Below are 57,671 nucleotides of genomic sequence, written 5' to 3'. Positions count from 1 at the left end.
AGATAAAGGTGAAAGCATAGAAAACTTAAATAAATATTTTGAGAGTTTTTTTGGATTTGATGCTAAGTCTAATAACATCAATAAGGATAAATTAAAAAAAGAAAAGAATCCAATAGATACAAGCAAAATGTTTGATAGTTTTTTTAATGTAAAAAGAAAGTAATGGAGTGGTTACTTTGAATGATGAAAATAACGTGAAAATTAATAATAAATTACTTATGACAATGGAATTAATCAATGTTTTTATAGGAATTATTATTGCTTTAATATTTATAGTTGCCTATATGACAATAGATTCAACTTATATAAGAGCATTAATAATATTTTTAGCAGCAGGCTTTGGAATAGTATGTTTTGTTAACTTATATAAAAGACTGCATAAAGAAGAAATAATAAAAGATGAAAGTAATATTAACAGAATTGAGTTAGTAAACGAGGAAAATGAAATTATTAGAACTTGGGAAATAGGGGAGAGAATATCTTTTATTATTGGTAAAAATAGAGGGGAAAATGATGTTTATATAGATTTAAGTACTTCAATATATTCAAGATTTATTGAAAATAATCATGCAGTATTAAATTATGCTGCCGGAAAATGGTATATAGAAGATTTATCAGAAGAAAGTGGAATTAGCATACAAAAAGTTGAGGATGATAAAAAATATAGAATTGTAAAAGATGCTCCGTGTGAATTAAAAACAGGGGATATTCTGTTTATTTCAAAAGTTAAACTTTTACTAAAATAAGCTACAGTATTGATAATTTATAATTCTCAAAAATAAAAAGTCGTGGACTTTTTTACATTAACTAAAAACTGTAAATTGTAGACTGAATTGATTGGAGTGATATAAATGGGACTTATTAGATGTCCAAACGGACATATGTTTAGTGAAAGACGTTATGGAAGTATATGTCCATATTGTAATATAGATACTTCTAAAAAGGAAAGACCAGAACCTGTTCAAGAAATATTAGAAATCGAAACTAATTTGCTTTATCAAGAGGTTGAGCCAGTTTGCGGATGGCTTGTATGTATTGAAGGAACAAGAGTGGGTAAAGATTATAAAATAAAAAATGGAAAGAATTTCATAGGTAGAGCAGATGATATGGACATTCAAATAATAGGAGATAATCAAATTGCTATTAGAAATCACGCAATAGTAGTATATGATCCAAAGAAAAAGAATTATGTATTATTACCAGGAGATTCTTCGGGGATTGCTTATTTAAATGAGGAACCAGCTTACATGCCGTCAGAATTATCTGCTTATGATGTAATTGAACTTGGAAAGAGCAAATTCCTATTTGTACCGTTTTGTGGAGAACATTTTGAATGGCAGGATAATGAGTAGGTAGCAGTCATGGTGAAGATTAATGAGTATTCTAATTTAAAACTAATCTTTATATTTTTAGTTGTGCTGGCGATTTTGCTAATAATAAAGAGCATTTTATTGAGATGGATTTATATAAATAATTTGGAAATAGCAAAAAAAATATCAATTGGGTATGAAGAAATCCAAGAAGATTATGTGGAAACAGTAACTACGGTTAATGGAACCTTAGCTGTTTTAGCTGATGGACTTGGTAATAATGAAGTGGGAAGAATTTCAAGTATGGTAGGGGTTAAGACAATAATTACTGCCTTTAAAGAAGAGGGCAGCAAGGAGAGGATGACTTACTTTTTTAATAAAGCTTTTAAAAAAGCAAATCATGAGATTATAAAGAGGGTTGAGAAAGATAAAGGCGGCGCCAGTGTACTAAGTGTAATAATAAATAAAAATTTATTATCCTATGCTTTAGTTGGAGATGTTATGCTTGCTATTTTTAGAAATAATGAGCTTGTAAGATTAAGCAAGGGACATTCCATAAGTGAAGTAGCTAAAAAGGAATATTATAATGGAAAAATTCAAAAGCAGGAAGCTCTATATGCCTTAAAGGAAGAAAAATTATTATATTATTTAGGACAAGAATCCGCTGAAAATATAGAGATTTCAGATACACCAATAAAGCTATATAAAAATGACATTATTGTACTTATGAGTAAAGGTGTATATAAAGGTCTAAGCTGGATAGAATTTGAGAAAATTTTAGGGGATAAAAATATTACTATAAATGAAAAAAGTGAAGAAATAATGGAAAGAGTAAAAGATAATTACAAAGATAACTGTAATGGCAGTATTATGCTTATGAAATACACAGGGAAATGACTAAGTTTTAAGGCGCAATTATCAACGTATAATTATTAACTGTTAAGTTATAAAAAAGATTGATTGTTCATTATAGACTGTGAATTGTGCATTAGTCATTGATAGAATAACTAAGTTAGGGTGAAGAAAATGAGGAAGCTAAACTCAAAATTTAAGACAAGTTTTGTATCAGAAGAAGGAACTTATCTGGAAAATAAGGATTACTTTGCATATGTTGAATTAGACAATTATGCCTGTTATGTAGTAGCTGATGGAATTGATGAAGATAAGGAATTAGAAAGTGCAAAAATTGCAGTGACAGCCTTTATAAAAGATTTCACAGCAAGGCCTACTATGAATAGATTTATTTTGAAAAAGTATATAAGAAATGCAAATAATGAATTAATAACAAATAGTAGAAATGTTAGATTGAAGGCATCAATTACAGTAGTTGTTACTAATTACAATAAATTAGTCTATTCAAATATAGGAAATACAAGATTTTATTACTTTAAGGATGGTTATTTGAGAGAAAAAAGTAAAGATCAATCCTTAGCACAGCAATTAGCAGATGACGAAATGATTTCTTTAGATGCAATGGCAAAGCATACTGAAAGGAACAATCTTTCTTCATATTTAGGACAAAATAAGTTAAATAAAATCTACATATCAAAGAAGATTAAGCTTTCAGATGGAGATGTATTTGCACTTCTTACAAAGGGAGTATGGGAAAACTGTGAAGAAAAAGAAATAGAGGATTCTTTAGAAGGTGCAAAGGAGCCTAAAGAAGTTATTGATAGCGTTGAAGATATGGTTTTGTCAAAGCAGCCAAAGCAAATGGAAAATTATACTTTGGCAATGACTTTTGTAGAAAAGGCATATTTAGATCCTAAAAGAAGCAAAAAAATTAAAATAGCCATAATAGCTGCAATACTCTTACTCTTAATTATAGCAATAGGGGTAGGGGCATTTATAATTTATAAAAATAAGAAGCAGGATGATATTGCTACTATGGCAGTAGATAAGAAAAATGCTGAAGAATATATAAAGTTTGGAAATATGGAAAAAGCTGATGAAGAGTATAAAAATGCATTAGATATAGCCAAAAAATATAAGCTTGAAGATGATATAAGGATTTTAGATGATGATTATAAATATGTAGGAATTATAGTAGATGGAGATAAAGCTTTAGATAGTAAAAAATATGAAGATGCTCTAGATAAATATGTTTTGGCATTGGAAAGAGCTGGTGATGCTGAAGATATAGGTAGAAACTATGTATTAAAGAAAATTGACATGGTTAAGAATTGTATAAAAGTAGCAGATTTATTGACCTTGGCAGATAAGCAGCTAGATGGTGGACAAACTGAGGATGCCTTAACAAATTATCTAGCAGCTAAGGATTTAGCCTTAGACTCTTACTTAAAAGATGAAAAGAAAGAGGCTATGGATAAAATACAAAAGATTTATGATCAAAAGGCTGCTGATGCAAAACAGAAAAAAGATGATGAAGATAAAGCAGCAAAAGATAAGAAACAAGCAGATGATGATGCTAAGAAAAAAGAAGAAGACACAGCTAAAAAGGCAGAGGAAGAGAAAAAGGCTGCCGATGAAAAATTAAATAAAGCTATAGATCTTAGAAAGAATGGAGATTTAAGCTACACAAAAGGTGATTATGTAAGTGCAAAAATGTATTATGCCTTAGCCAAAGAAGGTTTTGAGGAAATAAATTCTCATAGTTTAGCTGATGAATTAGTAGAAAAAATAGCTCTTATGGATAAAAAAATTAATGAAGTGGCAGATAAAAAAGGTGAAGCAGATAAATATATGCAAGAAGCAGATAAAAGATATTCAGCAGGTGATTCAGCTTCAGCAAAGGTATTATATCTTTTAGCTAAAGATGTATATAACAGTTTAGGAGATACGGATAGCGTATCAAAAGTAACTGAAAAAATAACAGCCATAGATCAAGCTTCAGCCAAAGTTCAGGCACCAGCAAAATAAATTAATAGTTAACGTAGGTGAATAAAATGGATGATAGAATTTATGAGAAATTAAATGAAATAAAGGATTTGAATGATAGGGTACTGCTAAAGCAAATAATGAATAGTGTATTTGAAGCATTAGAAGAACATTCAAATAATAGAATTAATGAAATTGAAAAAAGAGTATTTAGTGAGTTGCATTATATAAAAGAGAAGTACAATATTTATTCAACAATAGTAAGAAGAGAAAAAGTTGATGTTACAGATGAATTTTTATTTCCCATGTTAAAGGAAGATATAGAAGAAAAAATTTATGATACTGCAGAAATCCTAAATTTACTTGAAATAAATGAGCATAAGAATTTATTTAAGATTTTTCTTAAATGCGACTATCTGATATTTAAAGAATTTATCAATGAAAATTTTAAAATAAAGGGACTTATTAAAACAGATAAGAAAATCCATGAAGCCTACTTTACAGTTGTAGAAAATAATCAATACAAAAATAAAATTCATAAATTATATGAAAGTTTTATAAATAGTAATATTGCATGGACAACAATAAATAATCCATATATTCATAAGATTGCAGATGTTGTATTAACAGCATGTGAAGATAAAATCCAAGGTGATGAGAATATAACTGAAATTGAGCTGGATTTTGGAGAATACAGCAAGTATGTGGAATATGATATGGTTCCTCTTTGGAATGTAAAAGAACTAAATTTAAAGTGCGATGGATTTCCAATGCCATGTATTGATAAAGTTGGTTATGAACATAATATTTCAATTGAAAAAGAAGGTGAGAAGAATGGTTATTTAGTGGATAATGAAAATCATGCTATTAATTGGGTAATGTTCACTAAAAAATCAGTAATAATTTCTTCTAATATACAAAAAGCAATGGCATGGAAATTATTAAGTATTATTAATTTTGATAAAAATACAAAGAAGAAATATAAATATGAGCTTATGAGTAATGAAGTTAATATAAATTTCTCTAATAAATTAGCTTTTAATAAATCTCATACCATAAAAACTAAAACAGAACTTGCAAGGCTTATAAATTCTTTTAAAGCATCTAAATATTTGAGATTTACTGAGGCTACACTTATGGAAGAGGCTTTAGATGAAAATAAACAGACCTATGAAGTTAATGATTTTATTATTGATGAAATAAGAGAAGAGAATATAAAAAAATCGTTGATTTTATATTTTGAACCTATTAATAAAGAAAATTATTTGAATAAAGATATTTTAAGCTTTTTAGTATCAGAAGTTCAATTTATTTATCCAGAATATAAATGTGAAGGAAGATTACTATGAATTATATTTGGGAAATTTTATTAAGAGCTGATGAAGAGAATATTCCTAGAGAAGAGATTAAGTTTGTTCAAGCTGAAATATGCAGCCCTTATATGGAAATTGCTTTTAATGAGCTTAATTCAAATTTGTTGCCAGAAAATAATGTTATTGAAGTAAATGAATATTATAGGTTTTATGAAATCTTTAAAGACTTATTTAATATAAACATTGATGAAAGTAGAGAGCTTAGGCAAGTCCTTTCAGATATATTGTTACATTACTTAGGGGGATTAGACTTAAAACAAGGATTAAATAAAGGGGAAATATATAAAAAATTTTTATATAAAGATATATTAAACAATGTGTTTGGTAAAAGATTAGCTGAAAATATTAAAGATTTTAGTAAGGAAGAAAAGAATAGTATGTTAAATAGCTTTATTATTTTATATAAAACAGGAACCTCTCTTAAATTATTCAAACAAGTGGTTAAAGAAATATTTAAGAATAGTATAGTTTATTCAAATAAAGAAAAGCCAAAGAATATTTATATTTATTTATCAGAAGCAAAGCAGAAAGAACTTGAAAGCAAAATTAATGTTATTTTAGAAACTTTTTTACCAATAAACATGAAGCCCTTTGTATTTTGGGATAAACATTTTGGGATTATAGGATTAGATAACACTATGAGAATTAATGAGATAGTTATGGTTGAATAAAATAGGGTGAAGTATCAATTCACAGTTAATAAAGAAATATTATGTAGAGTTTTGAAACTATGAATTGTAAAAAATTTAGGAGGATAAGATGAGTTTATATTCATATAAGTTACATAAAGGAAATGAAAGCCAAGTTACAAAAGCTAAATATAAAGAAAAAGATTTAAGACTGATGACTACTTTTCAGTTAAAAGAAATATGTAACAAAGAAAAATTAGTAAAGAGCATAATTAATCCTCTTGATAAAGAAGAACTTATAAGGCTGATAATGAAATACAGAGGAGAAAAAGATACAAAACTTATAAAAAAACATCTAATAGGCGGAAATGAGCGGATTGAGAGATTATTAAAAAGAAGTAATAAAGAAATAATTAAAACTAATGTTAATATAGATTATCCAGGGAAGATCACCCTATATGAGAACATTGGACTTGATATTTTTGATAATTATATTTTAAAGAGCAATGAAAAATTAGAAGAAGGAAATGTACTGTTAGTTGATAATAATTTCAAAGTCTGCACTATACTTAATATAAAAAAGTTAGTGTATGGCAATGAAGAAAAATATTATTTAACTAAAGGAGATTTTATAGAGGCAAAGGAATCTGAAAGTAAGCATTACAGTCTTTTATTCTTTTCCGAAAAAGATTCAGAGGTGCTTTATGATACTTATGAAGGTGACACAATTGAAGTGGATTATACAATAAAGTTTAATTCACTGCCAATATTGGAATTTGAAGTAAAGCCATTATTAGAGACAAAAATACCTTTAGCCATTGATTTTGGAACCTCAAACACAACAGCAGGTATTTATATAGATAAAGAAATATTTCCAGGGTTAAATGAGAATTTATTTCAAAATAAGGAATATGAAAACTATGAAGAGGATAAGGTAAAATTCGTAAAAATAATCAATGAAAATAAAGATGACAAGGAAATAACTCCACTTATACCAAGTGTAGTTGGGGTAAAACATATAGAAGAAGATAATATACAATATATCTTTGGGTATGATGCAATGAGGGAATCAAGAAGAAGGTATGTAGACGATGGAATGAGCCTTTTCTATGACATAAAAAGATGGGTAAGTGATTTTGAAAAAGAAGAAAAAGTAATTGATGTAAGAGAAAAAACTACTTTTATAAAAAGAAAAGAGATCATTAAAGCGTACTTAGAGTATATTATAGCTTTAGCTCAGCAAAGGTTTAAATGTAAGTTTAAAAATATTTATATTTCATGCCCATCAAAACAAAAATATAAATTTCATACTTTATTTAAAGATATTTTAAGTGATTACACAGTTGAAAGTGAAAATATTTTAGAAGAAAGCGCAGCTGTACTATATAATACTATTTCTGAACTAATTGAACAAAAGAGATATGTTCAAGGAGAATGGTATAAAGCTCTTATTATAGACTGTGGAGGAGGAACTACAGATTTAACAGGCTGTAGCTTTTCAATAACTAATAGCAGAGTTTCTTATAAGTTAGATATAGAAACCTCTTATGAAAATGGAGATACAGACTTTGGAGGAAATAACCTTACCTTTAGAATAATGCAGTTTATAAAGATATTAATGGCAAATGCTTTAGGTAATGGAAAAGAGGCAATAAAAAAAGCTATAATAGATGATTTCAAAATGGATATATTTAGATTTGTGGATAAGTTAGGAATTAATGAATTGTATGGAACTCTAAAGGAAGAATATGAAAAAGCAGAAGCAATAATTCCTACAAAGTTTCAATTATATGAAACAAGAAGTAAAGAAGATTATTGCAAGGTAAGAAGCAATTACTATTTCTTATTTGATTTAGCAGAGGAAGTAAAAAAACTGTTCTTTGCAAATCCTGATATTTTAAATATTATTTTGAAACCTGAAGATCGGAAGGAAAAGAAAGAGGACACAATCAATTTTGATAAATGGAAATTATCTTACATGAATAAAGGTAATTTGCAAGTAGTAAAGGAAGCTCCAAGTATTTCACTTAGCATATACGAAATTGAAACTTTAATTAAAGGTGATGTCTATAACATAATAAAGAAGTTTTTAGAAAAATTATATGAAAATGAAGAACTATATGATTATTCACTTATTAAGTTAACTGGACAGTCATGTAAAGTAGAGTTATTTAGAGATGCTTTAAAAGAATTTATTCCAGGAAGAATAATAGAAATCAATAAGAGCAAAAAGGAAAATAAGGAAGAATACGAATTAAAATTATCCTGCCTTAAAGGTGCTTTGAAATACTTATATGATAGAAATTTTGGATATGCAGAGATAAATATAGAAAGTAAAAAACCAACCCTTCCATATTTACTAACGGCTTATACCCATACTGGAGAGCAAAAGGTATTGATAAAAGGAAGAGAGGTTAATAAAGGTTTCATATCGAGATTCATGGATAGAATTCTTCTTAAATTATATTTAAAAGATAGTCATGACAATGTTAAGTACGAATACGATTATCAATTTAATGAAGAAGAATTAGAACAAACAAATGCAAAAATAATAGGAGAAATGTATCCAAATATTAATCAGCATGAAACAGATAATATAGAAAATAATGAAGTGAAGTTTTTTGTTTGGGAAGAAGAAGAGCTTTGGGGCTTTTATGTATTAGCCATCTTAAGAAAAGATGAAGAACTATATATAGGAAGAGAACAATTCTTCTACTTTGAAAATGATAAATGGGAACAAAACTTCTTTGACGGAATGAAGTAGCAACATTTATGTAACCAAGAACTTATACAAATGAAATGTGGTTTTGTGAGTTTGGAGGAGAAGGAGGTAGCAAATATGTTCCAAAATAATTATCCACTTTTTAATAGTGGACGACTTTTGAAAATTGAAATGTTGGAGGAGCTTAGAGATTTTCCAAGAGAATTTTTTTATGCTCAGTTTAAGGGATATTCTGATGGAATCATATGTGGGTGTGATTTAGAAGTCTCTGATAATTATATATGTATAAGAAAAGGAGTAATAAAACATCAAGATACACTTTATATTTTAAAGGATGAAGAGAAAATTTCATATGAATGCAATAATAAATTGATGATTTTAAAAGTAAAGTTTTTACAATCAGTAGAAAAAGCAGATTTTAGAAGCAATTTTACAGAAATTAATTTAAGTGAAGAACTTTCGTCAGAAAATAATGAAATTGAAATTTGTAGATTTAAATTAAGAAATGGTGCAAAACTCAGAATAAATCATATGGACTTCAATGATTTATCAACAGAATACGATACTGTAAATACAATTAATGCACCGTATTCTACTTATGGAGACATAAGTTTAAGTCCTGAAATATTAAGAAGATTTGGAACAGAACTATTAGAGTTAAGTTTAAGTGAGTCCTGGGATATAACTTTTGCAATGCTGTGCGTTCAAAGCAAGGAAGCCATTCAAAAAGAAATAATAGTCAGTTATCTAATTAATAAATTAAACATTGAAAGAAAAAGTTACTCCAATGAAGAGTTATATAATTTTCTTTTACACGTATTAAATAGCGAAAAAAATGGACAAGGAAGTAGGATGAATAAAGGAAGTGGAAGATTTAAGAAAATTTTAATTGATTAGATTAAAGGAGGAGCAGAGAGATTATGAAAGAGGATTTTATATCATACGATAACTTAAGAATATCAACTTATGACTGCAAATATATACAAAATATGAAAATAGAAAATGAAATAAATGATCATGCAATTTTAAAACTAACTTGTGTTTTAGATGATGAAGTGAAAGATAGTTATATTCAAAGTACAAATGAAGAAACACCTATAGAAGTATTCTATGAAAAAGAAGAAGCTCATTTCTCTTTGTTTAATGGAGTTATTACTGAGGTAAAAGTACAGGTAATTAATTATGTTTATATTTTATCAATAGAAGCTAAAAGCTTTGATTACAAGATGGATATTTATAAAAGAAAAAGAGATTTTCAAAATATTAATATGACTACTCATCAGTTAATAGATGAAGTTATGAAGACATATACTGAAGCTCAATATCATATTAATATTCCTAATGAGCCCATAGGCGAATTTATACTTCAATATAATGAAACTGATTATGAATTTTTAAAGCGAATAGTTTCTAAATATAATCAAGCAATTATATGCGGAGCAGAAGCAAAAAATATAAGTATATTTTTGGGAACTCCAGAAATTGCTGTAGTGCCAAAAACTAAAATAATTAATTATACAATTTCTAAAGCAGTAGATGAATATAATGATGTATTAAATAATGATAAAGCGGATGTGCTAGAGACAGATTTTATTACCTATAAAATAAGGACTCAAGAAATATTAAATACAGGGGAAAATTTTAGCTTTAAAAATCAGCAATTTTATATTAAGAAAGCTACTTATTTAATGGATGAAGGTAAATTGGAAAACGTATATGAATTAAGACCAAAGGGAGGTCTAAGATCAAAGCGTTTATATAATGGAAATGTTATTGGAATTTCAATAAATGGATCAATCTTAGAAGTACAAAGAGATAAAGTAAAAGTTCAATTAGAAATCAGTAATAGCATGGATGCGTCTACAGCATACTGGTTTCCTTATGCAACAGTTGCAGCATCACCAGATGGTGGAGGATGGTATTGTATGCCTGAGGTTGGAGAAAAAATAAGATTAAATTGCCCAACAAAAGATGAAAGCAGAGCTTTTGCTGTAAATGCAATAGGAAGCCATGAGGGAAAATCTGGGGCAGAAGCAAAGAATGATAGAATGTCAAATCCAGATATAAAATCTTTAAAAACTGATGCAGGGCAGGAAGTTAAATTTACTCCAAGTGGAGTGGTTATAGATTGCAGTGGAGGACAAGCATCTATGAGATTAAATAATGATGGAACTGTAGATGTTGTAGGACAAAAAAATATAAATATTGCTTGTGCTCAAAAGCTTTCGCTGAGGGCTGGAAATGAGATGACAATAAGTGCACAAAAGACTGTAGATATTTTATGCGAAGCGGGAAGTAGTCTTGTATTATCTGAGGGAGATGAAATCTTAGTAAGTGGAACTAGGATTCAGAATAATGGATAAATAGATATATATTTTTAAATAAAAAAATATATCTAGAAAAATATTTAAGAATATAAATAGATAAATATAAAAATATATAACTATAAAAATATATAAATATTTATAGTTATAGCCTGCATTTAAAGAGATTTTTAAAGCTAAAATAAAGAACTTGGGATATGCTCAAACATAAAAAGGAGGAGTTAGTTTTGGATAATATAGATGAAAAGATAGCCAAGTTGAAAATGCAACAAAGGCTTGAGAAAGAAGCAGAAATAAAAAAAGCTTCAGAAGAAGAGAATTTAACTTCTAAGGAAGATGAAATTACCTTTGAACAAGTAATAGAACAAATAGATCAGGGGTCTCTAAATATAAATAATACTAATTTTAAATTTTCTAAGAAAGAATATTTAAAAGGAAAGCTACAAATTCCAATTCCATTAGCTTATTTTGAAGAAAAAGCAAATACTAATAAAAGTGTTACCCTAATAAATGATAATAATGGAGTAAGTTTTACTATAACATATATAGATAAAGGAGCTCAAAAGCAAAGCTTTGCTAGCTTTAAAAAAGGCATGGAAAAAAACTTTAAGGATATGGATCTTTACTTAGAATGGATAGAAGAAGGCGAAGTAGGAGAAGGTTCTTCAAAAGTATCTTATGGAACATATATGACGCCAACGGGAAAAGGAAAAATTTATAATTTGATCTTTTATAGAGAACATAAAGGATCTTTAATAATTGGAAATTATAATTGCTTTGAAAAAGATTTAAAAACATGGGGGCTTTTAATAAAAGCAAGTATAATGCTTATGAAAATAAAGTAGATAAGATCTAAGTTAATAAAATAGGGTACAAAATTTAAAGGGAGTGATATAAGTGGAAGAAAATCAAATTGTTGAAGCCATTAATTACGAGAAAATAAGAGTTAATGGTTATAATTTAGAAGCAATTAAAAATCTGAAAATAGAAACCAATATAAATGAACATGCTCTCTTAAAGCTAACAGGAATTTTAAAAAATGAAGCTAAGGATAGAGATATTAGTTCAACAACTAATAATAAAACCATAGAAATTTGTTATGAAGGTGATGAGGGTAAAACTTTATTTTATGGTGTTGTTACCAACATAGAAATAAATGTAGAACTTGATGTATATACTCTAAACCTTGAAGCTAAAAGCATGTCTTATTTAATGGATATAAAATCAAAATGCAAATCTTTTCAAAACATATCAATGACAACTCATAAGCTTATAGATACTATAATGCAAGAGTATAGCAATTCTAGCTACATTTTAAAAATACCGGATGAAGAAGTAAAAGAATTACTTATACAATATGAAGAAACAGATTGGGAATTTTTAAAAAGAATAGCTTCTAAATATAATCAAGGTTTATTTTCAACTATGGATGGAAAGGTAATACAGTATGTAATGGCAGTACCAGAACAGGCCAAAGCATTAAAAGGGAAAAATATTAATTATAAAATTTATAAAGATTTAAACAGCTATAAATACATGCTTCAAAATTATCTTAAGGATGCAAGTGAAGCAGATTATATAACGTATGAAATAGAAAATTATGAGATTTTAAAGCTTGGAGATAATATACAATTTCAAGGGCAAGCTTTTTATATACATGAAGGAATTTATGAAATCAAAGATAGTATGTTAATAAATACTTATAAATTAAGAATGAAAAATGGGCTAAAACAGAAAAGAACATATAATACAAAAGTCATTGGAAGTTCAATCGATGGGAAAATCATACAGGTTCAAAATGATTTGGTAAAGGTTCATTTAGAAATAGATGAAGTTCAAGACACAGGAAGGGCTTATTGGTTTAAATTTTCTACTATGTCAGCGTCAGGTGATGGAAGCGGATGGTATTGCATGCCTGAGATAGGAGATAGCGTAAGAGTGTATTTTCCAACAAAAGATGAAGATGAAGCTTTTGCAGTAAGTGCAGTAAGTGGGTATAAACAAGGTGCAGGTGAGGCAGAAGATAGAATGGGAAATCCAGATGATAAATATTTAAGAACTGCCAATGATAAGCAAGTAAAGCTTACACCAAATGGCATTTTTATTTCCTGTGACAGCGGGCAGGCAGATATGAGCCTCACAAATGACGGAACTCTTAGCATTACGAGTCAAAATAACATAAATATTAATGCACAGCAGAACATAAAAATTCAAGCACAAAAAAGTTTTATGGTAAGTGCAAAACAAGGAGTAAATTTTGCCTGCGATAAAGGTGGAGGCTTAGAATTTGATAGTTCAGGTGAAATAAAGGAAAAAGGTACTCAAGTTAATGTAAATGCAGAATAAATTCAAAAGAAGGATTCCTAAAATAGAAGGAAGGGATTGAAATGAATAGAGAAGAGTCATTAGATCATTTTAATGAAAATGTAATTAAAAAATTGATAGATGAGATTAAGTTGAAGGTTTATGAAAACTTTAGAGTTAATGAAGAAAAAGTTAAAAAGCTAATAATGGATGCAATGAAAAAACTAATAAAAAAAGCAGACAATTTTCAGGAAATAGATAAAGAATATAAAATAGCAGTTTTCCAATTTGAACTTCTTAGAATTAATATTGTAAATGAATCTTATAAAATATTAGCACATGGTTATAATTCATGCTGGTATTTAGATTCTAATTCTATGTATGAAGAAATAGATTTAAGGTTTTTATTTGAGCCTTTCATTAGCCTAAAGGAAAGGTTAATAAAAGAAAAAAGAATTTGTATGGGTAAGGTTAATGATTATGATATTCAAAAAATAATATTTGAACTTGTATCAAAATGTTATTGGGATATGGCTAAAGAGGTGAGAAATTGGTTTTGGAATTTAGATGAAGAGGATTGGATGCAGAAAACTTCAGTAGAAGATTTTTATATAGTTAAGTGGAGTGAATATCAAGGAAAAAGTGAAACGCTTTTTGCTATGGATAATAAAGAAAAGAATATAAAAGAACTTTTAGAATTGAAAAAACAGCCTGAGGAAAAATTACCTTTTGTATTTTCTGTTTGGAAGAACAGTGTATTGGAAGATGGTGATTTAGCTAAGCAAAATATGTTATTTATAAATTTTAAAGAAAGTAAGCTTAAAAATATAAATTTCTCAGAAAGTTATGTAGTAAGAGGACAGTTTAAGGTTACAGAAATAAAAAGATGTATATTTACAAAAGGTCAATTAATAGGGGCAGTTTTTGAAAAAGCCAAAATTGAAGATTCTGATTTTCAGGATGCTGACTGTTCTGGAAGCGATTTTAGAGATGCAGAGCTTATATATGTAGACTTTTCAAATTCAAATCTTAAAAATTCAAATTTCATAAATGCAAAGTTTAAAAATGTATCCTTTGAAGGATCAGATTTAGAAAATGCTATATTTAGTGCTAAAGATATACCTTTTATAAATTTAACTTCAGAACAGCTTCAAACTATATATATAGATGGAGGCGAAGAAATATGAAGTACTTTATTTTAAAACAGGACAGAAAGCTTGAAAATGCAATTGAAATAAAAGGCTTTAATAACAGTCAAAAAATGACCTTATTAAAAGAAGATGAAGAACAATATAAAGACTCTACAAATGTTCCTGTAAAGGGAAATGAAAATAGCATTTATCCTGACCTTATACAAGCGCCTGTACTGCTTATTTCGGATGAGCTTCATAAGCTTTTTAAATTATATGAAAATACTATAGTTTATAAAATAGCAGTGTTTTCAGATTTAGAGATGAAAACACAAAAAGTATATAGATTAGTGTTGCCAGAATTATTAGATGCATTAAGCGATAAAGCTGTTTTTTTTAAGAATGGCTGGATAGATAAGATTGTTTTAGATTCTAAGAAAATAGGAGATTACAATATATTTCAAATTAAAGCAGGGGTTGATTATTACTTTATTGTCTCTATTGATGTCGTTGAAAGCATGCTAAAAAGAGGATTATTTGTAGGGATTAATTTTGAGGAAGTTGAGGTGATATAAGATGGCAAGTGAAAATGAAGAAAAATATGGAACTTTAGCTGGAACAGCAATAAATGAAGCAGAAAAAGGGGTAAAAGATACAGTTGACTCAGCTAAGCAAATGGGAACTATGGCTGAGAGGGTCGGCGGATTTTTAAAAAGAGATATTGGAAATGTAGCTGAATGGCTCACCTCATCACCAGAAGAAAAGGCTGCAAAGAAAGCTGAAGAAGAAAAGCAAGCAGCAGAAGCTCAAGCAGAGGCAGATAAGAAAGCAGCAGAGGAGGCAGAAGCGGCTGCAGCTGAAGAGCAAAGAATGAAAGATCTTCAAAAAAGCTATATAGTTCATACTGCCGCTATTACCTGCAGCTGTGCACTTCATGAAAGTTATGTTGTAGTTCCAATTGGCCATGGAGAATTTATACATGGAATTCCCCAACTAAATATAGGAGACAGCAAGCCTAATATTAATGTAAGAAGCTTTGGAATATGTAAAAGCCCTGAAAATCCAAGTGTACAGGCAAATGCTAAAAAAATAGCAGATGAGGTTAAAAACAGGCCTAAAAGTTTTATGGAAAAGGTTATGGGGTTATTCTCAAAAGCTCCGTCTGAAGATGTAGGAAAAGATTTGATAGCAGATTGTGTAGGAGAATGCACTCCTATGATAGCTACAGAATGGATAGATGGAAAAGAAGATGTTCTTATTGAGGGAAAGCCAGCATTACTTGGAAAATGTAAGCTTACTTGTTCCTACGGAGGAGAAATCAAATTATATACAAGTGGGCAAAAGGGATAGAAAATTAGGTGGATTTTACTAAATGAAAAGGAGGGGCAAATATGATGCTGACATATAAAAGTATAAAAATAGACATACCCTATAGTGCTATTCAAGTAGAAGATATTGATATATTGCATCCTATTAATGATCATGCATATTTAAAGATAAAACTTCTAATAGATGAAGGAAAAATATTAGAGTATCTAAATAAAAATGTTAGTGAAGAAAAAGTAACTGTATCAAGAATTGAAGAGACAGGTGAAGAAACTAAGTTATTTGTAGGAAGAATAAATGAAGTTTTTATGTCCTATGAAGGCAGTGTTCATGTTATGGAAATACAAGCTGTTTCTTATACCAAGGAGTTTGATATTAAGAAAAACAGTAGAACCTTTTGTAATTTAGATATGACATATCAAGAGGTTATAACAAAGACTTTAGAAGTTTATAGCAAGAAGGCATTTACTGATGGAATAACAAATGGACAAACTATTGGAGAATTTATTCTTCAATATGAAGAAACAGATTGGGAATTTTTAAAAAGGATAGCAAGCCATTTTAACGGCGTATTACTTGCAGAAGCTACAGAAGAATATGGAAGATTTCACTTTGGAATACCAAATTTAAATAACAATGTAGAATTAAATATTGATGACTATGAAGTAGTGAAAGATATTGATAGCTTTAATAAGCGTGCAGCTATGGGCTTTGAAGAAAATTATCTTCAAGAATATACAACCTGGGATATTGTGACTCCAATGAAGTTAATACTTGGAGAGAAGGTTTTATTTAATAAAGTTGAATGCATAGTTGCTAAAATTCACACTGAAGTTTATAAAGAAGAAATTAGAACAATATATACTTTAGGACTTGAAAGAGGTCTTAGAACAACACTTAAGGTAAACCATAAGATATTTGGAATGAGTATTCCAGCAACGGTTAAAGATGTAAAAGGTAATACTATGTGTGTTCATTTTGAAATAGACCCAGAATATGAAAACTATGCAAATCAAAAATATTTTACCTATGCAATAGAAAGTAGTGCTTGGTATTGTATGCCAGAGAAGGAAAGTAAGGTTCATATATATTTTCCAACTAATGAGGAAAAGGAAGCAATTGCAGTTCATGCTGTAAGAAGTACAGCATCAGGAGCAAAATATGCAAGCAAAACTCAAAATCCTGATAATAAGTCATTTTCTCATACAGGTGGAAGTGAAATGAAATTAACACCAAGTGATATGAATTTTACACCAGGAGGTGGAGGTGTAAGTTTAAATTTAGCACAATCAGGTGACGTATCTCTTAAAGGACAGAATATAAATTTTACAGCTACAGAAAATTTAGAGCTTGGAATGAGAGATGGAAGTGGAGATACGCCGCCATTTAGACCTCAAAGTGTTGATATTTCTGCTAAGAGTAAAATAGAAATAGCAAAAGGCGGCATTGGCATTCAAATGGTAGATGCAACATTTATGAAAGGAAATATGATTAAGTTTGAGGGAAGTATTAAAGATCCTGCAGCTTTACCAGATGAAATTGCCAATAGAAATAAAGATGATGCAGCTAAAATAGATGAGATTAATGGCCAAGCTAAAGCTAATATGGAAGCAAAAGTTGATGCAGCTAAACAAAAGATAGGATTTGGTGCAATTGCACTAGCTATTGGTATAGGAGCTGTAGTTGCAGCGGCAACAGTTCTTACAGGAGGCTTAGCCCTTGTTGCATTAGGAGCTGGAGTTGCAGCGGCTGCAGTAGGTGCATCCGAACTAGCTGAAGGAAGCTCAGATTATAGTAAAGCCCAGAGTGGAGATTATTCCAAATCCTATAATTTTATGAGGGATACCGTATGTCAGGGGAATGAAACACTTTATAATGTTATAAAATATGGATCGGTGCTTATATCAAGTGTTGTAATTACGCTTGCAACAGGGGGAGCAGCTACAGAAATTCTAACAAAGATGGCATGGGATGGTGGTGGCGATGTTGTATTAAATATGCTTGCTGACTATGCTGATGATGGAAAGCTAGATAATAATATTATGGATTATGTAAAATCAGCGGTTATGTCTATGTCTATGTCTAATATAAATATAGGAGTAATGAAGAAGGTTAAAAACCTAAAAGCAATAGCAAAAATAGAAGATGCTGAAAAGAGATGTAAAATAATGGGCAGAGTTAGATTGGCATCTGATGTAGCGTTAGATATTGGACAGCAACTAGCAACAACTGGTGATGCAAATCTTACAAGTACATTTATAAAGAAGTATATTGGTAATAAAATGTGTTTCTCTGATCCAGTAGATGGAGCAACAGGAAGTTTATATATTCCAGCAACAGATATTGTACTTCCAGATATTCATGAAGAATTTAAAATTGAAAGAAAGTATGAGTCTGTAAATAACAGAATAGGACTTCTTGGACTTGGATGGACATCAAGCTTTGAAACTTGTCTTGGAGTTGAAGAGGAAAAGATAAATGTACTTTGTTCAGATGGACATATTGAAAGCTTTTATTTAAATGATGATGAATGGATAAATGATAAAGGCGGAGCTAAAATTTATTCTTTAAAGCAAGACAAGGATTATTGGATATTTAAAACTGCTCTTGATAAGAAAACTTATAAGTACAATAGTTCAGGGAAGCTAGTTAATATAACTGACAAACATGGTAATAAACTTTCATTAACTTATATAGGAGAAAACATTGAGACTTTAAATACCTTCTCAAATTATAAGTTATTCTTTACCTACAAAGATGGAAAAGTAATTGAAATAAAAGATGAGCTTGGAAGAATAGTTCAATATAAATACGCTGGAGATTATTTAACAGATGTTATCCATGTTGACCAAGGAATAACAAGATATACCTATGATGATAAGGGATATATAAGCAGTATAACAGACCAAAATGGACATACTTATACTAAGAACTTTTTTGATAAAAAAGGAAGAGTAGTAAGGCAAGACTTCCCTAATAATAATACTTGCAAAATAACTTATGATGATTCAGAAAAAGAAGTAACCTTCTACTATACTAAGAGTCAAAGAACAGAAAAAACAAGATTTAATAAAGATGGCTTAATTACACATTTATTTTATGAAGATGGAAGCACAGAAGAATATAAATATGATGATTATCAAAACAAAATATATATAGAAGATAGAAATGGCTTTGAAACTCACAAGGTTTATGATGAATTTGGAAACTTATTAAAAAAGACTTTACCAAATGGATTAGTTACAGAGTATACTTATGATGAAAACGGAAATCTAGTTAAGGAAACAGATAATGAAGAAAAGGAAATTATTTATGCTTATGACAGTATCGGTAATTTAATAGAAAAGAAAACAAAGATTTCAGTTGGAAATTGGACAACTGAAAGTTACAGATATGACTCCTTTGGAAGAATTTTAAGCAAAACAGATGGTAATGAAAATACCTCAAAATACGAATATGCAAACTCAAGCAGCTTAGAAGGAAAACAAGGAAAAGACCCAGTAAGAGTAATAACAAATAGTGGATACGAGTATGAATACACTTACGATAAAGTAGGTAGAAATACTGAAATAAAAACTGACTATGGAACAATAGAATTTGGTTATAATAATTTGAATTTTGTTGCAAGTATAAAGGATGCCAATGGAAATGTAACAATAAAAAATTATGATAACATGGGAAATCTAACAAGCATTTATACTCCAAATGCATGCATAAAAGGAAGTATTTCTGATGAAGGCTACAAATACTCTTATGACCATATGGATAGGCTTATAAGCATAAGGAATCCACTTGGAATTGTTGAAAAGAACATAAGAGATAGTGAAGGAAATATAATTAAAGAAATAAATCCTAATTATTATAATGCGGAAACTTACGATGGAATTGGAGTAGAGTATGTCTATGATAAGGATAATAGAAAGATAAAAACTATATACCCTGATGGCGGTATTGAGAGATTCTTCTATGATTCAAATGGAAATGTTATAAGACATATAAGTCCAGAATATTATAATGAAGAAACTGATGATGGTCTTGGATACAGTTATACTTACGATTCAATGAATAGATTAAGTTCTATAATAAATGAAGAAGGAAATGTAGAGAGAACATTTGAATATGATCTTCATGGTAATATCATTAAAGAAATAGATATTGAAGGAAATGCTACATTATTTAAATATGATCTGCTTGGAAATTTAATTGAAAAGAGAGTTCCTGTTGAAGAATATGAAGCAGAATTTAAATATAATGTAACTTGTTATGAGTATGATAAAAATGGGAATAAGATACTAGAAAAGCATGGAACAACATTAGTTTCTGAAAAGCGATTTTGCAATAATTATCATGAAATTTACTTTGAATATGATAAAGAAAACAGACTTATAAGCGTTAAAGACAAATATGGAGCAAAATCATTATATAAATATGATTGCTTAAACAAGAAAACTTATGAAAGCTTTAAGATTAATGATACAACTACAAAGGCAATTCATTATATTTATGATAAAGTAGGAAACTTAATTCAAAAGAAAGAAGAAATTAATGGAGGCTTTGTATCACCAGAAGCTGCTGGTAAGAATATCTGGGCGGTAACAAATTATGAATATGATAAGAATGGAAACATTACTAAAATCATAACTCCAAAAGGTTACGAAATAGGAAGAGTCTATGATAAAGCTGATAGAGTTATTGAGCAACATGAAAAAGATGAAGCTAATGGAATATTTAGAAGTTATGTTTATAATTATGATAAAGCAGATAATGTCATAGGGATAAGTGAATATTCTGGAGAAGAAGCTAAGCTTATAAGTAACAAGTTTATAAGCGAAAATGATTATAGAGTACATTGGTCTGAAAGACATGAAAATAGGAAAGAAAATGAGAAGCTATTTGAAAGACTTAATTTCAAGGAAGATCAAAAGAAAAAGGCTTATACTTACGATGCTCAAAATAGACTTACTCATTTTATAAGTTTTTCAGGAAATACAACAAGATTATTTTATGACAAAAACGATAGGATAATAAAGCAGGTATTGCCAGAGCAATATGATGAAGCTAAAGATGATGGAGTTGGAACAACTTATTCCTACAATCTAAAGGGACAAGTTATTGAAGTTAGAAATGCTTTAGGAGAAACAGTAGCTAAAAACACTTACGACCCGAAGGGAAATATAAAGACTTCAATTGATGGAGAAAATAATAAAGTTGAGTACACTTATACATTACTTGGGCAAATTAAGGAAGTTGTCACTCCAAACTCAAGAAAAGAAAATAAAGCAGCTCAAAGCTACAAGTACGATGCTAGAGGAAATATTACTGGAATAACTGATGGTAATGGAAATCAAACAAATTATCTTCTTGATGACTGGGGAAGAATAATTCAAATAATAACACCAGAAGGTGGAGTTGAAAAGTACACTTATGACTATGCAGGAAATATAACAAGCACCACAGATGCTAATGGTGGAACTATAGAATATATCTATAACAGCTTAGGACAAGTATGTGAAATAAGAGACCAAGAAGGAATTAGTGAATATTTCTATTACGATGTAGAAGGAAATCTTACTAAGCAAATTGATAGAAATCAAAATCATGTAGATAGAAACTATAATTTAGATAGAAATATAGTTTCAGTAAGGGCTTATCAAATTGATAAAGAAGCAATTGCTTTAGAAGCAAAGAAGGCTGAAGAAGCTAGATTAAAAGCAATTGAAGAGGCTAATAAAAAGTCAGAAGAAAACTTCGTGGCAAGCCCATTAGCTCAAAGTTCTCGAAGAAGAAGCTTTACAGAAAGGTTAAAAGACCGAAAAGAAAGGCAAGATCAAGAAGAAAAATCAAATAAAACAAATTCAGATGAAAAAGTAGAAGACTTAAATAAAAATAAACTAAATGTAATAGATCAAAGATTTAAATATAATCCAGATGGTACTTTAAAAAGCGCATATACAGGAAATATGCAATATGAATATGCTTATAATATTGAAGGAATGCTCGAAGCTAAGAGTGCTTCAGGAAGAACACTTTTAAGTTATACTTATGATAAAAATAATAATATTAAAAGTATTAAAGACATCACTGGAAAGAGTAGTATATATAGTTATGACGAAGCAGACAGAGTTAAATTAATTCAAGATGATAACCATAATAATCTTGCAATCTATGATTATTATAAGAATGACAGTATAAAATCAGTAACTGTTGGAAATGGATTAAAGACAGATTATACTTATGATGGTGATGGAAATGTTCAAAGCTTAGTTACGATATCATCTACAGGTGAAGTATTAATTGATTATAATTATGCATATGATTTAAATGGTAATAGACTTGAAAAAGTAAGTTCAAAGCATAAGAACTTCTACACTTATGATTCAATGAACAGGCTAAAAGAAGCAAGTTATGATGATCGATGCGAAAGCTTTACTTATGATAAAGTTGGTAACAGATTAACTAAGACTACAAATGATATCACAGAAAAGTATGTTTATAATGTAAAGAACCAATTAAAGGAATTACACAACAATTCTGGAGCAAACTACTTTACATATGATAAACAAGGAAATACAATAAAAGAAGAGACTTCAACTGGAAATAATATCTTTGAGTATAATACTTTAAATCAACAAGTTAAAGCTATAACTAAAGATGGAAATACTTTAGTTAGTAGGTATGATTCAGAAGGCTTAAGAGCTGAAATTGAAGAAAATGAAAAATTAACTAAGTTTATTTTCCATAAGGAAAATGTTTTAGTTGAAGCTGATAAAGATTATAATGTTATTTCTAGGTTTAGTAGAGGATATGAGGTTGTTGCTGCTGATATTGCAGAATTAGGTGAAGGATCAGAAGCTAACTTAAATATACATTACTATACTGTTGATGAGCAAGGAAGTACAGTATTAATTACTGATGTTAATCAAAGTGTTAAAAATGAATATTGTTATGATGCTTTTGGGAATGCTCTTGATTGCAAGGAAGAAGTTCATAATAGGATTACTTATACTGGTCAACAGTTTGATGGTGTTACAGGACAGTATTATTTGAGGGCTAGATTCTATAATCCTGTAATTGGTAGGTTTACTCAGGAGGATATTTATAGGGGAGATGGATTAAATCTTTATGCCTATTGTGGGAATAATCCCGTTGTTTATTGGGATCCTAGTGGATATATGGATTGTAAGAGTAAAGATAAACAGTTAAATTCGGGAATGGAATGGAATGATTACCTAAAAGAAAATTATGATCCTAATAATGTAAAATGGGTAAATAAGATACAAGAATTTGATGTTAGACCATATGGAATATATAAAGATTTTCCATATGATAGTTTATCTGGTCATGAATTATTACAGAATGCTTGGTTAGAAGCTAATGGGTATGGAGCTAGAGGCGGCGAATTATCTAAACTTAATCCTGCAATGGCATTAAAAGAAAATCCAATGCATAAATTTATTAGTTCACAACAAAGAAAATTAAAGATGAATACTAAAAATTTGAAAGGTGTTTCTTGGAGAAAAAATGTTTTAGATAATATTAAATTAATGAAAAAAGCAGGAGTTCCTAGAGATAAAATATTAGAAATCACCAAGGCAACAAGAACTTTTGCAAAAAAATATTTGACCGAAGAGGAATAGTTGTTATAAAGAGTTGTAATATAAATATTAAGAAGGAGAAAGAAGTTATGTTTGATAGAGAAAATTTTTTATTTCCAGAGTTGTTTTTATCGATGGACCAATTTGGGTGGTTAGAGCCTAATAATTTTTTGGGAAGAGATAATTTTGATTCTCAAAAATATTTATGGTTGTATGATATGAGATGGCTAACATGCAGTAAAATAATTAATTATGAATATGAAGAAGAAGCTGATTATATTGTACCATTCGCATATACAGGCGGTGGTGATAAATGGGTATGGTATTTAAATGATAAATCAAAATTACCAGTGGCGCTTTGTCCAAAGGATGATGATGAAGCAGTTATTTACGCAGGAAGTATTGAGGCTGCAATATTTAGGCAAATACTTGAATTTGTATCTCAAAATAATTTTTATTATGAAGACAAAAAAGAGTGGGAAATGGACGAAATTACAGCTAAAAAGCATTTGATAAATTGGAAAAATAAATTTAAAAAATGGTTTAAGAAAGAATGGATTGATGAATTAGATGATATAATTAGCAAAGATTTAAAACTTTATGAACATAAATTTGATAGATATATTAGCAAATACTATGTGTTCATTACACCAGAGGAAGCCAATGAAATAATTGAAAAGTACATTGATTTTGATTTAATAAATAAATCATTTATTTGGACCAAAGAAGAGTAAAAACTATTCATATACAGTTTTTTTATTCTAAATTATAGAACTGCTATATCAGTAGTATTTTTGGTAAATTAGAACGTGTATTGAATTTGGGAGATTTTCACTATTTAACAAAACCTCATTTCTGTTAAACTATTAACCGAAATGGGGTTTTTTATATTTGAGAAAAAAGTACTTTCCTAAAATTAGTGATATAAAGAAACGGTGAAGAAGTTACGATAAAAGCTGTAGAAGAAACTGAACAGAAAGGTTAAAAGACAGGAAAGAAAGGCAAGATCAAGAAGAAAAATCAAATAAAACAAATTCAGCTGAAAAAGTAGAAGATTCAAATAAAAATAAGCTGAATGTAATAGACCAAAGATTTAAATATAATCCAGATGGAACACTAAGAAGTGCATATGCAGGAAATATGCAGTATGAGTATTTATATAATATTGAAGGAATGCTTGAAACTAAGAGTGCTTCGGGAAGAACACTTTTAAGCTATACTTATGATAAAAATAATAATATTAAAAGTATTAAAGACATCACTGGAAAGAGTAGTATTTACAATTATGACGAAGCAGACAGAGTTAAATTAATTCAAGATGATAATCAAAATAATCTTGCTATTTATGATTATTATAAGAATGATAATATAAAATCAGTAACTGTAGGAAATGGATTAAAGACAGACTATACTTATGATGGTGATGGAAATGTTCAAAGTTTAGTTACCATATCTTCAAATGGTGAAGTATTAATTGACTATAATTATGCGTATGACTTAAATGGTAATAGGCTTAAAAAAATAAGTTCAAAGCATAAGAATTTCTATAGTTATGACTCAATGAATCGTCTTATTGATTCAAGCTATGATGGCCGAAAAGAAAGTTTCACTTATGATAAAGTCGGAAACAGGTTAACTAAGACTACAAATGATATTACTGAAAAATATGTTTATAATGTAAAGAACCAATTAAAGGAATTACACAACAATTCTGGAATAAACCACTTTACATATGATAAACAAGGAAATACAATAAAAGAAGAAACTTCAACTGGAAATAATATCTTTGAGTACAACACTCTTAACCAGCAAGTTAAAGCGATAACTAAGGATGGAAATACTTTAGTAAGCAGGTATGATGCAGAAGGTTTAAGAGCTGAAATTGAAGAAAATGAAAAATTAACTAAGTTTATTTTCCATAAAGATAATGTTTTAGTTGAGGCTGATAAAGATTTTAATGTAATTTCTAGATTTACTAGAGGGCATGAGGTTGTTGCTGCTGATATTGCAGATTCAAGTGAAGAGATTAATTCAGCAATAGAAGCTAAAATGAATAGATACTACTATACGGTAGATGAGCAAGGTAGTACAATCTTTATTACCGACAAGAATCAGCAGGTTAAAAATGAATATTGCTATGATGCTTTTGGTAATGTTCTTAATAGTAAAGAAGATGTTCATAATAGAATTACTTATACTGGTCAGCAGTTTGAGGGAATTACAGGACAGTATTATTTAAGAGCTAGATTTTATAATCCAGTTGTTGGAAGGTTTACTCAAGAGGATATTTATAGGGGCGATGGGTTAAATTTATATGCTTACTGTGGGAATAATCCTGTTATTTATTATGATCCAGCAGGATATGAAAGAGAGTGTGTTAATAAAAGCAGAAGTGCTGCTGAAGAAGGCGCTAATTCTAATAATATATTAAATAAGCCAGTTGTGGAGTGGACAGATGAAGAATTACAAAGAGCTACAGACAGTATTCATAATGCACAATATGGAGGAAAGTGGTTTGGAAATAAGAATCCAATATCAGTAACAGTTTCATCAGAGGGAAGAGTAATAGTATCTAAGAATAATGGCGTTCCAGGTCCAAAATCAAGAGAAATGGCAACAAATATATTTGGTGACGATGCTGAATTTGTAAGAGGTGGTAAGAAATCTAATTATCAAGGAACAACTGCTGGACCAAATCATGCTGAAGCTCGGGGAATACAATATATGTTGAATAATGATATTTCTACTGAAGGATCACGTCAAGCTGTATCACATTATTCATGTAATGACTGTGCTGAAAAGCAAATAGAACATCATATTGAAAATATTACAGGGAATGCAAGAGATAATAATAATATTATTTCAAGGGAATATGTTGAAAAGTTATATTAGAACTAGAATGGAGAGTTGTATGACAATGAAAAAAAAGCAAATTGAGTATTCATCAATAAAATGGGAAAAAAAGAAGGACGTATGCATAAAAAATTGTTATATGAAAGAAAAGCAAGATAAATCTAAAAAAATTATTGAAGATTTTAAATTATTAAATCAAAAAGATTATGTTGGATTTTACTATACTTTATCATTGTATTATCATCAGTTAGCTGATTTTTCATATCTTTTAGAAAATGATATTGAAGCATGTAAAGGGTATTGCTATTTAGTAGCAAAGTCAATTGATACTGCATATAAATTGTTTAATAACGGAATGGAACCAGCAGCATGGCTAAGAAAGGAGATTAGTGCAAGAAAATCGGAGGAATTTGCAGCATATTGTGCAATAGTAGTTGATAACTATGACTTAGCAAAGTCTATATTAAGTGAAAACACTATTATAGGAAATTTGCTCCTAGGAAATATTGAAAAAGCAAAACAAGGTATAAATGATATGCCAGAAAAGGATGGAATTAAAGATATATTCTTAGCTATAGTTAACAATGAACCAAAGAATTTAGAGCAAGGTATAGTAAAAAGATTAAAAACATTAAGAAAGCAGTCCATTGATTATTTAACAATTGTTGATATTTGGTCAATTGCACTAATAAAAATTGCTAAAAAATTAGGAGTAAATATAGAAGAGATAGATATAGAGGTTATTGAGATGCCAAAGCAACTATTAGATGAAATTAAAATTGATTATGAAAGATGGAAATTGCCAGCAGTTTAGCTTCTAAATTTTAAAACCATTGATATGACTAGCGTTTTTGGCAATTTAAAAAGTGTATCAAATTCGAAGAATTTTTACTATAAATGAAACCTCATTTTTGTTAATCTATTAACTGAAATGAGGTTTTAAAAATTGAGAAAAAATTACTTTGCAAAATTAGTGAAATATATGAAGAATGTTTATAATATCGAGAATGGATTAAACAAATTAACAGATGGAAGGATTAATCCTACATATGGCACAGCACAGGTCGTAACACTTGTGCTTTTAGGTTTTTTGCTTAGAATTAAAAGCTTTAATGAATTAAATCTGATGATTAAAAATAATGAATTCATCAAATTATTTCCTAGAGGTAAAAGGTTGCCAATGATTGATACTATAAGAGATACACTTAAAGTCATTGATATTAAAGGCTTGAAACAAATAAATGAATATATAATAAAAAAGGCAGTAGAAAATAAAGTTTTTGAAAATGGAACCATTGATGGATATACAGTAGCGGCTATAGATGGAACAAAATTCTTTGGAAGCAATAAGAAAAGTTGCCCAGAATGCTTGAGGAACAAAGCACATTGTTTTCACAGTGGAGCCGTCATGTCAATAGTTGGAGATGGGCCAAAGCTGGTTATTGATTTTGAAAATTATAGGCCTGGACAGGATTCTGTATCAAAGGGTGAAGGTGAACAAAGTGTAGCAAAAAGGCTGCTTACAGATGTAGTAAGTATTCACAAAAATTTAATTGATTTGTAGTTTACGATGCTCTTGCCTGTAATTCTGTTTGGATCAATCATTGCATAGAACATGGTGTTGATGCAATTGTTAGAACAAAGAATAACAATAATAATAGCATTAGAGAAGTGAAAAAGAGGGTAAATAAGTCAGATATAGTTGAAACTTGGACAGAGGAAAGAGGTTTTGAAAAAATTGAAGTATATGAGTCAGAATTCACTATGGACAAGGTATTAGAGCCATTACGTTTTGTGAAATATACAATGAAATACCCAAATAAAAAGAGGTCGCAAATTATGATTGTAACAAATTGTATGAATATGGAGCTTAAGACTTTATTTAAAATAATAAGAGCACGCTGGGATATTGAAAATTCTATTTTTAATAATTTGAAAAGAGAATGTGGTTTAGAACATTGCTTTGTCCATGGTGGTAAAGCAGTTGAAGCCGTGCTTTATTTGATATTTATTGCATCAAATATAATGCAGTTATTTTTATTTAGACGACTGAGAAAACAATTTTCAACGCAGCGAGAAATCGTAAGACTTTTATTAAAGGGACTATATCTCATTAAGTATAAATCAGAGTTGGTTTTTTATGGTACTTAAAGAGTGGGAAAATATAATTAAGGAAGAAATAGTTTTGGGGTAAGGGGAAAGTCTGCCGATTTGTAGAAAAATCAGTATTATCAAGTGAAGTATTGATTGGAATAATGGAAAATATTATAAAACATATGTATAATTGTAGCAAAGGCTAAATTACTGGCATGATGATGAGGTTTTCGATATTACAACTTTTGAAGTTATAGTTTTGGTTGGATTACCTTTAGCTGGTAAAGATACTTATATAAAAGAAAACTTAAGTCATATGAATATAATTTCCTTAGATGATATAAGGGAAGAATTTAAAGTATCACCTAGAGATGACTCAAGTAAAATTGCTATGATTGCAAAGGAAAGAGCAAAGGAATATTTAAGAGTAAAACAGCCGTTTGTATGGAATGCAACAAACATAATATATGATACTAGAAAAAAGTTATGTGATTTATTTTCAGCTTATGGAGCTAAAGTGAAATTTATTTATATTGAAACACAATATAAGGAATTAATATCTAGAAATAGAACTAGGGCTAGAAGTGTGCCGGTGAAAGTTTTAAATAATATGATTCATAAGCTTGAGATACTTGAAAATTTTGAGGGCTATGAAGTTGAATATAAAGTAAAAGAAGGAAGTTTTGAATAAAGGTATTAATATAGAAATCAGCAAATATTAAATTCTTTAATTACACATAATAAAATTAATTAATTAAAGAAAGGAGTAAATAAACTAGATTGAGAACTGGTTTATTGAAGAAAGCTATGTTTATACCTAAAAGAATTATATTTGAAAAAGATTCACTAAACTATGAAATGGCTAGAAATATCTATACTAAATTTGAGAAAGATGACAAGATAGAGATCATTAATTTAACTTCAAATAAATTAAAACAACATATTCCAGGGGAAGATTTTTATTCCCAATATAGAGAAGGCAAAAAGACTTTAGTAGTTGGAACTAAAAAAAGTTTAAAATTTCAATCCTGTAAGCCTTCAGCTCATTATCAGCTCCCATTAATTTCAGGGTGTATGGGGCAATGTGAATATTGTTATTTAAATACAAAGCTTGGGGATAAACCTTTCGTGAAAATTCATGTTAATGTGGAGGAAATTCTTAATCAAGCTGAAAAATATATAGCTGAAAGATTGCCGGACATAACTATATTTGAAGGAGCTGCAACTTCTGATCCTATACCAGTAGAACCGTATACTCACTCTTTAGAAAAGGCTATAGTATTCTTTGGAAATGAAAAGAATGCTAGATTTAGGTTTGTTACAAAATACAATGATATAGATTCATTATTGGATTTAGAGCACAATGGTCATACAGAAATAAGATTTAGTATAAATACTTCCTCAGTTATAGATAAATATGAACATGCCACAGCTTCTCGAGATTTAAGAATAGAGGCGAGTATAAAAGCAGCTAAAGCAGGATATCCAATAGGATTTTTAATTGCTCCTGTTTTTATTTATGATAATTGGAAAGAAGAATATCATGATTTATTGCTGAAGTTAAGCAGAGAACTGCCAAAGGATTTAAAAGTTCCAGTAACCTTTGAAATAATTTCTCATCGTTATACAACTACAGCAAAGAATATTATACTTCAAGCTTTCCCTAAAAGTGAGCTGCCAATGAAAGAGGAAGAGCGAAAATTTAAGTACGGACAATTTGGATATGGGAAGTATGTATATCCTAAAGAAAGCTTGGAGGATATAAAGCAATTTTTTAGGGAAGAAATTGAGGAATTATTCCAAGAGAAAGAAATTAAATATATTATATAAAGTATAGTTCCAAAGTAATATATTAACTTAGTGATTCATTTATTAAAGTAATATACATATTTGTATAAAAATGTAGTCAAAAAGTTGCTTATAGATGTAAAGTTTGTGATATAAGAAATTGTAATGATATAATTTTATAAAAACAATATACTTATTGTTGGAATTATAGTAAAATAGTAGGTAAAATCTTATATTATTACAAGGGGGAAATATTAGTGGGATTATACGATAAACTTACAGGTAAAGCAACTATTGGTGCAGATCTTAAATATGTGGAAGATTATATTTTTGATGGAGAAGAGGTAATTACTTCTTATCAATTTTTCAGAGATTCAATAGTTTTAACTACTTTAGGAATTTATCAAGTAGATGTTCAAGGAATGACAGGAAAAAAGGTAGAAGTTAAATTTTTTCCTAAAAAGAATATTAAAAGTGTTTCTTTTGAAACAGCAGGTAATTTTGATTTAGATGTGGATATTAAAATTGGTGTTGATGGAAATACAGTAATGGGTTCTAGTGGTGCTTATTATAGTGCTCCAATTTCTTTTAAAGTTCCTAAGAAACAAGCTGATGAAGCAAAAGAAGTTGTTAATTTAGTTAAAAAATATTATTTATGTGTATAGTATATATTAGAGAAAGAATGAATTGTATAATTGATATATGATTCATTCTTTTTTTAGAAATAACATTTATCAATAGGACAATAAATAATATACAAGGAATAAAATTGTTTGGAGGTTTATATGAGCTGTTTCAAAACTAACAGAGTTAGATTTGTATCGGCTCATATTTTTTATATAAAATAAAACTATCAAGAATATGGTACTGATACCTTCGAATATTTTTAAGATAATATTTTTGAATTATTAGCATCATGATTAAGAAAAAAATATAGGTTATTAATACTTAAATACAAGGCTTAGAAGGTCAATATAAAAAATGCTATAAAAAAATCTTTTTAAGTACTTGACATGATATATGTGGAACTGGTATCATAAAAACATGAAAACGGTTTTAAATCAACAAGGTGATAAAGGTTTTCATAAATATATTAAATAAAAAATGTATATGTCAAATCATTAACATATACATTGAAAATTAATTATTTTTTAAAGTAGTCTTATTTATCTAAGTTGTTTGTCCTTGAGACAACATCACTGGTAACTTTATGTCACTTGGAATCATTGTATTATGGTTGTTGATTAGGTATAACAGTGTTGAGACTGCTGAATTTGCAATATCTCTTATTGGTTGTTTTATTGTTGTAAGAATAGGACTAATAATACTACCAATTGCAATTCCGTCATAGCCTATAATTTTTACTTCATCGGGTACTATTAGGTTACGACTGGATAATTCTTTTATTACTGCAAATGCTATGGTATCCACAGCAAATATACCATCAACCTTTGGGTTAGCATCCAATGCTGCTTTTATAAAAGGTAAATAATTTTCGAAGGAAAAGAAATTTACCGGAAACTCTATATCTGTGCATTTAATATTATTTTTTTTCATTATTTCAGAGAAGGTGAAATTCTTTTCATTTGCAGGTGTAGCTACTTGGCTGTTTCCTACAAATTGAATAATATTTTTGCAACCAAGACGTATGAATTCATTGGCAGCTAAGGAACCACCTTGAGAATGATCAGAAGAGATTACTGGTATATCCTTTCCAAGAAATCTGTCTAAAGCGACGATTGGAAGTTTTAACTTAGTGTATTCTTCTAATTTTAAAGTGTGACTGCCGATGATTATGCCATCAACTTGATTTCTTTGTAGCATAGTTATGTATTCTTTTTCCCGAACGCAATTATTACTTGCATTGCATAAAAGTAGCTTATAACCATTCATATATAAAGCTTCTTCTATATGTTTTGCTTCTTCCGCATAAAAAGGAATGGCTACGTCGGGTAAGATTAACCCGATTAGATTGGATTTCTTTGTATATAAACTTTTAGCCATTTCATTAGGATGATAATTCAATTCTTCCATGGCATCATATACTTTTTTTCTTGTTTCTTCAGAGATATAGCCTCTATTGTTCATAATTCTAGATACTGTCGTTACTGAAACACCAGCGTGACTCGCAACGTCCTTTATGTTAGGCAAAAAATCACTTCCTTACGTATTAAAAACTTACTATATTAAATATAACCTGAAAAAGTAAAAAAATCTATAGTAACATGTTGACATATGTTATCATAATAATGGCGTAAAAAATATAACTTTTTATAAAGTTATATTTAGCGACAATTAGAATGAAAATGAAAAGTGGTTTAATATTTAAAAAAATATTGTGAGTGTTATTGATTGGTATTTATAAAAAAGATAATTAACAATCAGAACGTCATTATACAAGAAAAGAGGTATTTGTGAGGATTTAAAGAGCAATGAAACATGAGGCGTTTACCAAAAATTATTATTGATAAGAACTAAAAGCGCGGTCCTTTAGGTTTGTAAAATATATATTGTGAATTGTTTGTATTAAAAATTAAAAGAAAAATATTATAAATATTTATGACAACCCGTTGACATGTTGTTAAAGTGGTAATATAATAATTTCAACGAGTAAATGTTTACAAGAATTAAAAATTAATTGTGATATTTGTAATTTGATCTATTTTAAATAAATTTTAAATAGGGACAAGTTATTTATATAAAAATTAAAATAAGGGTTAATCAAAGGTTATAATTAAGAACTTTTGAAAACCTATATTAAGTAGGGGGAATATTATGAAAAAGTCAAAATTGGTATCTATTTTAACAACAGCTGTTGTAACAGTTTCTTTATTAGCAGGTTGTGGTTCTAGTGGTGGAAGTTCAACTGGTGATAAAAGTTCAGCAGGAAAAAATGTTAAAATAACATTTCTTAACACAAAAGGAGAAATTGCAACTCAATTAGAAGATGCAACAAAAGCTTTTACAAAAGAAAATCCTAATATAACAGTAGACATTGTTCAAGCTGGTGCAGGAGAATCACCATTCCAAAAGGTTTCTTCTATGTATGCAGCTGGAAATGCACCATCTTTAAGTATGCTTGACCCAAATGACATTCCTAAATTTGCAGATAAGTTTGCAGATCTTTCATCTGAAAAATGGGTTAAAGATGCATCAGAAGGTACTTTAAATGCAGCTAAAATAGATGGAAAGCAAGTAGGCTTCCCATTATCTGTTGAAGGCTTTGGATTAATATATAACAAAACAGTATTGGATAAAGCTGGAGTAGATCCAACTACTATCAAAACTACGAAAGATTTAGAAGCGGCATTCCAAAAAATACAAGGCATTGGAGTAGCACCTATGGTTCTTTCACCAATGGATTGGTCATTAGGAGCGCATTTCCTACCAATAGCATATTTAGACCAATCAAAAGAAGCTGGAGCAGCAGATAAATTCGTACAAGACATAAAGGCTGGAAAAGTTGATTTAAATAGTAATGCTGTATTCAATGGATTAATATCAACTTTCGATGTTTTAAAAGCAAATAACATAGATAAAGCAGCTCCACTAGCTGGAACTTATGAAAAAGCACCTGAATATTTAGGGACAGGTAAGGCAGCATTCTGGTTTATGGGTAACTGGGCATGGCCACAAATTAAAGAATTTGATCAAGCTAATGGACAATATGGATTCATACCAGTTCCAGTAAGCAACAATGCGGATGATTATGGTAACTCACAAATATATGCAGGACCAGCTAAATTTATTGGTGTAGATACTAAAAACAATAATGAAGATCAACAAGCAGCAGCAAAGAAATTCTTAGAATGGTTAGTATATAGCGATAATGGTCAAGATTTCTTAGTAAACAAAGCTAGTTTAATTCCAGCTTTCTCAAATGTTAAATTAGAAATAGCTGACCCACTTGGAAAATCAATAAAGAAATTTGTAGAAAATAAAAAGGTTATAGCACCTATGACAACATTACCTGGAGATCATTGGGCACAAGTTGGAGGTTCAATGCAAAAATATCTTGATGGTAAGAGTGATAAGGCAGCTCTAGCTGGTGACATTCAAAATTACTGGAAAAACGTTAAATAATAACATAAAAAGAAATAACGGATAGGCGTATTTACGAATATCCGTTATTCCATATAAGCATATAAAATTTTTATAGGAGGAATAGTGAATATGAGAAACGAAAAAGGCTTTCTTGGTAAATTAAAAACTTATCTCATATATGCAGGACCTGGTACTTTTGCATTTTTTACAGTTATGATTGTTCCCTTCATATATGGTATTTATTTAACTTTCACAAATTGGAATGGTGTATCAGATGCACATGATTTTATAGGATTTCAAAATTATTCAGAAGTATTTAAAGATGTGGTGTTTTGGAACTCGTTGTGGTTAACTTTTAAATATGCAATTGCAGCTGTAATACTCATGAATATCATAGCATTTTTACTTGCATATGCATTAACAAGTGGCATGAAAGGTCAAAATTTTTATAGAGCAGGATTCTTTACTCCAAATCTTATTGGTGGAATAATTCTTGGATTTATTTGGCAGTTTTTATTCTCAAATATTTTAGTTTATATAGGTAATAATTTTAATATTCCGATTTTTTCTACCTCTTGGCTTGCGGACCCTACCAAAGCACTGTGGACTTTAATAATTGTAACAGTTTGGCAATATTCAGGATATTTAATGATCATATATGTAGCAGGTTTTATGAATGTTCCAAGAGACATTTTAGAAGCAGCAAGCATAGATGGAGCTAATGGTTTTAGAAAGCTCATAAGCATAACCCTTCCTATGATGATTCCATCCTTCACAGTATGCCTGTTTTTAAGTCTACAAAGAAGTTTCATGGTTTACGATGTGAATCTTGCACTTACTAAGGGTGGACCTTATCAAGCTACAGAAATGATATCAATGCATGTTTATAATAAAGCCTTTTTATCGCAACAATATGGTGTTGGACAGGCAGAAGCCTTTGTTTTATTTTTAATAGTTGCAGCAATATCATTATTCCAAGTTTACACAACTAAGAAGATGGAGGTAGAAGCATAATGAAAAATAAGAAGTTAATAGCAAATATTATCAAGTATATAGTTATATCAGGTCTTCTACTTGTATATATAGTACCATTTGTATTTGTACTAATAAATTCTCTTAAGGCTAGAAAAGATGTAATTTCCAACCCATTAGCATTACCAAGTACGTTCAAGTTTTCAAATTATGTTGATGCTTTTGAAAAAATGAACTATGGCCATGCGTTTGTTAACACTCTAATAATAACTGTTTTAAGTGTGCTTATAATAATTATATTTTCTTCAATGACAGCTTATATATTAGTAAGAAAAGATTGGAAGTTCAATAAATTTATATTTTTTGGAATGGTTTTATCTATGATTATACCATTTCAAGGAATAATGATACCTTTAGTATCGATTTATGGATCAATGGGAATGCTTAATACTAAATGGGCGTTGATTTATATGTATTTAGGCTTTGGAATGTCTTTAGCAGTATTTATGTATCATGGATTTATTAAAAGCATACCGGTAGAATTAGAAGAAGCTGCTATGATAGATGGTGCCACAAGATTTCAAACTTTCTGGCAAATTGTCTTTCCTATTATGAAGCCTATAACGATGACAATAACTACTTTGGACGTGCTATGGATATGGAATGACTTCTTATTACCATCGCTAATATTAATAGCACCAAACGAAAGAACTCTCCAATTATCAACATACGCTTTCAATGGTACTTATACTACAGATTACGGATTATCAATGTCAGCTTTAATGTTATCAATTCTTCCAGTATTAATAATTTACCTATTCTTACAAAAGAGTATTATAGGTGGAGTTTTACAAGGATCTATTAAATAAAAATACAAAATTGTGGGAGATTAAAATATGTTCAGTAATAAAATACGAGAGGCAGATCAATATATTAAAGAAAATAAATATAAGATAAATGATCAATATAGACTTAACTACCATTTGATGGGGGAATATGGATGGATTAATGATCCTAATGGTTTTTGTGAATATAAGGATAATTATCATTTGTTTTATCAACATAATCCATATGATGCAGTTTGGGGGCCTATGCATTGGGGTCATGCAGTGAGTAAGGATTTAATAAAGTGGGACTACCTTCCTATAGCTTTAGCGCCTGATAAGGAATTTGATAAAAATGGATGCTTTTCTGGAAGTGCAATAGAAGAGGAGGGAAAGCTATATCTTATTTACACTGGGCATATAAATACAGGAATCAATGAAAAAGAGGATTACAAACAAGTTCAGTGTTTAGCTTATTCTTATGATGGAATACATTTTAAAAAACATGAATGTAATCCTGTAATAGACACAAACCAAGTTCCTAATAACTCTTCTTCAAAAGATATTCGTGATCCTAAAACTTATAAAGTTGGAGATTTATATTACACTTTCTTAGGTTCAAATGATAAATGTGGAAATGGACAAGTTTTAATGTATAAATCCAGTAATTTATTGAATTGGGAATTTGTAAATGTGGTAGCTAAAAGCAATGGAGACTTGGGAGAGAACTGGGAATGCCCAGACTTATTTACATTGCAGAATAAGGAGGTTCTCATTGTTTCTCCACAATACTTAAAAAACCAAGATGCAAAATTAACCAATATTTATTCATGTGTCTATATGGTTGGAAATTTAGATTATAATTTAGGAAAATTTAAATATGATAGCTTTTATCCAGTTGATTATGGATTTAACTTTTATGCACCTCAAACAACTATAGACAGTAAAGGCAGAAGAATAATGGCTGGATGGATGACTATGTGGGAAAAAGAATATCCTACATATAGTAATGGGCATAATTGGGCTGGAGCAATGACAATTCCAAGAGAAGTAATTCTTAAAAATTCTAAATTATATTTTAAACCAGTTGATGAAATTGAAGAATACAGAATCAATGAAGTTGTTTTAAAGGACATAAAGATAAATCAAGAGAAAAAACTTGATTTAAATGGAGATAGTTATGAACTTGAAATAAATTATGATCTGATGGAAGCGGAGGAGATTGGTTTAAAGTTAAGAGTAAATGAGTCTCAAGAAACAGTTTTATCATATAGAAAGAAGGAGAAGCAGTTTGTCTTTAATATTGATAAGTCAGGTATTGGACCTGGAGGAGAAAGAAGAACAGAAGTAAACTTAATTAATAATAAATTAAATCTTCGTATATTTGTTGATAAATGTTCAGTAGAAGTATTTATTAATGAAGGCGAGAAAGTTATGACAAGTTTAATTTATCCAAGTGAAGATGCCATTGGTATTAAAGTGTTTTCAAAAGGAGAGTCAAAAATAGAATCTTTGAAAAAATGGGATATAAAATGATTTACTATCTTACTTTGAAAAACAGGAGATGAATAAATATGAAAGATATGATGAAGCTCCTTAAAAAAAGAAAAATAAGATTTAAAATGTCATGGACAATAAAAACTAAATTAATGGCTACATTTCTATCAATAGCAATAGTTCCGATACTCATAGTTGGAAGTTTTTCATATATTGTAGCTGAAAATACAGTGGAAAAGAAAGTTGCTGTTTTTTCAGAACAATTGCTAAATCAAATTAATATGAATGTTACTTCATTTACTAATGAGTATGTTAACAAGACGACTTTAGTAATAACAAATTCAAATTTAGCTGATTTAATGAAAGATATAAATAATGATAGTTATTCCTATGAAAGTATTCAAAAAAGCAAAGAAGCTGAGGGAATACTTAAGTCTATAACTAATTCTGATGGAAATATTTCTACTTTCTGTATTCTTCAGCAGGATGGGAAGACTTTGGGTTCAGTTGATGCTCATTCCCAGGATTATATTAAAAATAAATTGAAAAGTTCTTCATTATATAATGAAATAAGAAAAAATGAAGATAAAATATATTGGATAACAGGTATTAATGATAGTTCTGAAATATTTTTAATGAGGGAATATAAGGATTCAATTAGAAAGAGTGATAATGGCATATTGATAATGTCAATAAAGGTAAATGCTTTTAAAAGTCTTTTTGAAAAAATGAATTTAGATGAAAATAATAATATTCAAATAGTAGATGAAAATCAAAATATTATTTTCAACTTTCGTGAGAATAGTATAAGTGATGATTCTTTAAAGAAAATTATAGATGAAGTATATAATAAGCAATTGTATGGGAATCTGGTGAAAGATAGTAATTTGATTACCTTCAGTTCTTGCAGTAATGGTTGGAAGGTAATATCAGAGGTTCCAATGAATTCGCTTATAAATGATATTAAGTTATCTGGGATATTTACATTAATAATAGGAATAGCATGTGGAGTTACAGCAGTAGTAATTGGCTTGTATATAGCACGAGGAATAATTAAACCGATCAACAACATAATGAAGTTAATGAAAAAAGCAGAAGATGGAGATTTGACAGTAATATTAGATCACAGAAAACTTGATGAGATAGGAAAATTAAGCAGCAGTTTTAATATAATGATTAAAAAAATTAAAGAACTCATTGGGGAAGTGAGTCTGGTATCTAATAAGGTTTTAAAAAATGTTGAGGAAGTTGCTGAAATTTCAATGGAATCAGCTGAAGCTACAAAACAAATTTCTATGGCAATTGGAGAAATAGCAACTGGGTCTACAGAACAAGCAAAAAGTTCTAGTGAAGCAATAGAGCAAATAAGAGTTTTAGGCCAAAAAATTGACGTTGTTATGGAGAATACCCAAAAGGTTAAAGCTATTTCAAGCGAAACAAAAGAAATTGGAAATTCATCTATTGTTGTAGTTAAGGAATTGAATGAAAGAACAAGACAATCATTATCAATGGTACAGGAAATAAATCAAGATATATATGATTTAAATGATAGCTCAAAGGAAATAGAAAAAATAATTGAAGTTATTAAGTCAATTAGCGATCAGACAAGTCTTTTGTCATTAAATGCATCTATTGAAGCAGCAAGAGTTGGTGAAGCGGGTAAAGGTTTTACTGTAGTTGCCAATGAAATAAAAAAATTATCAGATCAGTCAAAAGAAGCAACAATGATGATATCAAACATTATTAATAACATTCAAAATAAGACTAAAAATACTGTTAATTTGGTTAAAGAGGCAAATGATATATTTAGGGAACAAGAAAAATCTGTAAGGAATACTGATAATGCCTTCAGAATTATAGTGCAATCAACAGAAAACATATCATTACAAGTAGAAAATGTTACACTTGTAATGAATGATATATATAGCTTCAAAGAAAAAACAATTGAAACTGTAGAGAATATTTCTGTTCTAGCAGAGGAATCATCTGCAGCTACAGAAGAAGTCTTAGCTTCAGTTGAAGAAGAAAATTTATCAGTTCAAGAATTGGCTTCTTTATCAAATGAATTGAAAGAAGCTGTTCAAAATCTTAATGAATCTATTCTTATGTTTAAAATATAAACGCAAGATATAAAGAGATTTTCTAACTGATAAATAAAGAAATCAATCGATACCTAATATAAAAAATAACATTTATCCATGCTTTTACTACATAATAATATATGTTTATTAAAGTAAGAATTATATAATTTGAGTGAAAGCAAAGAATAAGATTATATCTATATAAATTTAATCTATATAAGATTATGTGATTTGAAAATAAAAGGATAGAGAAGGAGAATATTTATGAACAAAATAAAAAATGAAATAATGCTAATAACATATGCAGACAGCTTAGGAAAGAATTTAAAAGATTTAAAGGAAGTTTTAGATGAACATTATTCTGGAGCAATAGGTGGAGTTCATATACTTCCATTCTTCCCATCATCAGGGGATAGAGGTTTTGCGCCAATGAGATACGATGTGGTGGATGAGGCTTTTGGAGATATTGAAGATGTTAAGGAAATAAGTAAGGATAAATATTTAATGTATGATTTTATGGTAAATCATATTTCAAGACAATCTGAATTTTTTAAAGATTTTCAAGAAAAGAAAGATGAATCAAAATATAAGGATTTCTTTATAAGATATAAGGATTTCTGGGAAAACGGTGAACCAACAGAAGAGCAGGTAGATGCCATATATAAAAGAAAACCAAGAGCACCGTATTATGAGGTTGAATTTAAAGATGGAACTAAGGAAAAAGTATGGTGTACTTTTGCAGAAGAACAAATTGATTTAAATATGGATTCTAAAGTTGCAAGACAGTTTATTAAAGATACTTTAGTATCAATGTGCGAAAATGGAGCAGCAATTATTCGTTTAGATGCCTTTGCATATGCTATAAAGAAAGCTGGGACAAGCTGTTTCTTTATTGAACCAGATATGTGGGAACTATTATATGAAATTCAAGATATAGTTAAGGAATATGGCGTAGATATATTACCTGAAATTCATGAACATTACACAATCCAACATAAGATTGCTGAAAAAGGATTTTGGATTTATGATTTTGCTCTTCCTGTTTTAGTTTTAAATGCGTTATATTCAGGAAAAGGTGATAATTTAAAGAGATGGCTCGATATGAGCCCAATGAAACAATTTACTACTTTAGATACACATGATGGAATTGGAATAGTTGACGTAAAAGATTTAATGACTGATAAAGAAATAGACGAAACTAAAGAAGCTATGTTTACAAAGGGAGCTAATGTTAAAAAAATATACAATACAGCAGCTTATAATAACTTAGATATTTATCAAGTTAACTGTACTTATTATTCAGCGCTTGGAAACAATGATAAAGCATATTTATTAGCTCGTGCAATTCAATTCTTTGCACCAGGTATACCACAAGTTTATTATGTAGGAATGCTTGCAGGAGAAAATGATATAGAATTAATGGAATCAACTAAAAATGGAAGAGATATTAATCGTCATTACTATACAAAGGAAGAAATTAGAGAAAACTTTAAAAATAGAAAAATAGTAAGTGACATCAGAGACTTAATGAAATTAAGAAATACTAATCCAGCCTTTGGATTAGATGGAAAATGTACAACAGAAGTTAATGGTAATGAAATAATAATCACAAGAGAATGTGGTTCATATAAAGCAACATTGAAAGCAAATTTAAAAACTCATGATTTTACTATTGAAGTATAGTATAAGAGGGGATTAAGTATGGATAATTCATGGTGGAAGGAAAGTGTAGTTTATCAAATCTATCCTAGGAGTTTTAAAGATTCCAATGGAGATGGAATTGGAGACTTAAGAGGAATCATTGAAAAATTAGATTATCTAAGTGAATTGGGAATTGATGTTATTTGGCTATCTCCAGTATATAAATCACCAAATGATGATAATGGTTATGATATAAGTGATTATGAAGATATAATGGATGAGTTTGGATCAATGGATGATATGGAGGAGCTTATTAAGGAAGGTGAGAAGAGAAACATAAAAATCCTCATGGATTTAGTTGTTAACCATACTTCTGATGAACACAAGTGGTTTATAGAATCTAGGAAATCGAAAGAGAATCCATATAGAGATTATTATATATGGAGAGATCCTATAAATGGAGCAGAACCTAATGATTTAACTTCAGCATTTGGAGGAAGTGCATGGGAGTATGATAAAGAGACTGACCAATATTATTTACACTTTTTTAGTAAAAAGCAGCCAGATTTAAATTGGGCAAATGAAGAAGTTCGTAATAGAGTTTATGATATGATGAATTTCTGGATAGATAAAGGTATTGGTGGCTTTAGAATGGATGTTATTGATCTCATTGGAAAAATACCTGATAAAAAGATAAAAGAAAATGGACCTAAACTTCATGAATATATAAAAGAAATGAATAAAAAAACTTTTGGAGCTAAAGATTTGTTAACTGTTGGAGAAACCTGGGGATGCACTCCGGAAATAGCTAAACTATATTCAAATACAGATGGTAGTGAGCTTAGCATGATATTTCAATTTGATCATATTATGTTAGATCAACAGCCAGGTAAGGAAAAATGGGACTTAAAACCGCTAGATTTATTAGATTTAAAGAAAGCTTTATCAAAATGGCAGATAGAATTAGAAGGAACAGGCTGGAACAGTTTGTTTTGGAATAACCATGACTTACCGAGAATAGTTTCAAGATGGGGAAATGATAATGAATATAGGGTAGAAAGTGCAAAAATGTTAGCTTCGTTGTTACATGGAATGAAGGGGACACCCTATATATATCAAGGTGAAGAGCTTGGTATGACTAATGTAAGATTTGAAAATCTTAATGAATATAAAGATATAGAGAGTCTTAGCATGTACAAAGAAAGAAAAGAAAAAGGATATAGTCATGAAGAAATAATGGAATCTATTTATGTAAAGGGTCGAGATAATGCTCGTACTCCAATGCAATGGGATAATAGTGAAAATGGAGGATTTACAAGTGGTGAACCATGGATAAAGGTGAATCCAAATTATAAAGAAATAAATGCTGAATCACAATTAGATGATGAAAAATCTATATTTAATTATTACAAGAAACTTATTCAAATCAGAAAAGAAAATCCAGTTGTTGTATATGGAAAATATAATTTATTATTAGAAGATAATAAGGAAGTATTTGCATATACAAGAAGTTTAGGAAATGAGCAGCTATTAGTTATTTGCAATTTTACAGGAAATAATACCGTATTTGAATATGAAGAACGAACTGAAGTTAAGTCTAAGGAAATTTTAATTTCAAACTATGATGTAGACGTAAATGAACCAATAAGTAGCATTAAATTAAAACCGTATGAATGTAGATATTATAGGTTTTTAATATAAGTTTTAGGAGTAAAAAAATCTTTAAGATATATTTAAGTTATATAATTTAGTTTGAAATTTAATAAGATGATTTTTATGAAAGAGTTTATAAAGGAATAATGAATGTTGAATTATTCAACATTCATTATTCATTAAAGTATAAAATTTGTTGTTGGAATATTTCTACAATAAGTTTAAAAGTATCTTGTAATAATTAATCATTATGTTTAATTGCTGCTGAAGTACTCATTTCTCGGTAACTTTTAGGACTTTTACCCTTGATTTTTTTAAATATTTTAGAAAAGGTTAAAGGATCTGAATATCCAATTGATTTTGCAACAACTTTGATTGAAAGGTCAGTATTTTCCAAAAGAGTACATGCCTTATCTATTTTATAATTTAATAAAAAGTCTTGAGGTGACATATCAATATTTTTCTTAAATATATGAGTTAGATAACTTCTATTTATTCCTATGTAATTTGCTATATCATTGATTTTTATATTATTAGGATAATTATTTTCTATGAATTCAATGGATTTTTCTAAATATAATTCAGTACTTTTATAAGACATCTTATTAGAAATGTCTTTTCGTGATTCAACTAATTTTGACATAAATAAATATAAAAGACCTTCAAGCTTTAGCTCATTAGAATAATCCATTTCTTTTAATTTAAGCATTTCAGAAATATAGTCTTTTAAAGAATCATCCTTTGAATAATCAAAAATGAGATTTTCTTCATTAAGGTTTGCGTAGTTTAAATAAGTTTCGGCCTTAACTCCATTAAAACCCACCCACATATAACTCCAAGGATTTTCTTTATCAGCTTCATAATAGGTTATCGTGTCAGGACAAATTAAAAAGCCTTGATTTTTTCCGAGTTTATAGGTTTTGTTGTTAACAGTATAAGAACCTTCACCAGCTATTATGTAATGAAGTAGATATTGAGATCTTACAGCTGGCCCATAGGAGTAGCCAGGAGTACAATTTTCAGATCCGCAGTAGCATAAAAATAAATCAACAGCCTGTTTTTTTTGAGGTTCTAGATATTTTGCTTTAGAATCTTCAAAATATTTTATTTCAGACAATTTCAACACTCCTTTAAAGATGTATTGGGAATGATTTTTAAAATTCAAAGTGACATTTAATAATTAAAATTAGATTTTATACATTACCACATGAGCAGCTTACATAATGCCATATAATTTGTTATTATATCAGATTATAATGAATACATACAGAAAGTAATGAAAAAACATAAGAAATTTAAAGAAAACATTTACGTCAAGGCATAATAATGTTTCTGATTTTTATTTTTTAGGATGATATATACGCAAAAGCTTAAAATCTTGATACATTACTTAAAAAAATGCTTATGGAAAAAATAACATTAAAACATAATAGATGGAGGAGAAACATGGCAATTATTTACGAAAGAGATATAAAAACATTTCATCTCAAAACAAAGAATACAAGTTATGTAATAAAAGTATTAGAAACTAATCATTTATCTCAATTATATTGGGGAAAAAGAATAAATACAAACAATTTAGATTATCTTTTAGAAAAAAATTTATGGGGAAGTTTTCTTACTAATACAGATAATATAGGAACATTTCAATTAGAAGCCACTACTCAGGAATATCCTGCTTATGGAACTACTGATTTACGTTCTCCAGCAATTGAGCTTCAATTTAAAGATGGAACTACAGCAACTGATTTAAAATATGTTGACTACAATATTTTTAAGGGTAAAGTGCCTCTTAAAGGATTACCAGCAACTTATGTTGAAAATGATAATGAAGCAGAAACCTTAGAAATACACCTAACAGATAACTTAAAGAAAGTAAAAGTAATATTAACTTATACTGTTTTTGAAGAGTTTGATGCAATAACTAAATCAGTGAAAATAGTGAATGAAAGCGATAGTAGAGTAAATATATTAAGAGCATTAAGCGCTAATGTAGATTTCAAAGAAGATGAGTTTGATTTTGTACATTTATCTGGTGCATGGGCAAGAGAAAGGCATATTGTTAGAACTGGTCTTAGATCAGGCACTCAATCAGTTGAAAGTAGAAGAGGAGCAAGCAGTCATGCTCAAAATCCTTTTATGGCGCTAGCGAGGAAAGGTTCAGATGAGCAAAAAGGTGATGTATATGGATTTAGTTTAGTTTATAGCGGAAACTTTTTAGCAAATGTTGAAGTAGACATGTATAGCAAAACAAGGGCACAAATTGGAATTAATCCATTTGATTTTAAATGGCTTTTGGAAGAAGGTGAAGAGTTCCAAACACCAGAAGCAGTACTTGTTTATTCTTCAGAAGGCTTAACAGGAATGTCTCATATTTACAATAATTTATATGGAAAGCGTTTATGTAGAGGACAACATAGAGATAAAGTAAGACCAATATTAATAAATAACTGGGAAGCAACTTATTTCGATTTTAATGAAATAAACATAAAAGAAATTGCTAAGGAAGCAAGCAGTCTTGGAATGGAGCTATTCGTTTTGGATGATGGCTGGTTTGGAAAGAGAGACGATGATACTACATCTCTTGGAGATTGGTTTGTTAATGAAGAAAAAATAAAAGGCGGCCTTAATAATCTTTCTAAAGAAATAAATGAAATGGGGTTAAAGTTTGGTCTTTGGTTTGAGCCTGAAATGGTATCCCCTGATAGTGAATTATATAGAAAACATCCTGACTGGTGTATTCATATACCAGGAAGAAACCGCTCCACAGCCAGAGAACAGCTAATATTAGATTTATCAAGAGATGAAGTATGTGATTATATAATAAAAACTGTTAGTGATGTATTAGAAAACGCTTCGATTTCATATGTAAAATGGGATATGAATAGAAATATGAGTGAAATAGGTTCACTTGGATTATCTGCAGAGAGACAGAGAGAAACAGCACATAGATATATGCTAGGCTTATATAAAGTTTTAGAGGAAATAACAAGCAGATTCCCTGAAATTTTATTCGAAAGTTGCTCTGGAGGAGGAGGAAGATTTGATCCAGGAATGCTTTATTATATGCCACAAACATGGACTAGTGATGACACAGATGCCATAGAAAGATTAAAGATACAATTTGGAACATCTTTAGTTTATCCTAGTGCAGCTATGGGATGTCACGTATCAGCAGTTCCCAACCATCAAGTTAATAGGATAACCCCAATACAAACTAGAGGAATAGTTGCTATGGCAGGAAATTTTGGTTATGAACTTGATATTACAAAATTATCAGAAGAAGAAAGGGAAGTAATAAAAGATCAAGTTAAATTGTACAAAGAAATAAGAGAGACTGTACAATTTGGAGATACTTTTAGATTATTGAGTCCATTTGAAAGTAATGAAGTTGCATGGATGAATATTTCTAAGGATAAATGTGAGATTGTAGTCAGTTATGTAAAACAATATGCGGAGCCTAATAAGTGGGATAAACCATTAAAATTGTTAGGATTAGAAGCTGAAGCTAAGTATAAAATTATTAATGAAGATACAATATTTGGTGGAGATGAACTGATGAATATTGGACTTGTTATACCTGAGCTTAAGGGTGATTATGCTGCTAAGCAATGGATTTTGAGGAGAATATAAATGGTTATAAAATTATTTATGGCTATTAATTATTTAAGTTTATAGGAAAAATAAAATCATTAAAATTACGGAAAACTCTTTGATATAAGATTTATATTAAAGGGTTTTTCTGTTGTTTTACATAGAAATTGTAGATTATTTTCATAATAGTCATAAATAAAACATGGTTATATGTTAAATGTATAGTGAAAATGTAGTAAAGGTTTTCTATTGACCACATTAAACCATGAAACGATTACATTAATCCATTTTAAACCCATAGTATATATTATATTATTTGAGTATAGTAATTATTAAAAATTTTCAAAAAGGTGTATACAAGCTTTTATGAATCAATTAAAAAGTAGGGGGTCAATATTTTATGAAAAAAAGTATTAAAAAATTGATAAGCGTTATTGCGGCAACTATAACTGTAGGTACAATGTTAGCTGGATGTAGTGGAAGTAATTCTAGTGCTGGAGGTTCAAAAGGAGATGTTACATTAACTTATGCTATTTGGGACAAAAACCAAGAGCCAGGAATGAGAGCTATGGCTGATGCATTTGAAAAGAAGAATCCAGGAATAAAAGTAAATGTTGAAGTTACTGCATGGGATCAATATTGGACTAAATTAGAAGCAGCAGCTTCAGGTGGAAGCTTACCAGATGTATTTTGGATGCATCCTAATCAAGCAGCAAGATATGCTTCAAACTCAGTTTTATTGGATTTAACAGATAAAATTAAAGGAAGCAGTTTAGTTAGCTTAGATAAATTTCCAAAAGATTTAGTTAAGGTTTATGAAAATGGCGGCAAAAATTATGCTCTACCTAAGGATTTTGATACTATAGGACTTTGGTACAATAAAAAGTTATTTGATGAAGCTGGAGTAGCTTATCCAAATGAAAATTGGACTTGGAATGATTTATTAGCAGCTTCTAAGAAAATAACTAACCCTGAAAAAGGAATTTATGGTTTTGGTGCTCCGCTAGATCTTCAACAAGGTTTTGATAATTTTATATTCCAAAATGGTGGAAAAGTATTATCTGATGATAAGACTAAATCAGGTTTTGATACACCAGCAGTAAAAGAAGCAATGCAATGGTATATAGATTTAAGTGTTAAAGAAAAAGTATCTCCAAATCAACAACAATTTTCTGAAAACTCATATACAGCATTTTTTGAATCAGGAAAAACAGCTATGGCTTTATTTGGATCATGGATGCTTTCTGAATTCGGTTCTAATGAATATGTTGCTAAAAACTGCGATGTAACTGTACTTCCACAAGGTAAACAAAGAGCTACAATATATAATGGCCTTGGTAATGCTGTAGCTGCAAGTACTAAACATAAAGAAGAAGCATGGAAATTTGTTGAATACTTAGGTTCAGAAGAAGCAAACAAAATTCAAGCAGAATCAGGGGTTGCTATTCCAGCATACCAAGGTACAACAGAGGCATGGATGAAAACTCAAACAAAGTTTAACTCAAAAGTGTATGCAGACATGTTAAAATATGCAGTTATTAATCCATATTCAAAAGAAACTGATAAATGGCAAACTGCTGAAAAAGAAACATTACTTAAAGCATTTACAGGAGAAGTTCCAGTAAATCAAGCTTGTGATGAAGTAGCTAAAAAAACCAATGAAATTCTAGCAACTGAAAAGTAAGGTGAAAATTTGTGGTACCTCTTATTTTAAGGGGTGCCATAAACTAGATAAAGGAAGTGAGTAATTTGATGTCGAAGAGTGCAAATGCAGCAAAAGTTTCAATAGATGAGAAAGTTAAAGTTAGAAAAAAGATTAGCAAAAGCACATTAAATGAATGGAAATGGGCATATATTATGATATTGCCAACTTTTATAGGCCTTATGGTACTAAATATAATTCCAGCAGTACAAACATTAGTTTTAAGTTTTCAAAAGGCTGGAGCCTTTGGAAATAGTACTTGGGTAGGATTTGATAATTATAAAAAGTTATTTAGTGATCCTGCTGTAATTAAGGCGGTATTTAATACTTTGGGATATACGATTATATCTGTCCCTGCCATAGTAATTTTATCTTTAATAGTTGCCGTATTACTAAATAAGAAAATAAAAGGTACATCAGTATATAGAACAATTTACTTTTTACCAATGGTTGCAGCGCCAGCTGCCATAGCAATGGTGTGGAGATGGTTATTTAACTCAGATTATGGACTAATAAATTACTTATTATCGGCAGTAGGAATAAATGGACCTAAATGGATTACTGATCCTAGAGTAGCTTTAATATCTATAGCTATAGTTGGGATTTGGAGTGCTGTAGGATATAATATGGTACTATTATTAGCAGGTTTACAGGAAATACCAAAGGATTATTATGAAGCAGCAAGTATTGACGGAGCAAGTCCATTAAGACAGTTTTTCACAATAACAGTGCCTTTAGTTTCGCCAACAATGTTCTTTGTAGTTGTAACAAGTATTATAAGCGCATTTCAAGTATTCGATATAATATTTATGATGATAGATAAAACAAGCACTGCAATAGAAAGCACACAATCCTTAGTTTATTTATTCTATAAACATTCATTTGTATTAAACGATAAAGGTTATGGTTCAGCTATTGTTATGCTATTATTAGTAATTATAATGGTGGTTACAGTAATTCAAGTAAAGTGTCAAAAGAAATGGGTAAATTATTAGAGAAGGGAAGTGTAAAGATGAAAATTTCAAGTAAAAACAAAGGTAGTATTATAACACATTTAGTTTTAATAATTGGAGCAGCAATAATGATACTTCCATTCTTGTGGATGATATTAACTTCTATTAAGACATTAACAGAATCAGTACAGATTCCACCTAAAATTTTACCTGCTGTATTTCAATGGGATAACTATCCAGCGGTAATGAAAATACTTCCATTTGGTTCTTTTTATATAAATACAATTTTAATGATGGCAGGAAGGGTTATTGGTTCGGTTTTGTTTAGTGCAATGGCAGCTTATGCATGTGCAAGATTGAATTTTCCTGGGAAAAACATATTTTTTGGAATAGTACTGTTCCAAATGATGATACCAGGACAATTATTTATAGTTCCACAATTTTTAATTGTACAAAAATTAGGTTTATTAAATACAGTTTCAGCTTTAATAGTACCAGGTGTAGTTAGTGCATTTGGAACATTCCTCCTTAGACAATTCTTTATGGGCTTGCCTAAGGATTTAGAAGAAGCAGCAAGACTTGATGGATGTACTATATGGCAGACTTTTTATAAAATAATGTTGCCTTTATCACGTTCAGGATTAATTGCATTAGCAATATTTACTTCACTATTTGCATTTAAAGATCTTATGTGGCCATTAATTGTAAATATGTCAATTGATAAAATGACACTTTCATCTGGACTTGCATCTCTTCAAGGACAGTTTTCAACTAATTATCCTCAGCTTATGGCAGGATCATTGCTAGCAATTTGGCCAATGCTTTTAATATTTATAGTATTCCAAAAGAGATTTATCGAAGGTATAGCTACTTCAGGAGGAAAATTATAAATTCTAGTTTGATAAATAATGCTTTTGGTTTTATATATTAATAAAAGTGAGGTATCTTAAATCCAATTTAAGGTATCTCACTTTTATGTTTTGTATGATTTGATTTAAGCTGTAACTATTTGAGTGAAGTAATTATTTGTTAAAGTCTTTCATAAAATCACCATGTGCTTCTATCATTTCATCACACATTTTTATAATATCATCAATGGATAATTCAGCAGCAGTATGAGGATCCATCATAGCAGCTTGATATATTTTAGTTCTGTCTTTCGTTACAGCAGCTTCAATAGCTAATAATTGAGCATTTATATTACTAATATTCATTGCTGCAAGCTGTGTTGGAAGTTTACCTACATGAGTTGGGTGGATTCCCATTGCATCTACCATACAAGGAACTTCTACACAGGCATCCTGTGGTAAATTGTCTATAAGTCCTGTGTTTATGACATTTCCACCAATTTTGTATGGTTTATTTGTAACAATAGCTTCCATAATGTATGAAGCATATTCCTTAGAACGTTCATGTGTAACTTTCCCATTTTGTAAAATTTCATTTTTTTCTTTTTGCCAACCTTCTATTTGTTCTATACATCTTCTAGGGTATTCATCTAATGGAATATTAAATTTATCTATTAATTCAGGATATTTTGATTTTATAAAGAATGGATTGTATTCTGCATTGTGTTCGCTTGATTCAGTACAGTAATAGCCAAGATGTTTAATGTATTCATATCTAACCATATCATTATGTTTTTCTTCAGCAGAATTTTTAGCAGCAGCTCTTTTCTTGATTTCAGGATATAAGTCATTACCATCTTTATCGTATATTTCTAGAAGCCAGCCCATATGATTGATGCCAGCAATTAATTCTTTTCTGCCTTCTAATTTATCTTCCATTCCTAAATCCTTTAGTAAATGTTCAGAGCATACTTGCACACTATGACAAAGACCAATTGTTTTTACTTTAGTAAAACGTTGCATAAAGCCTGTAAGCATAGCCATTGGGTTAGTATAATTTAAGAAAAATGCATTAGGGCAAACTTCCTCCATATCTTTTGCAAAGTCTGCCATTACCGGAATTGTTCTAAGAGCTCTCATTATACCTCCAATTCCCATAGTATCAGCAATTGTTTGTTTTAAGCCATATTTCTTTGGAATTTCAAAATCAGTAATTGTACAAGGATCATATCCACCTACCTGAATTGCATTGACAACAAAAGTAGCATCTTTAAGAGCAGCTTTTCTATTTTCAATTCCTAAAAAACATTTGATATTAGCTTTTCCTTCATTTATGTTTTTGTTGATTGCATTTAGGATTATTTCGCTTTCTTTAAGCCTTTCGTCATCAATATCGTAAAGAGCAATTTCGCTTTCGCGCAAGGCTTCAGTGCACATGCAGTCTCCTAAAACATTTCTTGCAAATACAGTACTTCCAGCACCCATAAAAGTTATTTTCATTTACTTGTCCTCCTTAAATTACTTTGAATTAATTACACATTAATTATATAATTTCAAGTAGAAATGTTTCTATGTTCTATGTTTCAAAAAGTTGTCATTATGTTGAAATTTTAATGTCATTTATGGTTTGTATTGATAAATGATAATTTGTTAGGTAGTTCATTTAAGTAAAGTGATAAGGAGGAAAAGAAAATGTCAGATAGATTTGAAATTACATCGGAAAGCAAGTTGAGCAGAGCTCTTGCAATATATTATGGAGGTTCAGAAGTATGTGTAGCTTCTCATTCTTTTGGACCTGCCATTCGTCCACATTATTTGTTACATTATGTTTTAAATGGAAAGGGAAAGTATTATGTAAAAGATAAATGTTATGAATTAGGAACTGGGGAAGGCTTTTTAATTTGTCCAGGAGAGTCTACATATTATAAAGCAGATAAAGAAGAACCTTGGGAATATTGCTGGATAAGTTTTGATGGGTATGAGGCTTCTAATATACTCAAAAAATGTGGATTATCAAAAGAAAGTTTAACTTTTAAGGATTATAGTAATGGAATCTTTAAAGAAAATCTTCTTGACTTAATTCATAATTGTGAAGAAAATAAGGGGAATGAATTTGCTTTACTGGGGCAGTTTTATTTATGTTTTTCTAGTATTTATGACCAAATTAACTTAAAAGAAAATAGGAATATATCTTATTTTGATAAGGCTTTAGATTATATTTATAATAATTTTACTTATGATATTAAAATAAGTGATATTTCTAAACATGTTAAAATTGACAGAACTTATCTATATAAATTGTTTATTCAGGAACTAAAAATTTCTCCTCAACAATATCTTATTTCTTTTAGATTAAATATGGCAGTAAATTTGTTAGAAACAACAAAAATGAATATAACAGAAATATCTTATTCCTGTGGATTTAAAGATACACCTACCTTTTATAAACATTTTAAAAAACAATTTAACATTACACCTCTTAAATATAGAAACAATAATGTTAATTACATTAAGTCACCTTAAAAATAATACAAAAAATTTCATTATCATATGTTAAGTTTTTAAGAGAATATTAATAAAGCTTGTAAGTTTAAAATTCATATACCAATAAAATAGTATAATTTAAACATTTAACATTTTGACTGGTTTAACTAACATAACAATATTCTTATTATTATAAACAATTTATATAATAAGTATATGGCGAACAGTTTTGGTCTAAACTATTTATTTTGAAAGTGTAGGGATTATAGGATGAATGAAAAACAAAAGCGAATTTTAATGGCATTTATAGGAGTAGTGGTTACTGGATGCAGTGTGGGGTTATTTCAGATGGCTTCACTTGGAACCGATCCATTTACTAGTTTTGTAACAGGTCTTTGCAATTTATTTAATATGAAATTTGGTGTTTTTTACACAATAATATGCGCGTGTATGTTCTTTATTGTATTTCTTTTAGATAAACATTATATTGGCATAGCAACTTTTTTTAATTTGCTTGGAAATGGATTTGCAGCAGATGCAACAACTAGTATTTTATCAAGAATGATACCAAACTTAACAATTACTCATAGAATTATATTACTAATTTTGGGAGTAGTATCAATGTGTTTTGCAGCTGCATTATATTTTACGGCAGATTTAGGAGTATCTGTCTATGATGCAATTTCAATAATTATGTCAGATAAGAAAATAGCATCTTTCAGAATTTGCAGAATTGGTACAGATTCTATATGTGTAGCAATTGGATTTGCACTAAAGGCATCTATAGGCGTTGGAACAATAATTACAGCATTATTTATGGGACCGCTTATTCAAGTATTTAAGACATATTTTGCAGAACCATTGTTATATGGTTCTCAAACAGTACAAAAAAATTAAATATATAAAATTAATAATTTATAGGACTGTTGTACTAGAATCATATATTTTAGTAAATGGTCCTTATATTTATGAAGTAAAGAGTACAATAATCATAAAATAAATATAAGCACTTTTAATAATACAAAACCATATTTTCTATTTTTTAACATTTAATTTACAGGGATTTTACTAATTAATAAAGTTGTGTTAACAAAGGAAGAATATACTATCCAATGAAGATAAAAAACTATAATAAAAATCATAAAAATATGATTATCATAGTAAAGGGGATAGTAAATAATGAATAAGACGGTTAAAAGAATTGTAGGGGCAGCATTAGCTTTAGCGTTAGTAGCGGGGGCAGGTTATACATTAGATACTCAGGTGAAAAATAATGGTGTGAGTGCAGCATCAAGTTCGAATTATAACGGTAAGACACCTAAATATATTTTTATGTTTATTGGAGATGGTATGAGTTTTCCTCAAATCCAAGCTGCACAGTATTATAAAGGAATTCAAGCCCATGGACCAATTGATCCAAAGAAAGGAAATTATCCAAATCCAGAAAAGTTATCATTTATGAATTTCCCAGTTACAGGAACGGTTACAACATATGATTCAACTTCACTTTGTCCAGATTCAGCATCAACAGCTACATCTCTTTCAACAGGAAATAAAACTTTAAGCAGTGTAATTAATATGGATGAAACTAAAACTAAATCTTATGAAACTATAACTGAAAAACTAAAAAAACAGTTAGGATATAAGGTAGGAATTGTATCATCAGTAAATATAGATCATGCAACTCCAGGTGCATATTACGCTCATGTTCCTTCTAGAGGTGATTATTACAATATGGGGCTTCAGCTTGTAGATTCAAATTTTGATTACTTTGCAGGTGGAAAATTCTTATCAGATGATTCGAAGGAAGTAAAGGAACAAGGAAAAACTAAAATAGGTGAATTAGCAAAACAAAAAGGGTATAAGGTTGTTAATACTAAATCAGATATTGATGGTTTAAAAAATGGTGAAAAAGCAATTGCAGTATGTCCAGATGATCAAGTTGAAAAAGAAAGTGGAGCAATAAAATATAGTTTAGATAGAACTGGAGATGAACTTACCCTTGCAGATTATACTAAAAAGGGAATAGAAGTTTTAAATAATGATAAAGGCTTCTTCATGATGGTTGAAGGTGGAAAAATTGACTGGGCAGGTCATGCTAATGATGCAGGATCAAATATTAGTGATACACAAGCTTTAAGTGATGCAGTACAAGAAGCAGTTAATTTCTACAATCAACATCCAAATGAAACATTGATTTTAGTTACTGGAGACCATGAAACAGGGGGACTTACAATAGGATTTGCAGGAACAAACTATGATACTTACTTACAAAATTTATCTAATCAGAAGATGTCATATACAGCTTTTGATAGAAAGATTTCTGAATTTAGAGAAAAGAAAGTTTCTTTTGATGATGCAATGAAGGAAGTTGAAGCACAATTTGGATTGAAAAGAGCTGGCTCAGGCGGGGAAGCAAAAAATGGTGGAATGACTTTAACACAAGCAGAAGAGGCTAAAATTAAAGCTGCTTATGAAAAGAGTATGATCCCAAAAGCTGATAGGAAAATTGACGAAAACGAATATGTTATGTATGGAACATACGAACCATTTTCAGTAACGTTAACACATGTATTAAATAATAAATCTGGAATCTCTTTTAGTTCATATTCTCACACAGGAATTCCAGTTGCAATGATGGCTAAAGGGTTAGGCCAAGACTTATTTGCAGGATATTATGATAATACAAATGTATTTGATAAGCTTAAGGCGATAACGAAGGTACAATAGACTTAAATCAGTTAAGAGAGTTATGAGTTCAGAGTTAAGGAGGAAAAGCCTTAGGGCTTTTCTGAAACTCATATGATTGTTAATTAAAACAAAGAGGAGAATGTTTAATTGTTAAATAATATTCATAAGCGCGATACAATTCCTATATTAGTAACACTTATAGCAATAATTTTGCTTATATTTTTACCTAATAAATTTCCACAAAAAATATATGAAAACACAGAGAGAGTGTCAGCAAGAGTGTTGAGTACAGATGAGAGTTTTATTATAAACACGGGGCTTATAAAGACTGGTGAACAGTTATGTAAAGTGGAAATACTTGATGGGAAATTTAAAGGGAAAACAACTCAGGGCACTAATAGGCTTTCAGGTTCTCTTGAAGAAGATAAGATATTTCAAGTTGGGGATAAAATATTAGTAACCTTAGATTACACAGGAGATGAAATTAGGGTAGCAACTCTTGTTGATCATTATAGAATTAATTATGAAATTTTACTTGTAGCTATTTTTGTAGTTATGCTTATTGGGTTTGCAGGAATAGTTGGTGTAAAATCTATTTTATCGTTTAGCTTTACTGTTTTGGCAATTTGGAAGGTTTTAATTCCATTATTTTTAGAAGGGTATAATCCTGTAATAGTTGGAATTGCAACAACAATGATTTTAATAATTACAATAATAGTACTTGTTTATGGTATAGATAAAAAATCTTTAGCAGCAATAATTGGTTCTTTATCAGGTGCTCTTGTAACCTGCTTTATGGCGTTATTTTTTGTAAGTAAATTTAAAATTCATGGAGCTGTAATGTCATATTCAGAATCACTTTTGTATTCAGGATATGAAAATTTAAATTTGACACAAATATTTATAGCCAGCATATTTATAGCCTCATCTGGAGCAGTTATGGATGTGGCAGTGGACATAACTTCAGCTGTTGCAGAAGTTATTGAAAAGAAACCAGATATAACAAAGCTGGAGGCAGTTAAATCAGGAATAAATGTTGGACGTTCAATTATGGGAACTATGATGACCACATTATTATTAGCATATTCAGGTGGATTTATAGGACTGCTTATGGTATTTATGGCGCAGGGTACGCCAATAATAAATATATTAAATTTAAAATATGTTTCTTCTGAGATTCTGCATACATTGATTGGAAGTTTTGGGTTAATTACAGTAGCACCATTTACAGCAGTAGCCAGCGGTATTTTATTAGCGGCAAGAGAAGAAAAAGAAAAATTTTTAGATAAGATTGCAGAAGTTTTGAGATGATTTTTTTCGAGAAATAAACTTAGCTTTAGTTATAAAGTATTTATTGTGATAGCTAAAAGAGAGAATGGATTTTTTATTTATTCTCTCTTTTAATATTGATTAGAAATATATAATAAAATTGTAGTGAGAAGTATTAGACTACAATGTTAAATATAAGAAGATCGTCAAATAATTATCTTTCTAATTTCCACCAAAAGCATTCGATATCTTCTTTATAAAAAAATAGAAATTAAAATAAATTTCTATTTTGTGTTTAATATATGTGTGGTGATATAATACTATTAGTGTATAAAAATATATTTATGGAAAATAATTAGAGTTAATATTCAGCAATTAAGAGCTAAAGAAGTAAAAACTAATTCCAAATAACTCTTAACTCTGAACTCATAACTCTTAACTGAATTAAAGGAGTTGTTATTAATGAATGAAGTATTGCAAAACATGTTAACTAGAAGAAGTATAAGAAGCTTTAAGGAAGAACAAATAAAAGATGAAGAACTTGACTTAATATTAAAGGCTGGAATATACGCTCCAAGCGGTATGAATAAACAAAGCTGGCAATTCACTGTAGTTCAAAATAAGGAAAAGATGAACTTACTTGCAAAAGTAGTTAGAGAAGCCTTAGGAAGAGATGAAGGTTATAATTTTTATGCCCCTCCAACTTTAATAATGTTATCTAATGAAAAAGATAATACAAATGGACTTGCTGATTGTTCATGTGCTCTTGAAAATATATTTTTAATGGCTAATTCTTTAGGAATTGGTTCATGTTGGATTAACCAATTAAAAACTATATGTGATGAAAAAGAAGTAAGAGAAGTATTAACAAGCTTTGGAATTCCAGAAAACCACATTGTTTGGGGGATGGCATCTATTGGTTATCCTAATGGTGAGGCTAAAGAGCATGAAAGAAGAGACAGCGTTATTAAATATGTAAAATAACATATATTGTGCTAGTAAAATTAATATTTAATCTTCAAAATGTTAAATAATAAAAGATGAATAATAGATGATTAATTAATATATGAAAAATAAGGGGCTGTCGCATTAGCGGATTAAAATCGGTTAGCGATAGCTCCTTTTTCAAATT

43 protein-coding genes (1 of these 43 running past the window's edge) are annotated in these 57,671 nt (G+C 29.4%); 40 read left to right on the top strand and 3 right to left on the bottom strand.

Annotated elements, in window-relative coordinates; all coding sequences use genetic code 11:
- The 24 genes from GXK56_RS04665 to GXK56_RS04555 all read left to right on the top strand — a co-directional run.
- A protein-coding gene (locus tag GXK56_RS04665; protein WP_160685642.1) for a DnaJ domain-containing protein crosses the window boundary here: on the top strand, window positions 1–163 show its final stretch. Its footprint begins 281 nt before the window's first position; only the last 163 of its 444 coding nucleotides appear in the window; the start codon falls outside the window, past its left edge; it ends in the stop codon at window positions 161–163.
- A 13-nt stretch (window positions 164–176) separates the two neighbouring features.
- Window positions 177–746 carry an FHA domain-containing protein gene (locus GXK56_RS04660; RefSeq protein ID WP_160685640.1) on the top strand — a complete coding sequence of 190 codons (570 nt, stop codon included), beginning with the start codon at window positions 177–179 and terminating at the stop codon, window positions 744–746.
- Between the two features lie 105 nt (window positions 747–851).
- Window positions 852–1,352 carry an FHA domain-containing protein gene (locus GXK56_RS04655; protein ID WP_160685638.1) on the top strand — a complete coding sequence of 167 codons (501 nt, stop codon included), beginning with the start codon at window positions 852–854 and terminating at the stop codon, window positions 1,350–1,352.
- A gap of 9 nt (window positions 1,353–1,361) precedes the next feature.
- The gene (locus GXK56_RS04650; RefSeq protein ID WP_160685636.1) at window positions 1,362–2,207 is read left to right on the top strand and encodes a protein phosphatase 2C domain-containing protein; all 846 of its coding nucleotides are present in this window, start codon (window positions 1,362–1,364) and stop codon (window positions 2,205–2,207) included.
- Between the two features lie 129 nt (window positions 2,208–2,336).
- Complete coding sequence (locus GXK56_RS04645) at window positions 2,337–4,190, top strand: serine/threonine protein phosphatase (RefSeq protein WP_160685634.1); 1,854 nt, start codon at window positions 2,337–2,339, stop codon at window positions 4,188–4,190.
- Between the two features lie 26 nt (window positions 4,191–4,216).
- On the top strand, window positions 4,217–5,497 hold the full coding sequence (locus GXK56_RS04640; RefSeq protein ID WP_160685632.1) for a normocyte-binding protein: 1,281 nt from the start codon (window positions 4,217–4,219) through the stop codon (window positions 5,495–5,497).
- A complete protein-coding gene (locus GXK56_RS04635) occupies window positions 5,494–6,192 on the top strand; it encodes a hypothetical protein (protein ID WP_160685630.1) in 699 nt (232 codons plus the stop codon). The genes GXK56_RS04640 and GXK56_RS04635 overlap by 4 nt, the downstream gene beginning before the upstream one ends.
- Window positions 6,193–6,280: 88 nt before the next feature.
- Window positions 6,281–8,914: a molecular chaperone gene (locus tag GXK56_RS04630; RefSeq protein WP_160685628.1), complete on the top strand. Its 2,634-nt coding sequence runs from the start codon at window positions 6,281–6,283 to the stop codon at window positions 8,912–8,914.
- A gap of 75 nt (window positions 8,915–8,989) precedes the next feature.
- Window positions 8,990–9,769, top strand: coding sequence for a hypothetical protein (locus GXK56_RS04625; RefSeq protein WP_160685626.1), 780 nt, complete (start codon window positions 8,990–8,992; stop codon window positions 9,767–9,769).
- Between the two features lie 23 nt (window positions 9,770–9,792).
- Window positions 9,793–11,235: a contractile injection system protein, VgrG/Pvc8 family gene (locus tag GXK56_RS04620; protein ID WP_160685624.1), complete on the top strand. Its 1,443-nt coding sequence runs from the start codon at window positions 9,793–9,795 to the stop codon at window positions 11,233–11,235.
- Window positions 11,236–11,423: 188 nt separating this feature from the next.
- On the top strand, window positions 11,424–12,041 hold the full coding sequence (locus GXK56_RS04615) for a hypothetical protein (RefSeq protein ID WP_160685622.1): 618 nt from the start codon (window positions 11,424–11,426) through the stop codon (window positions 12,039–12,041).
- Window positions 12,042–12,093: 52 nt separating this feature from the next.
- Window positions 12,094–13,542 (top strand): contractile injection system protein, VgrG/Pvc8 family, encoded by a 1,449-nt coding sequence (locus GXK56_RS04610; protein WP_160685620.1) that lies wholly within the window; start codon window positions 12,094–12,096, stop codon window positions 13,540–13,542.
- Window positions 13,543–13,583: 41 nt separating this feature from the next.
- Entirely contained in the window at window positions 13,584–14,687 is a 1,104-nt protein-coding gene (locus GXK56_RS04605; protein ID WP_160685618.1) for a pentapeptide repeat-containing protein, read from the top strand.
- A complete protein-coding gene (locus GXK56_RS04600) occupies window positions 14,684–15,205 on the top strand; it encodes a hypothetical protein (RefSeq protein ID WP_160685616.1) in 522 nt (173 codons plus the stop codon). Before GXK56_RS04605 ends, GXK56_RS04600 begins: the two co-directional genes overlap by 4 nt.
- A gap of 1 nt (window position 15,206) precedes the next feature.
- Window positions 15,207–15,980, top strand: coding sequence for a DUF4280 domain-containing protein (locus GXK56_RS04595; RefSeq protein WP_160685614.1), 774 nt, complete (start codon window positions 15,207–15,209; stop codon window positions 15,978–15,980).
- Window positions 15,981–16,021: 41 nt separating this feature from the next.
- A complete protein-coding gene (locus tag GXK56_RS04590; RefSeq protein ID WP_243156016.1) occupies window positions 16,022–23,593 on the top strand; it encodes an RHS repeat-associated core domain-containing protein in 7,572 nt (2,523 codons plus the stop codon).
- Window positions 23,594–23,640: 47 nt separating this feature from the next.
- Window positions 23,641–24,285, top strand: a complete 645-nt coding sequence (locus GXK56_RS04585) for a hypothetical protein (protein ID WP_160685612.1) — start codon at window positions 23,641–23,643, stop codon at window positions 24,283–24,285.
- A 406-nt stretch (window positions 24,286–24,691) separates the two neighbouring features.
- On the top strand, window positions 24,692–26,443 hold the full coding sequence (locus GXK56_RS04580; protein ID WP_243156015.1) for an RHS repeat-associated core domain-containing protein: 1,752 nt from the start codon (window positions 24,692–24,694) through the stop codon (window positions 26,441–26,443).
- A 19-nt stretch (window positions 26,444–26,462) separates the two neighbouring features.
- Window positions 26,463–27,218 (top strand): hypothetical protein, encoded by a 756-nt coding sequence (locus tag GXK56_RS04575; RefSeq protein ID WP_160685610.1) that lies wholly within the window; start codon window positions 26,463–26,465, stop codon window positions 27,216–27,218.
- Between the two features lie 132 nt (window positions 27,219–27,350).
- Window positions 27,351–27,968 carry a hypothetical protein gene (locus tag GXK56_RS28070; protein WP_243156014.1) on the top strand — a complete coding sequence of 206 codons (618 nt, stop codon included), beginning with the start codon at window positions 27,351–27,353 and terminating at the stop codon, window positions 27,966–27,968.
- Between the two features lie 32 nt (window positions 27,969–28,000).
- Window positions 28,001–28,555, top strand: coding sequence for a transposase (locus GXK56_RS04570; protein WP_347707941.1), 555 nt, complete (start codon window positions 28,001–28,003; stop codon window positions 28,553–28,555).
- A gap of 202 nt (window positions 28,556–28,757) precedes the next feature.
- On the top strand, window positions 28,758–29,189 hold the full coding sequence (locus GXK56_RS04565; protein WP_243156013.1) for an AAA family ATPase: 432 nt from the start codon (window positions 28,758–28,760) through the stop codon (window positions 29,187–29,189).
- 116 nt (window positions 29,190–29,305) lie between these two features.
- A complete protein-coding gene (gene splB, locus GXK56_RS04560) occupies window positions 29,306–30,328 on the top strand; it encodes a spore photoproduct lyase (RefSeq protein ID WP_160686024.1) in 1,023 nt (340 codons plus the stop codon).
- 215 nt (window positions 30,329–30,543) lie between these two features.
- Window positions 30,544–30,951 (top strand): PH domain-containing protein, encoded by a 408-nt coding sequence (locus tag GXK56_RS04555; protein WP_160685608.1) that lies wholly within the window; start codon window positions 30,544–30,546, stop codon window positions 30,949–30,951.
- Window positions 30,952–31,456: 505 nt separating this feature from the next.
- Here GXK56_RS04555 and GXK56_RS04550 read toward each other — a convergent pair.
- Window positions 31,457–32,437 carry a LacI family DNA-binding transcriptional regulator gene (locus GXK56_RS04550; RefSeq protein WP_160685606.1) on the bottom strand — a complete coding sequence of 327 codons (981 nt, stop codon included), beginning with the start codon at window positions 32,435–32,437 and terminating at the stop codon, window positions 31,457–31,459.
- Window positions 32,438–33,061: 624 nt separating this feature from the next.
- Here GXK56_RS04550 and GXK56_RS04545 point away from each other — a divergent pair.
- The 7 genes from GXK56_RS04545 (at window position 33,062) to GXK56_RS04515 (ending at window position 43,046) form a co-directional block, all read left to right on the top strand.
- Window positions 33,062–34,369, top strand: a complete 1,308-nt coding sequence (locus tag GXK56_RS04545) for an extracellular solute-binding protein (RefSeq protein ID WP_160685604.1) — start codon at window positions 33,062–33,064, stop codon at window positions 34,367–34,369.
- A gap of 90 nt (window positions 34,370–34,459) precedes the next feature.
- Complete coding sequence (locus GXK56_RS04540) at window positions 34,460–35,344, top strand: sugar ABC transporter permease (protein WP_160685603.1); 885 nt, start codon at window positions 34,460–34,462, stop codon at window positions 35,342–35,344.
- On the top strand, window positions 35,344–36,171 hold the full coding sequence (locus tag GXK56_RS04535) for a carbohydrate ABC transporter permease (protein ID WP_160685602.1): 828 nt from the start codon (window positions 35,344–35,346) through the stop codon (window positions 36,169–36,171). The genes GXK56_RS04540 and GXK56_RS04535 overlap by 1 nt, the downstream gene beginning before the upstream one ends.
- Before the next feature lie 27 nt (window positions 36,172–36,198).
- The gene (locus GXK56_RS04530) at window positions 36,199–37,662 is read left to right on the top strand and encodes a glycoside hydrolase family 32 protein (protein ID WP_160685601.1); all 1,464 of its coding nucleotides are present in this window, start codon (window positions 36,199–36,201) and stop codon (window positions 37,660–37,662) included.
- A 38-nt stretch (window positions 37,663–37,700) separates the two neighbouring features.
- Window positions 37,701–39,743 (top strand): methyl-accepting chemotaxis protein, encoded by a 2,043-nt coding sequence (locus tag GXK56_RS04525; RefSeq protein WP_160685600.1) that lies wholly within the window; start codon window positions 37,701–37,703, stop codon window positions 39,741–39,743.
- A gap of 225 nt (window positions 39,744–39,968) precedes the next feature.
- Window positions 39,969–41,387 carry a sucrose phosphorylase gene (gene gtfA / locus GXK56_RS04520; RefSeq protein WP_160685599.1) on the top strand — a complete coding sequence of 473 codons (1,419 nt, stop codon included), beginning with the start codon at window positions 39,969–39,971 and terminating at the stop codon, window positions 41,385–41,387.
- A gap of 18 nt (window positions 41,388–41,405) precedes the next feature.
- Window positions 41,406–43,046, top strand: a complete 1,641-nt coding sequence (locus GXK56_RS04515; RefSeq protein ID WP_160685598.1) for an alpha-glucosidase — start codon at window positions 41,406–41,408, stop codon at window positions 43,044–43,046.
- Between the two features lie 193 nt (window positions 43,047–43,239).
- Here GXK56_RS04515 and GXK56_RS04510 read toward each other — a convergent pair whose 3' ends face one another.
- Window positions 43,240–44,115, bottom strand: coding sequence for an AraC family transcriptional regulator (locus GXK56_RS04510; protein WP_160685597.1), 876 nt, complete (start codon window positions 44,113–44,115; stop codon window positions 43,240–43,242).
- Window positions 44,116–44,444: 329 nt separating this feature from the next.
- Between GXK56_RS04510 and GXK56_RS04505 the strand changes: the two genes are divergently transcribed.
- The 4 genes from GXK56_RS04505 (at window position 44,445) to GXK56_RS04490 (ending at window position 50,137) form a co-directional block, all read left to right on the top strand.
- Window positions 44,445–46,631, top strand: a complete 2,187-nt coding sequence (locus tag GXK56_RS04505) for an alpha-galactosidase (protein WP_160685596.1) — start codon at window positions 44,445–44,447, stop codon at window positions 46,629–46,631.
- A 361-nt stretch (window positions 46,632–46,992) separates the two neighbouring features.
- Complete coding sequence (locus GXK56_RS04500) at window positions 46,993–48,276, top strand: sugar ABC transporter substrate-binding protein (protein ID WP_160685595.1); 1,284 nt, start codon at window positions 46,993–46,995, stop codon at window positions 48,274–48,276.
- Between the two features lie 68 nt (window positions 48,277–48,344).
- Complete coding sequence (locus GXK56_RS04495) at window positions 48,345–49,289, top strand: sugar ABC transporter permease (protein ID WP_160686022.1); 945 nt, start codon at window positions 48,345–48,347, stop codon at window positions 49,287–49,289.
- A 17-nt stretch (window positions 49,290–49,306) separates the two neighbouring features.
- Entirely contained in the window at window positions 49,307–50,137 is an 831-nt protein-coding gene (locus GXK56_RS04490; RefSeq protein ID WP_160686020.1) for a carbohydrate ABC transporter permease, read from the top strand.
- 132 nt (window positions 50,138–50,269) lie between these two features.
- Here the strand turns inward: GXK56_RS04490 and GXK56_RS04485 are convergent, their stop codons facing one another.
- The gene (locus GXK56_RS04485) at window positions 50,270–51,595 is read right to left on the bottom strand and encodes an alpha-glucosidase/alpha-galactosidase (protein ID WP_160685594.1); all 1,326 of its coding nucleotides are present in this window, start codon (window positions 51,593–51,595) and stop codon (window positions 50,270–50,272) included.
- A 192-nt stretch (window positions 51,596–51,787) separates the two neighbouring features.
- Here GXK56_RS04485 and GXK56_RS04480 point away from each other — a divergent pair, with 192 nt between their 5' ends.
- The 5 genes from GXK56_RS04480 (at window position 51,788) to GXK56_RS04460 (ending at window position 57,523) form a co-directional block, all read left to right on the top strand.
- Complete coding sequence (locus tag GXK56_RS04480) at window positions 51,788–52,618, top strand: AraC family transcriptional regulator (protein ID WP_160685593.1); 831 nt, start codon at window positions 51,788–51,790, stop codon at window positions 52,616–52,618.
- A 231-nt stretch (window positions 52,619–52,849) separates the two neighbouring features.
- A complete protein-coding gene (locus GXK56_RS04475; protein WP_160685592.1) occupies window positions 52,850–53,476 on the top strand; it encodes a Tat pathway signal sequence in 627 nt (208 codons plus the stop codon).
- 282 nt (window positions 53,477–53,758) lie between these two features.
- Complete coding sequence (locus GXK56_RS04470; RefSeq protein WP_160685591.1) at window positions 53,759–55,309, top strand: alkaline phosphatase; 1,551 nt, start codon at window positions 53,759–53,761, stop codon at window positions 55,307–55,309.
- A 108-nt stretch (window positions 55,310–55,417) separates the two neighbouring features.
- Window positions 55,418–56,581 carry a YibE/F family protein gene (locus GXK56_RS04465; protein ID WP_160685590.1) on the top strand — a complete coding sequence of 388 codons (1,164 nt, stop codon included), beginning with the start codon at window positions 55,418–55,420 and terminating at the stop codon, window positions 56,579–56,581.
- Between the two features lie 420 nt (window positions 56,582–57,001).
- Window positions 57,002–57,523, top strand: coding sequence for a nitroreductase (locus GXK56_RS04460; RefSeq protein ID WP_160685589.1), 522 nt, complete (start codon window positions 57,002–57,004; stop codon window positions 57,521–57,523).
- Window positions 57,524–57,671 lie beyond the last annotated feature (148 nt).

This window comes from Clostridium sp. C2-6-12 (assembly GCF_009928485.1).
GTDB lineage: Bacteria > Bacillota > Clostridia > Clostridiales > Clostridiaceae > Clostridium.
This window is presented reverse-complemented; position numbering and strand designations above follow the sequence as displayed.

What these genes read in the sequence shown, in the direction of transcription:
- GXK56_RS04655 (WP_160685638.1), top strand. Translation starts at nt 852, where the DNA reads ATGGGACTTATTAGATGTCCAAACGGACATATGTTTAGTGAAAGACGT.
- GXK56_RS04650 (WP_160685636.1), top strand. Translation starts at nt 1,362, where the DNA reads ATGGTGAAGATTAATGAGTATTCTAATTTAAAACTAATCTTTATATTT.
- GXK56_RS04645 (WP_160685634.1), top strand. Translation starts at nt 2,337, where the DNA reads ATGAGGAAGCTAAACTCAAAATTTAAGACAAGTTTTGTATCAGAAGAA.
- GXK56_RS04640 (WP_160685632.1), top strand. Translation starts at nt 4,217, where the DNA reads ATGGATGATAGAATTTATGAGAAATTAAATGAAATAAAGGATTTGAAT.
- GXK56_RS04635 (WP_160685630.1), top strand. Translation starts at nt 5,494, where the DNA reads ATGAATTATATTTGGGAAATTTTATTAAGAGCTGATGAAGAGAATATT.
- GXK56_RS04630 (WP_160685628.1), top strand. Translation starts at nt 6,281, where the DNA reads ATGAGTTTATATTCATATAAGTTACATAAAGGAAATGAAAGCCAAGTT.
- GXK56_RS04625 (WP_160685626.1), top strand. Translation starts at nt 8,990, where the DNA reads ATGTTCCAAAATAATTATCCACTTTTTAATAGTGGACGACTTTTGAAA.
- GXK56_RS04620 (WP_160685624.1), top strand. Translation starts at nt 9,793, where the DNA reads ATGAAAGAGGATTTTATATCATACGATAACTTAAGAATATCAACTTAT.
- GXK56_RS04605 (WP_160685618.1), top strand. Translation starts at nt 13,584, where the DNA reads ATGAATAGAGAAGAGTCATTAGATCATTTTAATGAAAATGTAATTAAA.
- GXK56_RS04600 (WP_160685616.1), top strand. Translation starts at nt 14,684, where the DNA reads ATGAAGTACTTTATTTTAAAACAGGACAGAAAGCTTGAAAATGCAATT.
- GXK56_RS04595 (WP_160685614.1), top strand. Translation starts at nt 15,207, where the DNA reads ATGGCAAGTGAAAATGAAGAAAAATATGGAACTTTAGCTGGAACAGCA.
- GXK56_RS04590 (WP_243156016.1), top strand. Translation starts at nt 16,022, where the DNA reads ATGATGCTGACATATAAAAGTATAAAAATAGACATACCCTATAGTGCT.
- GXK56_RS04585 (WP_160685612.1), top strand. Translation starts at nt 23,641, where the DNA reads ATGTTTGATAGAGAAAATTTTTTATTTCCAGAGTTGTTTTTATCGATG.
- GXK56_RS04580 (WP_243156015.1), top strand. Translation starts at nt 24,692, where the DNA reads ATGCAGTATGAGTATTTATATAATATTGAAGGAATGCTTGAAACTAAG.
- GXK56_RS04575 (WP_160685610.1), top strand. Translation starts at nt 26,463, where the DNA reads ATGACAATGAAAAAAAAGCAAATTGAGTATTCATCAATAAAATGGGAA.
- splB (WP_160686024.1), top strand. Translation starts at nt 29,306, where the DNA reads ATGTTTATACCTAAAAGAATTATATTTGAAAAAGATTCACTAAACTAT.
- GXK56_RS04545 (WP_160685604.1), top strand. Translation starts at nt 33,062, where the DNA reads ATGAAAAAGTCAAAATTGGTATCTATTTTAACAACAGCTGTTGTAACA.
- GXK56_RS04540 (WP_160685603.1), top strand. Translation starts at nt 34,460, where the DNA reads ATGAGAAACGAAAAAGGCTTTCTTGGTAAATTAAAAACTTATCTCATA.
- GXK56_RS04535 (WP_160685602.1), top strand. Translation starts at nt 35,344, where the DNA reads ATGAAAAATAAGAAGTTAATAGCAAATATTATCAAGTATATAGTTATA.
- GXK56_RS04530 (WP_160685601.1), top strand. Translation starts at nt 36,199, where the DNA reads ATGTTCAGTAATAAAATACGAGAGGCAGATCAATATATTAAAGAAAAT.
- GXK56_RS04525 (WP_160685600.1), top strand. Translation starts at nt 37,701, where the DNA reads ATGAAAGATATGATGAAGCTCCTTAAAAAAAGAAAAATAAGATTTAAA.
- gtfA (WP_160685599.1), top strand. Translation starts at nt 39,969, where the DNA reads ATGAACAAAATAAAAAATGAAATAATGCTAATAACATATGCAGACAGC.
- GXK56_RS04515 (WP_160685598.1), top strand. Translation starts at nt 41,406, where the DNA reads ATGGATAATTCATGGTGGAAGGAAAGTGTAGTTTATCAAATCTATCCT.
- GXK56_RS04505 (WP_160685596.1), top strand. Translation starts at nt 44,445, where the DNA reads ATGGCAATTATTTACGAAAGAGATATAAAAACATTTCATCTCAAAACA.
- GXK56_RS04500 (WP_160685595.1), top strand. Translation starts at nt 46,993, where the DNA reads ATGAAAAAAAGTATTAAAAAATTGATAAGCGTTATTGCGGCAACTATA.
- GXK56_RS04495 (WP_160686022.1), top strand. Translation starts at nt 48,345, where the DNA reads ATGTCGAAGAGTGCAAATGCAGCAAAAGTTTCAATAGATGAGAAAGTT.
- GXK56_RS04490 (WP_160686020.1), top strand. Translation starts at nt 49,307, where the DNA reads ATGAAAATTTCAAGTAAAAACAAAGGTAGTATTATAACACATTTAGTT.
- GXK56_RS04485 (WP_160685594.1), bottom strand. Translation starts at nt 51,595, where the DNA reads ATGAAAATAACTTTTATGGGTGCTGGAAGTACTGTATTTGCAAGAAAT.
- GXK56_RS04480 (WP_160685593.1), top strand. Translation starts at nt 51,788, where the DNA reads ATGTCAGATAGATTTGAAATTACATCGGAAAGCAAGTTGAGCAGAGCT.
- GXK56_RS04475 (WP_160685592.1), top strand. Translation starts at nt 52,850, where the DNA reads ATGAATGAAAAACAAAAGCGAATTTTAATGGCATTTATAGGAGTAGTG.
- GXK56_RS04470 (WP_160685591.1), top strand. Translation starts at nt 53,759, where the DNA reads ATGAATAAGACGGTTAAAAGAATTGTAGGGGCAGCATTAGCTTTAGCG.
- GXK56_RS04460 (WP_160685589.1), top strand. Translation starts at nt 57,002, where the DNA reads ATGAATGAAGTATTGCAAAACATGTTAACTAGAAGAAGTATAAGAAGC.